Below are 57,671 nucleotides of genomic sequence, written 5' to 3'. Positions count from 1 at the left end.
ACGTTCGATCTAAATCAGAAGTAAATAGTATCATCCGATATCTCCTTATAATTCTTTAATAATGCCACAGCAAGAATATGACATGTCTGCAAATTCTTCTACTTGAACATTTTTATCTTTGGCTAACAATAAAATATGCGTTAAATCATTCGAATAATAAGGGTTGATAAGAATTTTCCAAGGCACTCTCCGAAGCAGCACCCTTGTCGTTTCTCCTACCCCCGGCTTTACGAAATTCGAATTCTTGATAGAGAATATTTCTTGAATACGTTCCACAGACTGAGCACCTTTCCAAGATGGTGTTTGGTCTTCATTCGCTAATTCTACTAACCTTTGTTGAATATCTTCTATTACATGAGCAAATTCCGCAGCAATACAATCTACATATAAGTTGGACACATCCACATCTTTCAGTTCTTGATAAAACTTCGCTCCATGAAAATCTCCTTTTTCCATAAACGATTCATTCCATACCGTTCGGCTGACAAGTCCTGATACAGTAGAATTTAAACAAGCCGAAGGGATTAAGAAGTCCTCTCTTGTTCCATATATATCGACGCAATGCCCAGGATCAGCCAACACAGCAAGACTAGCATTCAATTGGTTCGAATGTGCAGCATTATACTTCTGACATGCACCCTTCAATTCTTTTGTAATGGCCCCTTTTCCCGTCCAGCCATCTATAAATTGAATATCAGCTGCTGCATGATGAGCAAATATATAATCAATCGCTGTCTCATCAATCCCTCTCCCTCTAATAATCGAAATCGAGTAATGAGGAATCTCTACTTGATGGATAGCTTTGAAATAGCGTTTCACTAATACGCCAATAGGTGTCCCTGCTCGTGCTAAACTGACTAAAACTAGATTGTTCAATCCACGTTTTTCTTTAATTTGTTCCGCTACAACTCCAATGGCTATCGCAATCCGTTTCGAATAGTGATTCAATGTACGATGGAATAAGGAAATATACTGCTCATCCGGCTGGTACTCCATTGGCAGCATTTCAGAATAATGGGTGCCGGATTGAATAAGCGCCTCCCGTTCTTCTGTTTTTATCTCTAACTGATACTTACTAATATCTCGCAATAAAAAAACAACATCGTCTACACTATAGCTCCCTATTCGATCCGGTCGAGCTCCCGCTTGTACCATTCGCTTCCCTCCTTAAGCAATTACGAGCAGATGTGTGTCATCATCACCACTGTAATCGTAGTAATATTCGTTCGTTTAAGCTCTTCTACCAAGCTTCGTATATCGTCTTCGGAATGCATGCGTTCGACTAAAATGATGAGCTCATCATATTGATTTTGTTTAATATTGTATAGAAAATTCGTTGTTCCTGTATTTTCTGGACTATCAAATGTGAATTTCTGTTGAATAGTATATGATTCTATATCCCTCTGATAAATCGGACTGCGGGTTGTAGATTGAAAAAATACATCTTCCCCTAACTGAGCAGCTATTTTCATAGGAACATACATAAATTCTCCCGTGCCAATGACTAACGTGCGGCTCCCTTTCCGCTGTTTTTTCACGTATTCTGCAACGGCTTTTAACTCGTTTGAATAGAGAGATTCCTCCGTTCTCGTCAATCCGAATCTTCCTGTCGCCAATAAATAAGGGGAACGATTAACTGTTCCATCAGTGGAAATAGATGTTATTCCTTTTATCTCACTCGTTTTTACATCGTTATCAGAAGAGAGGAAGGAAGTGGTTGGTTCAAGATATGAAGAATGAATGGACTGATTCTCTTTACTTAAAACCGGTTCTCCAGAGACTGTAATCATTCCATCTAATAAAGCCACAGTATGAATCGTAATATTCAACTCTTCTTCTAATTGCTCATATCTTTCTCGATGCTCCTGTGATCTCCAATCTAAAATAGACACAACAGTAAATCGTGTTTTCTGAGGATACTGCTCCTTCATTGTTCGAATAATGTTAATGGCTGTTTTTCCTGTCGTAATTTCATCATCAACGAGCACGACTTCACTATCATCATCAAAAAAGGCGGAATCCGAGGCATACACTCTATGACTCGTTGCATGTGAATGTTCTTCCTCAAAATTAATAACAGACGTTAATTCTTGGATCTGTTCTCTTGTCGTATGAATATACTTTGCCTGTTCTCCAAATGCGCTAAATACCGCATGACCTAAAGCTGTTGCAGTTTCAGCAAATCCCATCACAGTAAGCGGTTGATCTAACAAAATAGGCTGACGTTCAATATCTGCTAGTACTTCTGAAAGACGGCTTTTGGTCTGCAGAGCATGAACAACTGATTGCATACGCGGATCCTTCACTCCCTGTACAAGTTCTACATAGCGCATTGCAAGCAGCTTCCCTACCACTAATGGAATATTAGGATCCACCGCTAAATGTTTACCTAATACTTTGCTAACAAATAGAAAGCTTCTCCGTTTATTAATCCGCGTTGCCATTTGAAACAATTGAGATAATTCAAATTGATATGGATTTTGCAACACATTCACTTCAACCGTTAAACCATCCATAATATGATATATTTCTTTAGAAGCGATCGTTTCTACCATTTCTTTGCTCCTTCATTAAATTGTTTTTCTTCTGCCATTAAATAAGTAAACGTTTGGCCTTTGTTATATACACCAAATACTTTTGCTTGTAGCAAAATTCGTTTCGCCCAAGAAAAGTGCGGTTTCATTTCATTCATTTTATTAGCGTACTCACTTTTCACGACTCCTACTTGACCATCGTTATAATCTAGTATGCTGGTTGCATCAAGATAATCCTCATGACTAACAACATATAATGAATGAACTGGCTTAATATGTGTCGGATGAATGACCGTTTTACCAACAAAACCATTTAATTGATCCAGCATCACTTCATTCATTAAGCCATCTAGATACGGATTACTGCTTTGATTATTAGAAAAGAACTCCCACACTGGGCCTGAAAGCATGAATCCACTGCCATTTCGATTAAATAGATTCATAATATCTGTTAAACAATCGCGAATGACTAGAACATCATAAATGCTTGTATTTACCTTTCTTCTAATACCGTATAATCCACAAAAATCTGTGGCTCCAATTCGAATATTTAATATATAAGCTTGATAAGCTTCTAATAGCTCTTTAATTTTGTTTAGCGTTGGGATTCTTGTTTCTTTATACACAATGTCTGCTGTCTCTAACACTGGCATACCATATAAAACCATATCTTCTGAATTATTATTCTTTAAAATCTCTAAATAGTCTTTCCCTGCTTCATACGAAAACTTTGGAAATACATATCCAGTCAATACACGCTGAAGCCGTCCTAATTGTTGCGTAACCCTGTTCATTTGCTGCGGGCTTCTTACTCGAATAAAAATAAGAGGCAACTCTTCTACTAATACTTTTTGTTCTTCTACAGCTCGATTAATGCTTGAAATATGCTGAATAAGCATTTGCTCCGCTTCCTCTAGTCGACTATCACCAACAGCATCTTCTAAATCAATGACGACAGAAGTAAGCTCTCTATACTTCTTTGTCACTAGCTCATCTGCAATGCTCTCTCTAAGAGCTGGCATATACAAAGTAGCACCTAGCGCATAGGCTAGCGTTTCCCGTTCTGTATATTTAGTAAAGGGCTCCGGTTCTTTATAGAAGATTTCTATTTTTCTTTTGGCCGATTCAACCTCAAAATGTTTCACAACGAAATCTACTTCCTTCCTATATAAAAGGATGGCTACTGCTGAAACAGTAGCCATCTAGAAATATTGATCCCATACTTAACAGGCAGTAATTACCCATTAATGGAAGTTTTCCTTTATTCTTCTTTTGAAACAGCCGTTTCTTCTTTTATTACTCCTGCATTTTTTTTATGAATGATAATCGTAATAGCAAATGCTAGAACAATAATGGCAAAAAACACTTCATGCGGCAAATGGAAGCCAAACACGCTTGCCATCATTTTAGCAGCAATAATTCCAATCAAAATGAATGCCGTGTTCTCCAGCTCAGGAATTTTATCAATTAATAGTAAGAAGAATCTAGCTACTGTACGCATTAATAAAATACCAATCATTCCACCGAGAAGAAGAACCCATACTTGATCCGAAATAGCAAATGCAGCTAGAATGGAGTCCGCTGAGAAAGCAATATCCATCATTTCCACCATAATAACTGTCGCCCAAAATACGCCGAACGTACGAACTAACCAGCTATTTTTATTAAACTCTTTTGCCTCTCCATCATCATTTCCTTTTTTGCGGAAGTGACTATAACAAATCCAACCTAAATATGCAGCACCTAGTACTTTAATGAACCAAAACTTGACAAGATATACGCCGATACCGATGAATAAGAATCTGAAGACATACGCACCAAGTAATCCATACATCAATGCTTTTTTTCTTTGTTTTTCAGGAAGATGTTTGACCATAACCGCTAGTACAAGGGCATTATCAGCAGAAAGTAACCCTTCCATAATAATCAATGTCCCAATTAATCCCCATGCAACAGGATCAGTTAAAACATCTGCCCACATTCCCCAATCAAAAAACAAAGCATACGTGCTTAAAATCTGATTAATAATGTCCAAAGGAAATAACCTCCGTAAAAAATGAAATGGGATTACTCCCTATATAAATAAGAATACTTATGCATCTAATCCGTATGCATTTACTAATGCTTGCAGTCCGCCTTGGTAGCCCGCGCCAACTGCACTGAACTTCCACTCACCTTTGTTTCTATAAATCTCACAAAATACAACAGCTGTTTCAATGCTAAAATCTTCGCCTAAATCGAAGCGAAGCACTTCCTCGTTTGTGTCTTCATTCACAAGTCTAACAAATGCATTAGACACTTGCCCAAAGTTTTGCGAACGAACCTCTGCCTCATGAATCGTAACCGCAATCGCTACTTTCTCTACATCATTCGGTACTTTCGCCAAATCAATCTTCAGCTGCTCGTCGTCTCCATCGCCTTCACCTGTTCTATTATCACCTGTATGAATGACAGAACCATCCGAACTTTGTAAATTGTTGTAGAAAATAAAGTCATATTCATTGCGGCACTTTCCTGCTGCATTTAATAAAAAAGCCGAAGCATCAAGGTCGTATGCTTGACCTCCATCAAACTGTTTAACATCCCAGCCTAAGCCAATCACGATATTTTGTAATGTTGGATCGTTTTTTGTTAAATCAATTCGCTGGCCTTTACTTAACTGAATAGCCATGATTTATACTCCCCTATCCTGATAATATAGTTTTGAAAAATCATAACTAAGGAACAATGAGTGCGATGCTCATTGTTCCTCCATTCATTACCCTACCTGTAATCCAAAATCATTACATAGAGAAGCTAAACCGCCTTGGTAGCCTGAGCCAATTGCATTGAATTTCCACTCGCCGTTATGACGGTATAATTCTCCGACAACGATAGCTGTTTCAATGCTGAAGTCTTCTCCAAGATCATAGCGAATAAGTTCTTCATTTGTATCTTCATTTACAATACGAATGAACGCATTTGATACCATACCGAAGTTTTGATTACGAGCTTCTGCATCATGAATCGTAACAGTAAAAGCAATTTTCTCGATATGAGCTGGAACATCTTTAATCGCTACCTTCACTTGCTCATCGTCACCTTCACCTGCTCCAGTTAAGTTATCTCCCGCATGAACAACGGATCCATTTCCGCCTGTTGTATTATTATAGAATACAAAGTCTTCTGGGCCTTTTACTTTACCAGTTGCATCCAATAAGAAGATAGAAGTATCTAAATCGAAATCTTGTCCACCATCATATTTATTTGTATCCCAACCTAAACCAACTAGAACTTTAGAAATACCAGGGTTTGATTTTGTTAAATCAACTTTTTGACCTTTTTGTAAAGAAACTACTGCCATATTAAATGACCTCCTAAATGTTAATAATATTGAAAGACAATTTTATTCTACCCTTAAGCTGTAATAGATTTATGTAATCAAGTATATCGCGCGACAACTTCTGACAGATTACGGTCCTTTGTCCCGTCACCAATCGCATTAAACTTCCATTCACCGTTATGGCGATAAATTTCACCCGTCACTAAAGTCGTTAACCCGCCGTAGCTATCCGTTAAGTTAAAGCGAGTTAATTCCTGTTTCGTTTGTGGATTAACAATGCGAATAAAAGCGTTTTGAATCATGCCAAAATCTTGTTTTCTTCCTTCGCAATCATAAATATTCACGACAAAAACAAGCTTATTATAGCGATCTGGAACAGATTTCAAGTCAATCATAATAACTTCATCATCTCCGCTGCCGTCGCCTGTAAGATTATCTCCAGAATGACGAACAGAGCCGCAGCTGCTTGTTTTATTCCCGAAATAAACCAAATCTCCTTTATTTACGATTCGATCATTTTGCAGCAAAATAACAGACGCGTCACAATCGATATTCACTGTTTTTGCACCGCCTCCAAAAAGCCCGCCAAACAGACCTCCACCTTTAGGAGAAGATTGATTCACAGGGTCCCAGCCTAAACCAACCATAATTTGATTTAAACCAGCATTTCCTTTAGTTAAATCAATACGTTGACCTTTTTGTAGATTAATACTCACTAGCCACTCAACTCCTTACATATTTAGGATGCGCAACCATTCACGCTAGCGTGAACTCGGAACAATCATAACATCCAATTCATAGGCCTGCAACGAAAAGTACTTATAAAAGTACATTTTCAAAAGTACTTTTCCGCTCTGTTATTTTCCAATTTATTAACCTATTTCATCGAAAAATTCATGCTGCCTTGCATCTTCATAACTATATACGGAGGTGAAAAAAAAAGGTTTCAAAAACTTTTCTTTTTTTATGAAAGGTTTGGCTCAACAACGTCCTATAACGGAGCCTTATAAAAAAAGCACCTCGCAATGAAAGAGTTTTGACACAATCAAAACTTTCCCATTGCGAGGTGCTTATATTCCTTGTGCTATACGATACTCTACCTTTAACTCGACTCACCATTTCTAGGAATCGGAATTCTAAGTGTAACCGTTGTTTCATTCATACTAGATTGAATAGAAATATCCCCACGATATTCCGTTACTAATTCTTTCACGATAAATAATCCTTGCCCTCTTACTTTTCCCTCTTGTACCTTTTTCGTCGAAAAACCGCTTTTAAAGATCTTCTCTCGATTTTTATCCGTAATCATCGGCCCTGTGTTACTTACTTCAAATACATATTTAGAGTCGCATACTCTACACGCAACATGCATAAATCGTTCATTCTCAGGAAGCTCATTTGTTGCTTCAATCGCATTATCAATCACATTGGATAATAGTTTAATTAAATCCGTTGTCTTAATCCTATCAAATGAGTCATCTGCTATCTCAAATTCCGTCTCAATATTATAATTTTGAGCAGCTAGTCTTTTCACTTCCAAAAGCACAGATAATCCAGGATTATTCACATTTAGGTTCATAGAAGTAATCGAGTGAATTTCTTTAGAAAGAGCACTTATATAGTCTAATGCCTTTTCAGATTCTCCTAACTTAAGAAGGCCATGGATAACTTGAACATGGTTGGAAAAATCATGCCGTAAAGAACGTACAGAAGCAAGTAATGATTGAAATTCCCAATGATACGTCTCCTCTGTATCTCCTACTTTTGTTTGTAATTCATTTTGATACCATCGATGCATAATTAAAAACGCGATGAGCAGTATAACGACAAACAATCCATTAAAAACGAAGACTGACATGCTGCTTTTTACAACCTTACCACTAATATTATTGATTTCTTCTGCACTAATATCGATGGCTAAGTAACCAATAATTTTATCTTTGTCATCCTTTATTGGAGCTCCAACCGTTAAATACTCCCCATATTCGGGATCTTCTAAAATGCTCGTATAAAACGTACGTCCTTCATAAGCCATTTTAACCTGCTTTTCCGGGACCGTGCACACTCCCCCAATCGGAAACTCTATGTTATTAGGCATCGCTGCAATCATAACTCTAGATATTTTAGGATTATCAATATCAAGTGTATATACATGCAAAGCTCCCGTTTTCTTTCTGGCATCCTCTAAATAATGTTTGATTTCCGAATACTCCTGTTTTTTTACCGGATTTTCAAGAAAACGCTTATATGTATCTACATCCAAATGATCGGCTATAGACTTCGCGACTTCCAGCATTTGGTTAGCACTGGATTTTTCAGCTGACTTTTTAATACTTAATATCGAAGTAAACATATTCAGCATGATGAATAATAACAATAAAAGGATAGAATATACAATTATCGATTTTAGTTTTGCACTTTTCATAGAAATAGTTCTACCTCATCTCTATCAACCATCTGATAGTTAACCTTACCTTTTTATTCAGTTTACTATATTTAAGAATACAGCAACATATTTTTCCGGAAAAATGCCGCTGCTACATCAATCACTTTTCTAATAAAACTTTCCTGTCTATTATAATAGTTTATTTCAGATAAGTATATATCCTACTTATCCTATATGTAAAATAAATTTTTGCCAAAAAACAGACCCCTAATGATTAACAGATGTCAAACTATCAATCATTAGAGGCTCATTCAAGCATCATTTATATCTCTCATTCAAATCTTGCATCTCTTTTACATCAACTCGATAAGAATAATCTTCTATTCGAATAAATTCATTAGCTGCATGTGTCGCGCGTATACCATGGTAACTAATATCCAATCCTACCTCTTCCTCTTCATCTGTAGAGCGAATTGGAATCCAAATATTAATGGTTTTAAAAGCAATCCATGTTAATAAAAATCCCCAGGTACACAACACTGTTAATCCTAGAATTTGAACCCCTAACAAGTGCCAACTACCATCTGTAAAAAGGCCACCTTCAGTAGCAAATAAACCTACCGCTATCGTACCCCAAATCCCTGATACTGCATGTACAGGAAATGCACCTACAGGGTCATCAATTCTTCTTGCTTCTAACCAATTCGTTGCAGCCATCATAAATAACCCCGAAACAGTACCGATGATAATAGCTGCATAATCATTTACAAAGGCACATCCAGCCGTTATCCCAACCAAACCGGCTAAAGAACCGTTAATAACAGATGGTGCATCTGAACGTCCATAACGAAATAATGTATAAAGAAGAGTGACAGCTCCTCCTGATGCAGCAGAAAGCATCGTCACAATAGCAATATGCCCAATACGTGCATCCGTAGCTTGTAATGTACTTCCAGCATTAAAACCAAACCACCCGAACCATAATAAAAATGCGCCGACCGATACTAACGGTAGATTACTAGGTAAAGCAATAGAACTAGAACCGAATTCAGAGAATTTTCCTTTTCGCGGACCGATTAGGATTGCTGCTGCCAATGCAGCAAAACCACCTAGCGCATGGATGACCGCAGATCCGGCAAAATCCTGCATCCCTAACTCACTTAACCAACCTCCCCCCCAAACCCAATGACCAGCAATCGGATAAATAAAGGCCGTCATGAGAACGACATATAAAAGGTAGGCCCGGAAGTTAATTCTTTCTGCAACAGCTCCTGATACAATAGAAATTACCGCAATAACAAAAGCTCCCTGAAATAGCCAAAATGCATCTATTGAAATATTTAAATCTAAATGTGATAAATCTCCTTTTAATAAAAAGCCGCTCGTTCCCACAATACCTAAAAAATTAGCCCCGTACATCAAACCAAAACCAATTAAAAAATAGCAAAGTGTACCAATCGTAATATCAGCGAACACTTTCATAATAATATTCACGCTATTCTTGGATCGAACAAAACCTGCCTCTAGTAGAGCAAAGCCCCCCTCCATCAACAGAATCATCGCTGCTGTTAACACTACCCAAATTGTGTCTAAACCTGAACTCAAAGTTTCCAGTGTCATCTCTAGTTGCCCTCCGTTTCTTGCCACTTTCTTATTTCTTCTATCAAACTAGGCGATAAGACTATTTCCTGTTTATTCGGTTCTGCTTCCAATAAAGAAAGAATGCTATTTAATGTAATAATGTTCTGCTTAATCATTTCAATCTCATTAAATCGTTCTTTTACATTCACTAAGTATTCAACTGCTTGATGATGGCCAGGCGGACGTCCAGTAAAAATCTTTCGAAACGTGGATAAAGATTGATAATAAGCTTCTTCAATTCTTTTTTTCTTCTCAAACATATGGATTTTATATTTAAGCAAATCAATGTCTATTTCTTTTTTATTCTTGACCTCTTTTAAAATTCGAATTAATTCATCTGATGAAACCTCAAAAACAACAGTATTATATAGCTCATCCAAAATTAACATGATTTTGTTACATCTCCTGACATTAGATGTTATATATAATATTATATGAATAACTTTAATTTGAGTCAATGCTTTAAATATTCTGATTTTAATCTAAGCAGTTATATTATTGGAATCATTGTTAATCATTAGAAAAGCCCATCCGTTTGGATGAGCTTTTCTAGCATTGCAGGTGAATCACATATACAACCCTGCTAAGAATATGCCGAGTGATTCTTGATAAATTTCTTGAAACTGTGATAATGGAAGCGGATTCGTTCCCTGTCCTAATTCCACTGTAAACCCCGGTCTTCTCCAATCCTGGATAAACCAATCTTTATATCCAGCATAACTTTCGATTGTTTGAACAGGTTCATACCCGCTCACTCGACTAAACTCATTTACCATAACTTCCGATTCAGGAGGCTCCAAATTGTCAAACCCCCAGTAAATCACTTGGCCTTGGGTATGGAACGCTAACACTCTGCTAAAATCTCTCCTCCTGGTCAAATCCGCCATCGCAACAGCTTCCGGCTCTGTAAGTGGTCTTTCACCAGAATAATCTCTCGGTCCTGGCTTATCAGGATTACGCGCCTTTTCCAATTCCCATTTAGCCGGAAATTGGTCATTTAAATCGACACCCCGAATATTCGCTTTCCATCCTGAAAAATCCATACTCCCTCTATTCCATTGTATAACATTGCTTCTATAAGGCTCAGTAGACGGTGGACCTTGTAAAACGAGGTTTACTCCATCAGGATTGACCATCGGAACAATCGATAATGTAGATTGCTGATATAAAGGCAGCATCTGTACACCACGAATCGTATTCATATTCGTTAACGCCAGCAAATAATCATTAATAAAAGTCATAATAACCGGTGTTGTAATCCATTCATTGGCATGAAACGCCCCATTATAATGCACTCGCTTATTGCCTTTTCCGATTAAAATTTCAGAGATATTTCTACCAAGTACCGAATTCCCAATGGGGGATGTTTGAATAAACGGATAAACGCTGGATAATCTCCTTATATCATCCCTCAATGTTTCATAAGAATAGCTTTGCTCTCCTCGCACAAGTCTCCAGGTAATACGCAGCGGAACCTTAATGATCTGACCGATGTTCAGCGCATTCGGATTAATAGACGGGTTCACAAGGTATAGGGCATCTAATGGAAGATTTCGGTTCGTTGCAATACTCCATAAAGAATCGCCTTGCTTTATCCGATAATTTATCGCAGTAAAGCCTGGAATCTTCACTCGTTGACCAATCGAAAGCATATTAGCTTGCGTTCCATTGGAGTCTTGAATAAGACGAATAGGTATTTTGAACAATTGACTGTAATACCATAAGGAGTCACCCCGCCTTACAAAAACGTCCATATTGTACCTCCCGGTGTTCGTATTTTCCTCGAAGGTTCGCATCTATTTCAATATATGCCTAATTTCACTACACATGTCGGAATTGCTATGAGTACATACTTAATCTACATTCCCTCGGCTCTGCTTAGACATCATAAAGCTCCGTACTATCGCTAGCTTCACCCCTTACTGACTGCTTCTCGTACTTCTCATCAAATTCTAATAATTATCTCATATTCACTTAATAATTCTTGTCTATGATAGAACCATCAAATAGAAAAAGGAGAGTTAAGCATGAAAAATAAATGGAAGAAAATCCTCATTGGAACAGCTCTAATGGCTGGAGTGGGCGTAGCAGGAGGAGTAGCAGGAGTAGAATCAGCTAAGGAACAAACAGTATCTTCACAAGACTTCTTCGCCAATGTTCAATCTGTGGATGAAACAGGCAATTTAGTTAAAGTAAATGAAAATCAAGTCAATGTTCACAAAACAATCGAAGCCATTGCGAATGAAAGCACAACAATCGATGAGGTACAAATTCAACAAGTGTCCTCTAACACTCGTGAAGTCCAAGGGAAGGTTGTTTCTTATAACAAAAATAGCATTAAAGTATCCTTTCCTTTCGGGGGAACTGCCACATACAAAATTAATAAAAACACAGAAATTGATGATGATTCAATTCGATTAAAAAAAGGCGTTCTCGTTGAGATGGAAGTATCGAACAAAACCGCTCGCGAAATCGAAACAGAACGAACGATTGAATATTCCGCTACCATTGTTTCCGATAGCAAACAGAAAATGACCGTCCATTTTAAAGGAAAAAAGAAAACATTCCAAAAGACAAGTGGATACGTGTTAGATCGTGATGGCTATCGCGGCAGTTTAAAAGGGGTTCCAGTGGAGCTTAAATTGAATAGTAGCTTCAAGCTAGTTAAGGCCGAAATCGAGGATGATTTCGATGATTATGATGACGATGATCGTTTTGATTAATATCATTAACAGCATTATTATTGACAGATTAAAAGTACGGGATATTCTAGGTTCGTGATTTCCATTAGGTTTTTATTTTTTTAACCTATAAAGTGAGGCTGAACGAATGATAGTCCAGCCTCACTCCTATATTATTTATCTTCTTCAGTTTCTGTGCCTTCCTCTGTACCTTCATCAACATTTTGATTCTCTTCCGTATTTGTTTCGTCCGTTTCTTTATCAGAATTACTGCAACCCGCGGCAATACCTACCAACATGAAAGATGCCATGAAAACCAATAACCATTGTTTCAAGTTTTTCATATTTCTCTTGCCTCCTCGATTGTCCTATTTGTTAATACAAGACTATCATACAAGATTTTTAGAATATTAGAATCAGCTTCTACGTTTCTTAACATATTTAACCATATTTTCATATTCACTTAATAGTTCTGTTTTTCATTTCATCATTTTGAAATCGAAACCTCTCACCACTTCCCACATTCCACACATGCATAAGATTGTCCCAAACACAGTAAGAAATATACTAGGAGAAACTACTTTCATAAATGAAAGTCCAATCATAATGACTCCAACTATTAAATAGTGATTGATAGCATGTACATGATACGACCGTTGTTTAGTATGCCATGCTCGAAAGTACCCTTGTAAAAAGCCTAATATAATTTGTGTCATAAGAGCCACATAAGGGAGATATTCAATTGGAAGCTTCCAATATCCAACGACTATATACACTACTCCCATCGCTACATAAACAGATGCAATAAGAGAACGCGGTTTCTCTCCTCTAGATTGAAAAAAACGATATCCCCATGCAGCAGCAAAAGAGAATGTGGCAAATAACCAAGCAAATAAGGTATAACTAAAAGACACTTCTTTCAACCAAACAATATAATAGGGAAAAATTACAACTTGTCCAACTGTGACAATAAGAGGAATATACCGTTCACTTTTATTCTGCATGTCTTCGCCTTCTTACTTCATGTAATGATCATAGAACAAATTTACAAACACTTCATTTGGATCTCGTTCTGCTTTCTGTTTCTTGAAGCTTTTCCAATTTGGATAAGATTCTTTAAACTGTTCCTTTGTTTGGTAAGGATAATAAGGCAAATAATAGGTACCGCCATATTGTAATGTTACATCCGTCCACTTCTGAATCATCGTTTTAGCGTGAGCAATCTCTTTCTCTTTTAATCCATGCTGAACCAATATGACAAGACCTAACATATCTTCCTTTGCATAAGGGAGACTTGTCATGTTGTCTTTTGCTGCATACCGTACTGTAATATTATGCACTTTAAAATCCTCATCTTGATCATTATGAGGAAGCAAGTCTTTCAGGCTCTGCATATACTCTTCATATGAATCAACTGGAATAAAAAACTCTTGTAAAACCTCCACTCTACCAGGCGTAGTAAATTCCATAAATGTAGATTCTGAACGCATAGCATTATTACGTGTAATCGTTTTACCATCAATTGAATTGATATACAGCCTTTGCGCTTCCCAAAATAAATCCTCCAGCTTTCCCCCTTTTCTTCCTAAATCAAGAGCAAACTTACTGACTCGAACTCCTTCTTCTTCTTTGAGCGACGTTGTTTTATCCTGTTTTTTTGTTTTGTTATAATCAATCACATACATTTCATCTAAAAATGTACCCGGTGCTACACTTATTCTTGCATAGTGCATTGCAATATTTTGATTTTCTAGCACTCTATGAAGATACGACTCATACTTTTCCGTCTCTATTTTTTTCGTATGAATGGTGTATACTTCATTTTCCGTAAGATTTAGGGTTACATCTAAAATGACACCGAATAATCCATAGCCCCCTAATATATATGTCGTCCATTCTTCTGTATCATCACGTGTTAGTTGCTTTATTTCTCCTGTTGGAGTTAATACCGTCATTTCCCGAACCGTTTCAGCCATTGGACCAAAACGAATATCTCTCCCATGAGCATTAACAGATAATGAACCTCCAATTGTAAAAATCGATTGTGATTGTGTGACTTGTAACGCTAAACCATACGGAGTGACAGCTTCCTGAACATCTTCCCAACTAGCTCCACTCTCTACTCGAACTATTTTAGCTTGCTTATTGATTTCTACTATACGATTGAACCCTCGCATATCAAGTACAATTCCGTCCTTGTAATATGTATGTCCACCTTGGGAATGCTGTAATCCAGCGATAGAAATATGCTTGCCCTTTTTATTAGCTTCTTGAACGATTCTCTGTAATTCATTTCGATTATGGACATTCACAACTTTTTCAATTCGTTCAGGCAGCAGACCTGTATAGTCCGTAGCTAAACCACTTTGTGAAAACCCATATTTTCTTTTCTCAATTGGTATATTCCAAATGACCAGTATAGCCATCGCAAACACTAGAATACCGAGAAACCATGGTTTTTTCATAAACTTCGTTATTCCCTTCATACGTCCTCCCTTTTTTGTAAATTCCCATAAAAAAATGTATCACAATTCGGTAAAGAAGGAGAGAGAATATAAAAAAAGGCATCAGGTAATGATTATGCCTGATAACCTCGTCGCACTTTTATCGAATGCGTTCAAACTTATTTGGAAAAAACAAATCATACATCTTACAATCAATTCGTTAATTTCTCAATTTGCTCCACCAAACTTGAAACTTCATTTACGGTTGTTAAAATTTCCGAGTTCTCTAGTATAGTGGGATCCAGCTGACCATTTTCAATATTTATTAAATATAGGTCAATCCCTTCTTCTAGCTTTTCATTGGTGCTGACAATCTGAGCATGAAGATCTTCTGCAACAGCAGGGGCTTCGATATTATTAAACTCATTTATTTCTTCTTTCATAAGAGTAAGTTCTTCTTCTAGCTGTTGTCTCGCTTCTTCGCTTGCGACTGCATTGTTAGCTAGTTCTGGTACTTCATTCGCAAAATCTTGTGCCGTATTCATATATTCTGTCGTCGCATTCGCATACTCTAAAGAATCATTTACCTCTCCAAGCAAGGAACAACCACTTAGAAACACCATTCCCATCATTCCAAAAGCTAGTATCTTTTTTTTCATTCTCTTCTCTCCTTGTACACTAGAATAAGCCTTTCTCATCGCTGATAAAATTCGGAGCTTCTTGCACGATTGACTTTAAGAAGATTTTTCTTATACAGCGCTGCAATACTATTCAACATAAATTCAGGAATTTTCTTTGGGAAATACGGCTTTTTATAATAACAATAAAATGCACTTTTTAAATCTTCCCATTGAGTACAAACTTTCACTTGTCTAAATCGAGCCACATCAATAATTTTCACTTCTTTATCCGATGTGATAAAAATGTTGCGCAAATGAACATCAGACGGATTCAATCCCTCTTTTCTAGCTAACTGTAAAGCCTTATCGGTTTCTTTTATAACATCATCTGAGATTGGAGTCCCTTTTGTTAAACATTGAAAGAGCGTATTCCCTTCTAAATAATCAATGACTAAATAATTAGAACCTGCTTCATAAAGAGTTGGAAAATAGGAGAGATGTTGAAGCTCCCTATAGATATTCGCCTCTTCCTCGGCAAGGTGAGCGTAAGTTGGAAAAAATATCTTCATTGCTTTATTCGTTTGTTCGATTCTAAATACATAAGCACTTCTACCTTGTCCAATTAACGTTAATGATTTATCGTAATCCAGCAGCGTATGTTTGTGGTCATTTGCCATTTTAACACCAACAGCTAACTCATGAAATAAAAGAATAATCGTCACCTCTCTCTATTCTTAGTTATATAAGAAAAGAAAAGGCGTTATAACCAATTTTCCCGGTTATAACGCCTTTACATAAAAAGACCCTACCAAGAAATCGGTAAGGTCTCGCAAACAACTATCATTAGTTGCCAATAAAACCGAGGATTCGCATCCCGTAATGACGATTTTATTGTATAGCTACTCCCCTTATACAGAAGAATATATTCAATTTTCTTATTAATTTCATTATAAATATTTTCTTTTTAAACGTCAAACGGAAGGAATTCTACTCCCCCTGCTTTCCCATTTACTATTACACAATTTGAAGAATGACAAGCCCTAATAATCTTCCAAATTTTATCCTGAGCAGTGATATTTTGGCTTGAGCCTTCATTTACCTTATTGAATAACCAGGATAAACGCTTATACTCACTAATTGGAGCATATACACATGACTTTCCTGATATCCCTTGATAATGATTTGATACATGTTAATATAAGGTCGTTGTTAAAAAATAAGAACAAAAACACGAACATTTTGGGAGGAATGGCATGTTTATTAACAAAAAAATTGCATTTTTAGGAGCCGGTTCGATGGCAGAAGCAATGATTTCAGGTATCATAAATGCTGAAAAAGTTCCGCCAAACCACATTTTTGTATCTAATCGAAGCAACGATAAACGGTTACAACAGCTCACAAAAACATATGAAATTAACGCCGTAACTCAAGATAAATTACCCTTTAAAGACATTGACTTAATCGTCCTCGCAATGAAACCAAAAGATGCAGCACCCGCTTTACAATCCGTCAAACATGTCGTTCAGCCAAACCATCTTATTCTGTCTGTGTTAGCCGGTATTACCACCTCATTTATAGAGCAGTATTTACCAGCAGGACAACAAGTCATCCGAGTTATGCCCAATACTTCCAGCATGATCGGAGAATCCGCTACCGCCATTTCTGCTGGAACACACACTACACAACAAAACGTAACACTCACGCAAAAATTGCTTGAATGTATCGGAACCGTATATGTCATACCTGAAGCACAAATGGACATTTTTACAGGTATTGCGGGCAGCGGTCCTGCTTACTTTTATTACTTAATAGAACATATGGAAAAGGAAGGAATAAAAAGCGGATTAGCTGAAGATACGACTCGGCAAATCATTGCCCAGACTATAATCGGAGCAGCCAAAATGATTCAAGCACAAAGCGAAACACCGGCTGTTTTAAGAGAAAAGGTTACTTCGCCGAACGGTACGACAGCCGCAGGATTAGCTGCGCTTGAACAATACGGCGGCGGTACAGCTATTTCTCAAGCCATTAAGCAAGCTGCTAATCGCTCTAGAGAAATTAGTACACAATTCAAAGTAAATGCTAGTAACTTTTCAACGATACAATAGATTGAATATTCAAAAAATAGGAGGGGTTAGATGACCGTAAACACGAATAAGCAACGTGTTGTGATTAAAATAGGGAGCAGTTCACTAACTAGTCGACACGGAGAAATTAGTCGTAAAAAACTCGAAAAACTTGTAGATGAAATTGTTTTATTAAAGGATACAGGATATGAAGTTGTACTCGTTTCATCTGGTGCTATTGCTGCTGGCTATCGAAAACTAGGCTGTCTTGAACGCCCTACTACATTGCCTGAAAAGCAAGCTGCTGCTTCAATTGGTCAAGGATTACTAATGGAGACATACTCTGAGCTATTTTTGTCTCATGGCTATGTTGCTGCGCAAATTTTAATTACGAGAGGTGATTTTTCAGATGAAAATCGCTACCAAAATATGCGTAATGCATTAAACGTCTTATTAGAAAGAGGCATTATCCCTATCGTCAATGAGAACGATACCGTAACCATTGACCGCTTAAAATTTGGAGATAATGATACCCTCTCAGCAAAGGTCGCTGTATTAGTTAATGCCCATCATTTAGCCATTTTATCAGACATAGATGGACTTTATGATTCAGATCCTAGCGAAAACAGCTGCGCTAAATTGTTAACACAAGTTCATAACATTACCCCTGAAATTGAAAAAGCAGCAGGCGGCTCAGGAAGTAAGATCGGTACCGGCGGCATGAAATCAAAAATTCAAGCGGTTAAAATTGCGATGGCTTCTGGCATTTCAACCTTCTTAGGAAGAGCCGGCACTCCAAACATTATCATGGATGCCGTATTAGGTACGGCTAAAGGAACGTACTTTAACACTGCCGCACCATTAATGGAGCTGAACGAAAAAACAAAATGGATTGCCTTTAATTCAGGCCCTAAAGGAGAAATTATCATCGACTCATCTTCAAAAAATCGCATTGTCGAAAAACGTGAAAGTGTACACTCCTCTGGCATTCTCGAAATAAAAGGACAATTTGAAAAGGAGTGTGTTATTCGGATAATCGATACTGAAGGAACAGAAATCGGCCTTGGGATTGTTCAGTTTTCATCTGAAGAATTACATCAACTACGTAAACAAAACATGGTAAGCGACCCGCCGTTCATTATAGATATGAACCATTTTGTTTGTCGTGTAAATGCGCCGATTACAATTGGCGTGTAATGGTAATAAAAAAGAAGCTGCTCGAAACAATCCTTTTATTTTTAAAAATTGAACTATACTGAAGGTGTGTGAGACCGCGTCACACACACCTGATTCAAAATTTGGAGTCTTTCTATTTACTTCTTTTTTAATTTTTATAAGTACCATACAAAAGGAGTACTTTATCATAAATCCGAAATAGCTATTAAAAAATTAAGTCTAGCCTTGTTCGGTTACTATCCCAATAAATAATCCTCACTTTCGATACCAATTGGCCCCCTCATCCATATGTACAAATGGGATATCTGTATCAACCTCTCCTGTAATTCGCTCTAGTTCTACATCATCCCCATCAAGCCATTTGGCAAAGTCGAATACAGTAGGTTCTTGATTTCCTCCTAATGCTATCCACGCCTTCATTTCCCTTGGTAAATAAGCGGATGTGTGGATTGTTCCCGCCCAGCTTCCGTATAAATCCGAAAAAACCCCTTGGTTCGTATCATTTAATAATCGAAAAGCATCATAGGCTTCTGAAAGATTCTCATATTGTTTCTGCATAACATCTAATCGTCTTTTAGAATCGACAAGATGATTACGATTCTCATGCCTCATAATTTCAAAGTGATTCGTGCAGACATTCGACTGGCGAACCTCAACACCGCGTGGAGATGTTTCAACTACATAAGTCTCTCCGCTTTGATCATACACAACATAAGTAAAAGAATGGCGATGCGGTATCTCCTTCAGCATCGATACCGCTTCCAAAACATTGGCACAAGACTCTATAACAAGCCTTCCAATCATACAACAAATAAATCCATCACCTGGATTTTTCCTATTCATAAAGTTATAACCAATCGCTAATCCTTTTTCATTCATTCCATCCATTCTTCCTGTCGCCCTTTGGCTCGGACCAATGCTCGCATATCCTTGGTCAGTTGGTTGAAAAAGAACATAACGCCCCTCATACGTCTTCGGGTGATAGTCATAATTACGAATTAAATAATCACTTCCTGTTAAAATGGAGCAGCCCGACTTTACATAATCTAATCGATAGCCCCCAAATTCTTGCAGTATGCGTTTCATCGGCCATTCTAGTGCTTCTTGCATTCCAAGCAATTCCTCCCAAACACCAGGAGCAAATTGTGTAATGGCCTTTCTCACCTCTTCTACTTCTATCGTAAATCGAGGCTTTCTCACCTTCCACTGCTCTTCACGATTGATAACGGTTAAAGAATTTCGTAGCTTCTCCCCTTGCATATATCCAAAATCATAATGTGTCCCGCGAAACTGAATGATTTCACTATAAATTTGCTTCATATCATATCCCTCTTTTATATCGTGACTATTTCTTTTTAGAATACTGGATGGATAAGCGAAAGGAAAGAAGACAATTGATTACGAAGAAATTTATGGAACAATTCACCTAAATAGGCTTTCCCCCATAATCTATCATCAAGCCTATTCATGAGGGGGAAAAATTATGGGGATAGAATTAACAGCTCTCCATTGGATCTATGTAGGATTTATTGTGCTCATCATCGGGTTTATGCTGAAACGTCGAGACACTTCCCTCATTTGCATAATTGGAATTTTCACGCTAGCTATTGTCGCAACAGGTAATGTGGCTTCGTCCATTAGCGGGATTTTTAACAGCTTTATTTTCGCCATTACGGAGCTAATGTCGACTATTTTAATCATTTCCATCATTGTTGCAATGAGCCATGTGTTAGCAAAAGCAGGCATTAATGATGCCATGGTTGCCCCTTTTACTAGGTTTATGAAAAATCCAACGCTTTCCTTTTGGACTATCGGGATTCTCATGATGGTCATTTCTTGGTTTTTCTGGCCTTCTCCCGCTGTTGCCTTACTAGGAGCGGTCCTGCTTCCAGCAGCCCTACGCGCAGGATTACCTGCACTTGGAGTAGCAATAGCGATGAACCTCTTTGGGCATGGGATTGCTTTATCAAGTGATTTTATCATTCAAGCGGCCCCTAAGCTTACAGCCGATGCGGCTTCAATCCCAGTTGGAGATGTCATTTCAGCAAGCATTCCCCTCGTCATTACAATGGGAGTGGTCACAACCGTTTCTGCCTTTATCTTTTTAAAGCGCGATATGAAGCGCGGGGTCCTCACATTAGGAGAAAATAAAGAAATTATTCAAGACCAAGCAATCAATGAACATTTACTTACCACAAAGCAGAAACATTTTTTTGCTATCCTCATTCCAATTGCCTTTTTGCTTGATGTCATCGCCATGTTTCTTTTAAAGTTACAAGGCGGAGATGCGACGGCATTAATTGGCGGTACAGCGGTCTTTATTCTGCTTATTCTATCCGTTGTAGCGCATAAACAACAAGGACTTGAAAAAACAACAAGCTATTTAATTCAAGGATTTCAATTCGGTTTTAAAGTATTTGGACCCGTGATTCCTATTGCTGCCTTCTTTTATTTAGGGGATTCTGGATTCGCTCAAATTATCGGTGACCATTTACCGAAAACATCCCACGGTATTGTGAATGACCTCGGCGTCGCTTTAGCTGCTGCCGTTCCTTTAACAAAAGAAATAGCAGCCATTACATTGACAGGTATTGGAGCCATTACTGGTTTAGATGGTTCAGGCTTTTCCGGCATTTCCTTAGCTGGTTCGGTAGCGAATCTATTCGGCACAGCCATTGGAGACGGTACTGCCACCTTAACCGCGCTTGGGCAAATTGCAGCTATTTGGGTCGGCGGTGGAACTATTATTCCTTGGGCACTCATCCCAGCTGCCGCCATCTGTAATGTCAGTCCATTCGAATTAGCGCGAAGAAACATCCTTCCGGTAACAATCGGGTTAGTCGTGACGACGATTGTTGCGATGTTTTTGATATAATACATTAGTTCTAGATTTATTCCTCGAACAATACAAAAGCTCAATCACTACAAAAGTGATTGAGCTTTTGTTTACTCGTACATTTCACGCCCACTCTCAGTTGTTATTCTCCTAAAATAAACCATCCTCTATTATCAAAAAACTAAAAATACGATTCTTACAAAACTGTAAGCTCGTGTAAGGAAAATCGATGTTTTGAGTCCTATTAATTGACTTATAATGACTCTATTAAAAAGGTAAAGGGGAAATGAATCAATGGATCTTTCAGATTTAAATATCCATGTTTTTAGAATAATCAATGATTTAGGTAAAGATTATACGTCTTTCAACGCCGCTGTTGTGTTTGTTGCTGAATATATGGTATATGTCTTAGCATTGGCTGTTCTTATCTACTGGTTTACACGAACTAATGCGAATAGAATCATGGTAATTTGTTCAATGATTTCTTTTATAGTCGCCGAGATTATCGGAAAACTAGCAGGAACCATTCATTCCAACCATCAACCGTTTGCTGAGTTGTCCAATGTCAATCAACTCATAGAGAAGGCTGTAGATAATTCATTTCCAAGCGACCATACGATTTTGTTTTTTTCCTTTTGTATGACATTCTGGCTTTTTCACAAAAAGACAGGCGTTTTCTGGATAATACTCGCTTTTTGTGTCGGTCTTTCACGTATTTGGGTTGGCGTTCATTATCCAGCAGATGTCGCAGCCGGAGCCATAATCAGTATGACCTCGGCCATCATTGTGTATGTAACCGTACCTAAATTAAGTGTAATAAACAAATTACTTCGCATCTATGAAAAAGGAGAACAAATCATCCTGCCCGCAAACAATAAATCGAAGGATTTTTAACTTGATAGAAAATAAAAAAACGCTGGGGTTCCAGCGTTTTTTAATGACTATTTTCATTCGGTCTGTTACTTTTGATACAATTATTATAGTAGAAACTAAGAGGAGAATGATAATGTTTAAAATATTGATTATTGAAGATGATAAACAGCTTATTCATTTACTAGAAAAGCATTTGAATAAGTTTGGATTTCAGACACAATCCGTTGATGATTTCGCCAAAGTACGAACCCAATTTGAACAGTATGAACCACACCTTGTTTTATTAGATGTCAATTTACCTAAATTTGACGGGTATTATTGGTGCCGTCAAATCCGAAGTATCTCTATTTGTCCGATTCTTTTTATCTCTGCACGCGATAGCAAAATGGATCAAGTAATGGCCCTTGAAAATGGAGCAGATGATTACATAACGAAGCCGTTTGATTATGAAATTGTCATTGCCAAAATTAATAGTCAACTTAGACGCGCATACGGTTCATATGCTAATGCTCATAATGGACGCACGACTACGGTTGAAGGATTAACACTCGATGTTGAACGGCTAAGTCTTTCTCTAGATGGCCAGGAAATTGAACTGAGTCATACGGAAGCAAAAATAGTAGATGAATTAATGAAAAAAGCTGAGCGGGTTGTCAGCCGAGATCGTCTTTTAGAAAAAATTTGGGATGATCAAGCATTTGTGGATGATAATACGTTGAACGTCTACATTACACGTGTTCGAAAAAAACTGGCTTCCTTACATATAATAGACGCTCTTCAAACCATTCGCGGACAAGGATATCGACTTATGCCCAATTGGAGGAAGAATGAATGAAGTTTTTCTTACGTGATCAATTCCCGCTGATTTTTATATATCTAATCCAAATCATCGTTATAACATCTATTTATTGGCTTGACGGTTATCATAATTGGACTATTAGTTTATACGCTGCCCTTCTCAGCAGCTGTTTGCTAATCATCTATCTCCTAATCCGATATATCACCAATCGCTCCTTTTATCAGCGACTAGAAAAACCGCTCACCTCATTGGATGATTTTACAAACAATACACATCAAACACCGCTTACTGAGGGTTTACAGCAGCTCCTCACTAGCCAATTTCGCCATTATAAAACAGACCTGCATCATTATAAATACAGACTTGAAGGTCATATACAGTTTATCAATCAGTGGGTTCATCAAATGAAGACCCCCTTATCGGTTATTCATTTAATCATACAGGATGAAGATGACTCTCGCTTCACTGCCATTGGAGATGAGCTTGATCGTTTAAAAAAGGGGCTCGAGACGGTGCTTTATACCGCGCGTTTAGATTCATTTGAACATGATTTATATGTAGAGTCCCTTGATTTAGAAACTGTTGTACGGTCTGTTACATCTAATCAAAAGCGTTTATTTATTCGAAAACGGATTTTTCCTTCCTTTCAATTCAAAGAGGATGTCATCGTTGCTTCTGATGAGAAATGGCTCTCGTTTGTCTTAACCCAGCTAGTCACAAATGCTATTCGCTATACAGTCGAGGAAAATCGAAAACTTCATTTCCATAGTTACAAGCGTGGTATACATACCGTTTTAGAAATCCGAGATGAAGGCATCGGAATTCCGCAAAGTGATATCCCTCGCGTCTTTGATGCTTATTTCACGGGTGAAAATGGCCGTAACTTTCAAGAATCGACCGGGATGGGGCTTTACCTTGTGAAACAAATCTGCGAAAAGCTTGGTCACCGTATCGAAATCGAATCGATCGTAAACGAAGGAACAATGATTCGTCTTATATTCTAGCTACCCTTACAAATCTGTAAGTAAACTGTAAGCCTGCGACATAGTAGGAGACAGCGAATTCTAGCTACAATGAAGATACAACTGAAGCAAGGAGTGGAAAGAATGCCTATTTTAGATGTGAAACATATCGAAAAAATCTACGAAGGAAAAGTGGCTCATAAAGCGTTGACCAATATTAATTTTGCAATTGAAAAAGGCGAATTTGTCGGAATTATGGGCCCATCCGGCAGTGGGAAAACAACGCTTTTAAACTTAATTGCAACAATTGATCGACCAACAGCTGGTGACATTTTCATTAGCGGTAAAAATCCACATACTTTAAACCGAAAAGAAACCGCCTTATTTAGACGCCATGAGCTTGGTTTTGTATTTCAAAACTTTAATTTGCTTGATACGCTAACAGTGGAAGAAAACATTGTGCTTCCCCTTACTCTCGATGGCGAAAATGTTCGCGAGATGGAAAGACGTCTTTACGAAGTGACAGAAAAACTAGGGATTGCTCAAATTTTAAAAAAGCGAACGTATGAAATCTCTGGCGGACAAATGCAGCGTACAGCAATCGCACGAGCTATCATTCATCGTCCATCCCTTATTTTAGCCGACGAACCGACTGGAAACTTAGATTCCAAAGCTTCGAAAGATGTAATGGAAACACTGACGACCATCAATAAGGAAGATGGAGCAACTGCCTTAATGGTCACACATGATGCTGTCGCTGCAAGCTATTGTCATAGAGTTATTTTTATTAAAGATGGAAAACTTTACAACGAAATTTATCGCGGTGATAACCGTCAAACCTTTTTCCAAAAGATTATTGATATGCTTGCTTTGTTAGGAGGAGACAGCCGTGACCTTTCGACAGTTCGTCTATAGAAACATTGTTCGTAACAAGCGAACCTATGCCGCCTATTTTTTAAGCAGCGTCTTTTCTGTTTTAATTTTCTTTGTTTATGCCCTATTTATTTTTCATCCCGATATTAAAGAAGGTGTGAACGCAGCACTCGCCGTTCAATTAATGGCAGCTGCCGAAATCATTATGTATGTGTTTGCCTTCTTATTTGTGCTTTATTCTGTCAGCACGTTTTTAAAGGCACGAAAGCGTGAATTTGGCATTCTTATGATGCATGGAATGACTAGAAGCCAATTAAATCGCATGGTGTTTTTAGAAAATATGATGATTGGTATTGGAGCAATTGCCGTCGGGATTTGTATAGGGATTGTTACAGGGAAGCTTTTTTTATTAATTGGTTCGAAGATGATTAGCATTGCTCCTCTGCCCTTTTATTTATCCGAAAAGGCAATTATCCTTACAGTAGGAGCGTTCTTACTTCTATTCTTTAGTATTTCGTTATTTACGACGATTCTTGTACGAGTTAATAAATTAATTGATTTATTCCAAGCAGGAGAAAAACCGAAAACGGAACCAAAAGTATCCACTTTTCTATCTCTTCTCTCTGCGTTCTTACTCATCATCAGTTATTATTTAGCCGCTACTGCGACGATGCAAACCTTACTTTTTCGGATGTTGCCGGTCATCGGAATGACAATTGTCGGAACGTACTTTTTTTACACACAGCTATCGGTATTTATAACGAAAATGCTGCAAAAAAACCGGATGCTTGTTTGGAAAAGAACGAATTTAATTACGATTTCTAGTTTAGCGTACCGCTTAAAAGATAATGCAAGAATGTTTTTTATGGTTACCATTTTTTCAACGGTTGCCTTTTGCGCAGTTGGATCTCTTGTTTCTGTCAATGTAATGAATAAGCAATTCGATATGGATTATCCAGCCGAAATTAGTTATATCGCGCTAAATGATGAGACCTTTCATAAACAACAGCTACAGCAAATTGAAGGGGAATTACAAGAGAAGCGAGTAAGCTATACGACACATCAAGTCCCCATTAAATATATAGAAGTTGCTTCCTCAACTTCTCCATATCCTTCTGATAAGCTGACGATTGTTTCCTTTTCGGATTATCAAAAAATCTCTGAACAGGCAGGATATGAGTTTACAGAAAAGCCGCTGAAAGGAATAGAAACTTTGAATATGCGAACATCCACCTTCGAAGGCGGCTTCTCTAAACCTGTGATATACACGTTAAAGCAAGATCATCTACAACTTCATCCAAAGACCTATACAAAAAATGTTGTCCTGCCTTATCAGCTTGTATGGGATGAAGGCTTAGTAGTAAGTGATGAATTATTTACAAAGCTTTCCCCTGTAACGACAGGAACATATACCGGTTTTTATACGAAAGAACTTGAGAAAACAACAGGTATGATGGAAAACCTGGTCGAAAACGGAAAAAAATCACCTTCTAGTGATACCTCCTACTTCATGACGGTAAGCGGAACTTTGTATGAAAATCAAATGAGTATGTTCAAAATGATGTTATTTGTCGCCCTGCTTATTGGAGCTGTATTCTTTATTGCTGCAGGAAGCTTCTTATACTTCAGACTGTATGCTGATTTGGAATATGACAGCCGTCAATATTTAACGATTAAGAAAGTAGGGTTAACCGATCAAGAATTGAATAAAATTGTCACTCGTCAGCTTGCTTTACTGTTTTTCGTTCCTATTTTGGTTGCATTTGTCCATAGTGCTTTTGCCTTTACAGCCTTACAAAGCTTTTACGTATTATCTATCGCTACAGAAATGATGATTGTACTAGCTGGTTTTCTCATTGCTCAACTTGTTTATTTCTTCTTAATCCGTTATCGATATTTGAAAAACTTGAAAAAAGCGTTAATCTAAGCGTACATCCGAAGAGGCTGACTGAAAGGCATCTACTTTTCAACAGCCTCTTCTTTTTTTATAGAGATTACCTATATTTTTATTCACAAATTATCAATAAATAATTTTGTCAGTGTGACACATAATTCACTTTATACAGGGAAATATAAGTACAGTTCCATAAAAAATATGAAAGGGGAATCATTTATAATGACAAAAAAATGGTTTCTTACATTAATGAGTGCTTGTTTATCTATTATGATGCTAGCGGGGTGCAATAACGACAATAATAATGAAAATCCGCCTCCACAAGAAGACCAAAACAATATGGACCAAACTCCAACGGATGATAACGTAAATGATACAAATGATTTAAATGACAATGATGTAACTAACGATAATAATGGTGTAAATAACGGTAATGACGGCGGTAATAATGGTGATAACAATCTACCTGGTGTTGATGAAAATGATACAATGACTAAAGATGATGAAAATGATAACGTTACGGATTCAGAAGACATTGTTGAAGATCCAGAAGATATGACTGATCCAGATAATAAAGACGAATAATGTACAACTTTAGTGCCTGTCCTCTATACTAGATGCAGACACAAGAAAACCCTAAATAAAGGACTTATTTGTCCATTATTTAGGGTTTTCAAAAAGAATAAAGGAATATTCCTATTCAACACGTGTTGTATGTGTACGCTTCGCCATTTTTGAATCGTACGCGAATAAAGAACTAGAGTCATTATTAATTTGTTTTAATTTTTGAACAATACCATTAAATAGGGATTCTTCCTCTACTTGCTCATCGAGGAACCAATTTAAAAAGGAAATGGTTGCATATTCTTTTTCATCATGAGCAATATCAGAAAGATTATAGATTCGGCTCGTCACTTCTTTTTCATGTTCTAGTGCTTTTTCAAAAGCATCTAAAATAGATTCGTACTTATTATTTGGATGTTCAAAACCAGAAATAATCGCTTGTTCTCCACGATCATGGATGTAATTATAAATCTTCATTCCATGAGTTCTTTCTTCCTCGGCTTGAGCAAGGAAAAAACTCGAGAAACCATCATAATTTTCACTTTTACAGTAAGAAGCCATCGCAGTATAGACATGGGCAGAATAAAATTCATAGTTCATTTGATCAGTTAATGCTTCGTGTAAGTTACTCGATAACATTGTACTTGCGCTCTTATTTAACTTCGATAGCATAAGCAATCCCACCTTTTACTTGATAGACTGATTTTACTATAACAAGGTTCATATTACAATTATCGTTATATGTACTAAATAAAAACTATAAGCCAACTGGTAGTTTTCCGGATATTCTATTATAAAGAAAAGATAACTTTGTTTTCTTCTCTGAAAGACTTAAAAATAATTGCTTATTACGAGATTCTAAAGCTCGATCTAATTGAAAAGATACATTAAAATAATCAAGCATACAATCAATAATGGGCATAGTTTTATTAGAATGAATAGCTTCCTCTAGTTCCTTAGTCCACATATAGTCTTTTATTTTTTTATTAACACTTATTAAAACAAACCATCCAACTCCTACAACATATTTTCCCTTATTAGAAACTGTTAAAACATCTCCACATTGCAAAGTTTTTGAATGACTCACAAGATTCTCTTTTTTATAACCATACTCTAGACACTCTACCTTAATCCCATTTTCACTACTGACAATTAAATCCATCCTTTTACGCTCCTTCCAAGACACCTTAGAATAAAATCTCTATACATTCAACAAAATCTATTTTAAATACAGTTCTAATTTATTAATTGATAATCATTATTAATGATAATAATTATCGATTAATAATGCAACAAATAATGGAGAATTACTTGTTAATTTATGTTTTCAGACTATCGCCTGTTTTAGTGACAATCCATTATAGGCAAACTCATTCAATGATACCTAGCCTCCTATAAAGTTCGTGTTCCTCAGACCTGAGTTTGCTGCTCGCTCCCTTCATATTCTTCGTCATCACGAGCACCTACCTTGGCATTAAGCTAACCGCTCCCTCTGTCTTCACAGTTGGGAACTGTTACATCCATGCCTTGCGCACACCTAAAAATAGGCCAACCACAATGTGTGGTTGGCCTATTTGAATACTTATCTATTTACTCATAACAAAAACTAATGAACTTTATTAATTAGCACGTAATACTTTAGCAGGTACTTTCTTTTTACTGTATTTTTTTCCAACACCTAATTGCCCATAATCATTAGAACCCCACGACCATACTGTTCCATCTGAGGTTATCGCGACTGTATGCTCAGATCCTGCTTCTGCTTGAATCACTTTAGTCAGCGCTACTTTTACCGGTACGGCTGAATTGGCGCCATCTGACCATACATCATAAATTGAAGTTTCGGTACCGATGCCCAGCTTTCCGTATGTGTTTTCTCCCCATGTATATAAGCTTCCATCGTTAGCAACTGCAAGTGTATGTCTATATCCGCCGTCAGCTTGTTTGATTTGACTCAAATAACCTTCACCATCTTCTCCTAGAACTTTAGCTGGCTTATTTTGATAAGCACTTGTTTTAACAATCCCTAATTGGCTAGCATCATTAAAGCCCCACGACCATACCGTTCCATCTGATTTCACAGCAAGACTATAATAAGTACCTCCAGATACGGATTTCACTTTCGTTAATGATTTAACTTGATATGGTACTAAAACATTTTTCATTAAGCTAGATCCTGTTTTTCCATCTCCAATTTGATTCCGTTCATTATTCCCCCACGTCCAAATCGTCCCATCGCTCTTTACTGCAAGTGTATGATAACGCCCACCTGCAATCGCTGTTACCTTACTAAGCTTTGTTACTTTAACAGGATTTGTAATCGTTGCTGGAGAAGTCTTGCCAATTCCACCTTGACCATATGAGTTATTTCCCCATACCCATACAGTGCCATCTTTTTTTAAGGCAATCATATGCTCTTCACCGGCTGCGATGTCTACCACATTTTTGAGCGATTTAATTTGATACGGTGTAGATCTTGGATTAGACACACTGGCAAACGGATTCCCCCACATCCAAACCGTTCCGTCCTTTTTTAAAGCTAAAGAAAAATTATATCCGGCTGCAATATCTTTTACATTTTTAAGACCCTTCACCTGAACAGGAGTATATTGATTCTTTGTGTTCCCATTCCCTAATTGTCCTGTTTGGTTTTTACCAAAACTCCATACAGTTCCATTCTTTTTAAGCACAAGTGTATGACTGTCACCTGCTGCAACAGCTGTCCCAGCTATTCCTTTAATTGGTTTTACTGATTTACTCTTTACACTTACTTTGACTTTTACCGTTATTCCCTCATATTCTGCTGAAATCGTTGTTTGCCCAGCAGAAACTCCTTTTATTTTCCCTTTTGTTACACTCGCAATGGAGGTTTTTTCTGACTTCCATTTAGCAGCATTTGTAACTGTTTTCTTGCTATTATTAGAGTATTTTGCTGTAAGTGAAACAGATTTTGATTGACCGACATCCATGGATACAGATGATTGTGAAGAGATTAAGTCAACCACGCTTACCTCTTCATCAGGCAGTGTCGGATCTTCATCCGGTAATGTATCTGTTTGAACGACAAAGGTAAAATTAACTTTTGAAGATGAAGCTTCATTAATATGCACTTTCGCAAAATCCCCACTATCCAATTGAATCAAATATGTACTGCCTGATTTTACTTTTAGGCTTGTTAACGGGTAGCCCAATCCATCTGTTGGAAATGACACATCCGCTATATTTAGCGGTTCATCTAAGGGTTGTTTAGGCAGTTCAGCAATCTTTCTCGCCCCTATATCTCCATACTGATTAATGACAAAGTCGGCGATCGTTTTATCAGTTGTTATACGAGCTGAATCTAAATCAAACCCTCCATTTTTTAATACATCCCCACTCCATTCTAATGTATAGGGAAGTAGAGGTTCATACACTTCCTGTGTTTCTTCAGACCAATAAGTAAGATCTTCGGCAGCTTGAACCTTTAATGACGGAAGTAACATGAGAAAAGCAAACATACAAATAATAAAAACTAGCAAACTCTTTTTCTTCAAATACAATCCCTCCTTATAAGTAGAGCCAAAAGACTATATATGATACTTTTGGCACCTTCCAATTAAACACCTATAAATTTTATGAAGATTTTACCATGATATTCGTCGTTAGTCATTGCGAAAAAAAAGATTTAAATTGGCTACACAAACAAACCAATATTTAACAAAAATTAACTCCCCCTTTACACTCTCTTAAATCTCCCCCCTTATACTGAACATAACAACCTAGAGGAGGGCATACAGCTTGTCAATACTTCATAGAGTATCATTTGGGTTCTTGCTGTTATTCTTCATTTTAGGAACGACCGATGGTTCAATAGCTTCACTCCATCCGTCTATAGCCGCTGACTATACACACATTCAATTATTAGGATTGAATGATTTTCATGGCCAACTGGATAAATACCAAGATCTATCAGGAAATAAAGTAGGAGGCGCTGAATATTTAGCTGCCTATTTAAAAAAGTACAAACAAGAAAACGAACATACCCTCCTTGTTCATTCCGGTGATATGGTCGGCGGAAGCCCTCCTATATCCTCTTTACACCAAAATGAACCAACGATTGAATATCTAAACCTTCTAAACATTGATGTCGGAACACCTGGAAATCATGAATTTGATGAAGGGGTTCATGAAATGCAGCGGTTGATTAATGGAGAGGCAGGCGCTTTCTCAGGTTCAACTACCTCTTATTGTTCCGCTAATATAATCAATAAAAAAACGGGGAATCTATTGTTTCCTCCATATATAATCAAACAAATCAATGGGATAAATATTGGTTTTATCGGTGTAGTGACAACCGAAACGACGAAGTTTCTACTCCCGGAATACAAAGAAGAAATCGAAGTGATTGATGAGGTTCAAGCTATCAATCAAACAGCAGAAGTATTAAAGAAAAAAGGAATAACCTCCATTGTAGTGCTCGCCCATATCTCAGCTAAATCGGATAAGACAGGAGGAAATCCTCATGAAGATTTAGCCAAGATGGCTCCACAAATGGATGATGAAGTCGATGTAATATTCGGCGGTCATAATCATGCATACGCAAATACGATCGTAGACAATAAACTAATCGTTCAAGCTTACTCTTATGGAAAAGCTTTTTCAGAAGTAAAACTCACCATTAACCGTCACACAAAAGAGATTATTCACAAAGAAGCAACGATTATCCCCACTGTTCATCATAAAATCAAACCTGATCAAGAAACACTCACACTTTTAAAAAAATATAAAAAACGTATAGCCCCTTATATGAATAAAATAATAGGTAAAGCACCAAAAGAAATAACGAGGAAACAAAACGGCAACGGTGAATCTCCTTTGGCCAAAATAATCGCAGAATCTGGGCGTAACATATTGGGGACCGATATTGCTTTTTATCACCACGGCGGAATTCGAGCAAGCTTAAACGAAGGAATCATTACGAAAGAAGACCTTTATACTACCTTACCTTTTCATCATCGCTTCGTGAAGATTACCTTAACTGGAGAACAAATAAAAACAGCTTTAGAACAACAGTGGACTAAAGATGAGGAGAATAGATTGCAAGCTGTAGGATTAACTTATACTTGGAATAATACTGCCCCTGTCGGCAGCCGTATTATCACATTAAAAGACATTCATGGTAAGGAAATTCAATCCAAAAGGGCATATACGATTGCCATTAGCAATTATCTCGCTTCAGGTGGAGATGGCTTCACCGCCTTTACAAAAGGAAAACTAGTCGAAGATGGCCCATTAGCTGTAGATGCACTTGCGAGTTATTTACAACAGAGGTACCCTGCTGAAGTAGCCAAACACTAAAAATGATTTATAAATCAGCACTGATTCCCAAAGAACCTATAAGTTGGAGCAAGCACCTCTCAAGGTACCCGCTCTAACTTCTTTTCATTTCAACAATAACTTATCCACAAAATTATACACAAATTATACACAGTTCATTTTGTCACTGTGACTCATCATCTTTTTTCCATGGCGGGTCAGCGTATTGATGAAAGGCCTGGTTCAATTTATATATCCCCCATGGAATGAGCGAAGATAATATAGCGAGTATAAAAGTGGGAACTCGCTCCTCTATCCAGTGCAACATAATTGTTCAACTCCTCTCTATTTCACCATTTTAATGGACGCTCCAATTTGCCTTACGTCAACCCTTACTTGAACGTCAACCACACTTTTTGAAAAATAATTCTCTCCCTTATCCCATTCTTTATTTACTTGTTTCCATGTCTTATAATGTTCTTGCTTTAAATAAGCTCCTAATTCAAAGACATCAGCCTTGTACTTTTTTTGTACTTTATCAATAGCACCATTAATGATACGTTCTATTTCCTTAGCGGTTTTTTCTTCGATTTCAGATAATACCGATCGATTTTTTAAAGCTACGTCTCCGTACACTTCCCCCACATTGCCGTCCACATTAATTTTCACTGTAAATTTAATTTGATCTTTGTCAGAAACATCAGCCTCGATTTTACTTTTAGCACCTTTAATTTCAAAAGCAACAAGTTGGCCATTCATCAAAAATTCAAGTACGGCACTCTCAACCTTTTCTGTAATAAAATTAAGCCCTAGTGTTTCACTTTCATTAAGAGTGCCAATCATTTCTTGATTTTGAGAGTTAAACATAGCGGCTCCCAAAATGATTCCTTTATTGTCCTTAATAACAATTCTCGGTATAACAAAACTATTTCCCTTTAATAAGTAACTATGAACATCACCAATATTTATAGGTGGTAGAGAAGTACCATGTTTTACTATATTTTCACTTAGTGAATCAATAAACAAAACCGGCATTTTTTCATGTTGCGGATTAATTTCCAAAACCTTTCTCGCTTCCCCCTCGGCCACCATCACTTTTGCTACTCTCCTCATTTCATGGTCACGCACAAAAAAATCCATAGCATCCTTAAGATACCCTTTTCTTGCAAGTTCCTCTGACAGAACAATTAAATTAATATGTTCCAGATATGGTTTACGACTGGTCTCAGCAGCCATCTTTCTAGTAATTTGATGAATGGATGTTCCTTCTGCTGTAAGATTTAAGAATGGTTTTCCTTCTGATGCCCCTCCGCCCGATTGACCGCCTCCGCTACCACCTCCAATAAAATTTCCCGGCACAACAAATTGATAGGTTAACTTATACTTTTCCTTCCGCTCTTCCTCAGACATCTCCCCGACAGAATCATCCGTTTTCCCTTTAACCATATCAATGGCTGTACCAATCACAAACCCTCTTTCTTCGATTTCATTTTGATCCCAACACCCCGTCACCAAAAAGAGTAGACAAAAAATCGAGATACTTCTATATACCTTATCCATTCCCCTTTACCCCACGCATCATGGCGATCACAAGTAGAAGCAACGGCATGAACATGCTAAACCCAATCCCCAGGTAGCTAATCCATTCTCCAAATATAGAAGTCTCAACAAAATTCTGTGGTGACATAGCAATAATATAAATAAGTGGAGAAAGGAAAAAAATAAACGTCATTCGTTTTATCTTTTTAAAAATAGAAGCAAAGGCTAATAAAGTTACATCAAAGGACATCGAGGCCGTACTAAAGAGCGTAACAACCCAAATTGTGAAAAAGACTGATTCAAATCTCTCAAAGAATCCTCCTGGTATTTCCACACGTTTAGCTAGCTCTGCTGTTGGATAAAGTGTGTTTTCCGCAACCTCGACACCAAAAACTCCAACTACAAACACAAATACGAGTAAATATAAAAGTAATGGAATGGCCATGCCCATTATAGTGAATTTAATCGTATTCTTAGTTTCATTTATAAAAGCGTTGTAAAATAATAAAATTTCAAAACCTAAAAAGGAAAATATCGTTTCTTTTGAACCTCGTAGAATTTCACTCCAACCAGTGTGAAAGAAGGGCTTTGTGGTTTTAAATTCAAAAAAGCCTATATTCATTACAATTAAAAGCAAAATAATAAATAATATGATAGGTATAAACAAGAGGTTAAGACGAAGTATGACTGTACTTGGTCCAGAAACGGCATAAATAGTAACCAAGAAAAATACAAAACAGATAACTTCTGTAGGTGTCCGATCAAACAAATATAATTTTGATATTTCTGCAACAATCCTCATCTCATAACAAACAAAAAGCATCATGTATGAAGCAAATAAAAACGTTAAAATGGTTGCTATCGGCTTATTAATGATTAAACTTGTGAATTCATGAAGATTCTTTTTAGGAAATCGGCTTATCAACTTAGCTAATACCCCTGCAAAAAAAATAACAATCAATCCGCCAAGGCTAATTGAAATCCACCCATCTATTGAATGCGTAGCATTTGCGACTGTACGTGGGAGAGTAAGAACCCCAAATCCAATGACCATATTGGCAACACCTACTAGAACTTCTTTTCTACCTACCTCGCTGTCACCATATTCAAAGGAATTCATGAACTCTCATCTCCTTTACCTATTCTTGTGTCATCAAGCGTCTGCATATATTGCGGCCTTTTGGATATCGCAGTTATTGGGGCACGAATAGCCACGTCCTTCCAATCTCTATAAAATGCTGGTGCAAATGGCGTGGAATAAGGAATCCCAAAGCTTTTTAGCCTGGCAATATGAATGTTAATCATAATGTAAGTGAGAATAATTCCGTATAACCCAAAAATTCCAGCTGCAAGCATCGTACCAAACCGTAAAATTCGAAAGGCAATCCCTGCACCATATGAAGGAATGGCAAAGGAGGAAATAGCTGTAACTGCTACAGCCACAATCATAACCGGACTCACTAATCCAGCTTGTACAGCTGCCTCTCCGATGACTAACCCACCGACAATGCCAATCGTTTGCCCAATCGGTTTGGGTAATCGAATCCCCGCCTCACGGAGTAGCTCTAATGTAGCCTCCATCATCAGCGCTTCAATGATTGCTGGAAAGGGCACTCCCTCTCTCGCCCCGGCAATCGAAAAAGCTAACTTCGAAGGAATCATTCCTTGATGAAATGATACAAGCGCAATATAAAGAGCCGGTAAAAACACAGCAAAAAAAGCCGCTACATATCTCAGCATTCGAAGCAACGATCCAATAAGCCAACGCTCATAATAGTCTTCCTGCGATTGAAAGAGGGAAACAAATGTAGTCGGTGCAATTAATGCAAAAGGTGTACCATCTAAAAGAATAGCAACTTTTCCTTGTAAGATTGCGCTTGTTACCTTATCCGGCCTTTCAGTATGCAGCACCTGTGGAAAGGGTGACAAGGAACTATCCTCAATCCATTGTTCGATGGTCCCGCTTTCTGCAACCTCATCAATATCTATTGTCTTCAATCTTCTGTTAACCTCTGCTACTATATCTGGATGAACAATTCCTTCAACATAACAAACAACAAGGTCTCTTTTGGATCGCCGTCCCACCTTACTTGATTCAAGCCGTAGATTAGGATCCCTTACCTGTCTACGAACAAGCATTGTATTCGTACGAATATTCTCAGTAAACCCTTCCCTCGGACCCCTTACCAATGATTCCGTTTGAGGTTCGTCAATTCCGCGACTATCCCATCCCTTGCTTCCAACTAGTAATACTTTATCTGTTCCATTGATAAATAAAGCTGTATCACCAGACAAAATAGCAAGTAACACGTCATCCAATATATCTGCTATTTTAAGTTCATAAGTGGATAAAACCTCATTCTTCAATTTCTTCATTATTTCATCGCTAGAAGCCGGCACTTCCTTTTTGGCAGTCTGCATACCCAATTGAATATTTTTAATCAATTGGTCATTTATCAGATCCTTATCTACTAGTCCATCTATACAAACGATCGCGCACTTTTTTTCACTATCGCCTATTGTAAAAATTCTTTGGATAAAATCAGATGGTGCATTCAATATCCTTTTTATATTGTCAAGATTAGCATGGATATCTGTATAAATAGTACTAGGTATATCACTTTGCTTATCTTCAACATTTTGTTTTTGATATTTCAATCGCTTATTGAATACATGCCTTAACATTTTACATACCTCCAGAAAACGCAACAGAAAAACCAATTAAGAAACAAATTCTTCTAATAACTACTATTTTTACCGAAATAAATAATGTTATGTACGACCTCTCCCTGGCATTGATTAGATTAAAAATAGAGAGTTTCAAATTCATCTTGTTTTTGTATCCAAAGCAGCAAATGGCTCATCTATTAGTAATACAGTGGGATTATTTACAAGTGCTCCAGCCTTAGATACACGTTGATTAAACACTGTAGGCCTTACTGGACTTGATTAAACTATTGCTAGGAATATAGAGCGTATAATTGTTTTTTACGTTATAAATACCGTTACCAAAAATCGATTCCAACCATAATCTAATGATGAATCTATTTTTAACAGGAGTGATAGAATGTTTGATTATTCAGTGATTCAATTTATACAAACCTATGCTCATCAGCTGGACAAGCCACTTCAAATAGAGATTCTGAATCTTTATAAACGTTTTAAACAAGCCCCCAAATTTCTACAAAATCGGCTGGGACCTTTATTTATGCATACTGTGAAATTATCTGTCATTGTGGAATTTGAAGATATGGAATGTCAAAAGCAAAGTGTACAGCAGTTACAGCACTCCTTAACAACAAATACTCACTGCCAATTCAAAAATCAATTTTCTTCTGTACCTTGTTGTAGTGTAGACGTCACACTTGCCGCTTTAGCAGATTTGTTTAAAAGCCATTCGACGATTCGAAAAGTTCATTTAAATAGACAAGTACAAGCACTCCTTGATCATGCCATTCCTTCCGTTCAAGCAGATCATGTTGTCCGCAATAATAAACAATTAACCGGACAAGGAATCACAATCGCTGTTATCGACACAGGAGTTTATCCACATTCGGACCTTGAGGGAAGAATCGTTCATTTTGTAGACTTTATCAATCGACGATCCGCTCCTTATGATGATAATGGGCATGGAACGCATTGCGCTGGTGCCGCTGCTGGAAACGGAGCTGCTTCAGGCGGAAAGTATAAAGGATCAGCTCCCAAAGCTAATATTATCGGTATTAAAGTACTAGATCGTTTAGGAGCAGGTTCACTTGAAACGGTCATGCAAGGGGTTGAATGGTGTATAGAATACAACCGTAATCATCCAAACAACCCAATCCACGTTATCAGCTTATCTTTAGGAAGTCCTCCTCAGCGATTTAAAGAAGAAAATGCTGACCCAATGGTACAGGTAGTGGAAAGGGCTTGGCAAAGCGGCATCGTCGTATGTGTAGCAGCAGGTAACTCCGGTCCTAGGGACAGAACCATTGCAAGCCCAGGAATTAGCAATGAAGTCATTACGGTAGGTGCCCTTGATGATCGAAATACGCAGTATACACAGCAAGATGATGTTGCTGCTGATTTTTCTAGTAGAGGACCAACCCCTTACGGTGAAACAAAGCCAGATTTATTAGCTCCAGGAGTCAACATCATCTCCCTTCGTGCCCCAAATTCCTATTTAGATAGATCACAAAGTTCACGCCGCGTCCAATCCAACTATTTCTCCCTTTCCGGTACGTCCATGGCCACGCCTATTTGTGCAGGGATTGTTGCCTTAATGCTTGAATATTATCCACATCTAACTCCTAATGAGGTCAAAGAGAGATTAAAAAAAGGGACCGTTCAATGGAAAGACACCAACTCCAATCTTTATGGCGCAGGTTATATAAATGCCGAAAACTCCATTTAAAGAAAATTTGATAACTATATCAAATCGATACGCTCTAGAATAAAGCCTAAATAAAAAATCAGTACCTCTCCATAATGAGGTACTGATTTTTTTGATTAGGTTCCCCTTAATTCTGTAAGCTATCCAATGCTTGATTTAAGTCTTCCCAAAGATCTTCCCAGTTCTCCAAGCCGACCGAAAGGCGAATAAGCTGATTAGTAATTCCCATTGCCTCTCGCTTTTCGGAAGGCACACTGGAATGTGTCATCGTAGCTGGGTGCTGAATCAGTGTTTCAGCATCCCCAAGGCTGACGGCAATCTTAATGAGCTTTAGAGCATTTAATAGCTTTTGGGCATCCTTCTTTGTTCCTTTGATTTCAAATGAAATAATCCCTCCACCTTGCCTCATCTGCTTCTTCATAATCTCGTAATCCGGATGCTCTCGATCACCCGGATAGAAAACCTGTGCTACACTTGGGTGTTGCTTCAATTTATTAAATAGCTTCGCCGCATTTTCCGAATGACGGTCCATTCTAACGGGAAGTGTCTTTAGGCCTCGCAGCAGCAGCCAAGCATCGAAAGGCGAGATAATTCCACCAATATCTTTTTGAGTTGTCCTCGTTACTTTGTTAATGAATTCCTTTGAGCCAACAACAAGCCCAGCAACTACATCACCGTGCCCGCAAATATACTTTGTCGCACTGTGTAAAACAACATCACAGTCTAAGACAAGCGGCTGCTGAAGGTAAGGAGATGAGAACGTATTGTCCACGACAACGGCAATCCCATATTTCTTCGCCACTTTAACAACCATCGCAAGATCTATCATTTTCATTGTCGGATTAATCGGTGTTTCCACATAGATGCAGACAGTTTCCGGCCGAATGACTGCCTCTATCTGTTCCTCCGTTCGCATTTCAGAGAAATTATGCGTAATATTATATTTTTCCTCCATCAAATGTAAAAGGCCAAATGTACAGCCATACAAGCCTTGCGAGCAGATAATATGATCATTTGCTTTCGTGAGTGCAAGCAACACAGCAGACACAGCAGCCATTCCCGAGCCAAATGCAAGGCCTGCTTCGCCTCGCTCAAGCATAGCAATTCGATCTTCGAGTATTTTCACAGTTGGGTTGCCGAGCCTGGAATAGATATATCCCTCTTCCCCACCAGAAAACCGTCGCTCTCCTTGTTCAGCATGATCAAAAACAAATGTCGATGTTTGAAAAATCGGCGCAGCCAGACTCCCCATATATTGCTTCGGATCGTACCCCTCATGAATCACTGCAGTTTCAATATGCTTATAGAACTTATCCATTGCTCCCCCTCCTCTGCCTACTTCTATATATATGTTGAAATAACCAAAAGAAGAAATTCCCATAAGAGGTAGTTATACACAAAATAATCCACATTTTATCCACATATAATTATGTCACTGTGACTCAAAAAAGAAAGGATTAGATTCTTACTTTTATCCAAACTAAATATAGGAGTGTGCCAGCATGCCTAACTGATTTAGTACAACTACATTTATATTGTGAGGTACCTATTTATGAAATTTGCATGGCTTACAGCAATCTTACTATTCATTCAACCAGCGCATCCTTCAAACGATTTATTAATCACCCATCAAGGACAAACAATCGCTCATATCTCCCGCTCAGATTTTACGATTGCTTTACCGGATACGCCAATGGTGGACAGAGATAAATACAACCAACTGATTGAGGAAATAGACAAACAAGTATATAAAGCGCCTGTAGAAGCTGGAATTGACAATACAGGCAACATTATCCCTGGGCAAACAGGTTATAAATTATACAAAAAAATATTTGAGGAGCAATTTTATACCTCTTTTTTCAGCAGTGGAACAGCCAACATAGAAGTGCCCTTGCTCCCTATTCATCCAAGAGTAGACAGCGAGCTTCTTGCTCACATTCGCGTACAAAAAATTGGGCAATATGTGACTTACTTTAATAGTGCGAATAAAAACCGTACACAAAATATCTCACTGGCTGTAGAAGCTATTAATAATCATGTCGTTTTTCCTGGAGAGATCTTTTCATTTAACAAAGTCGTTGGTAACCGAACCGCAGAAAGAGGCTATTTACCAGCTCGCGTTATCGTCAAAGGAGAGTTTTCAGAAGGGATTGGAGGGGGGATTTGTCAAGTATCCTCCACTCTGTTCAATGCTATTGATCGCACAGGGATGGAGATTATGGAGCGTTATTCTCACAGTAGACGTGTTCCTTATGTTCCACCTGGTCGCGATGCTACAGTCAGTTGGTACGGTCCTGATTTTAGCTTTAAAAATAATTATAACCAACCGATTTTAATCCGAGCTATAAGATATGGAGGCCAAGTGATTATTACGATTTATTCCTCAGATGCCATTGATTATAAGGCAAGGAACATTCCTCAAGCTTCCTATCAATTATCTAAAGAAGTAAGCTGTTCGAGTGTTAATGCTTGTGAATAGCTGTCATAAGAAGCAGCTTTGGCTGATAGGCCATTCAAAGATGACTAGATTGGGCAAGAGAAATGATCCATAAGCTCTCCCTTGCCCAAAGGTACTAATTCTTTTATCCACAGAGTTATACACACATTATCCACAACTCTTTATGTCACTGTGACTTTTCAGTAAAAAAATCATTCAACGCTAGCTGTAAAGTGCCTTTGAATTCCGCTTGATGATTTATGCTGATGCCTAAACCTGTGAAGCTCCTCACAATTTCAGTCCGCATTCCTGTTATGATGAGTTTACACCCCATCATGGATATACCATCAATGATTTTTATAAAATTATTCGTTATTTCTTGTTCCATAGGGGTAATACCTGAGAGGTCGATAATTAATGTTTCTATATGATGAGTTTCGATTTCAGTGAGGACTTTATCTTGAATAGTGGAAATTCTTAAATAATCAATCATACCAATTAACGGTAAAATGCATATCTTATCATTAATAGGAATAATAGGAACAGAAAGATTCTCTACTAGATTTCGTTGCTTATCTAGTAATTCATCTTTGTACGTAGAATAACTGATAAAAAAGTAAGTAAGAAATAAATCAATCGATTTATTTATACTTTTTTCCAACATAAAAAATGTGACCCGATCCACTTCCGTTTTATTTAGTAAATCAAAATGATATAAGAAATCCCATAAAGTTCGTCGAATTGCCTGAATCCATTCTAACTTGAAGGCAAGTGTTAATGAATATTTGGCCCATGCTACCCCTTCTTGCTTAGCAAAAGAAATTAATTCATGTTCTCGTTCTTCTACAACAAATAATACAAGCTTGTGTGCATTATCTAAAAGGTTTATATTTCCAATTTGGCGTATTTCTTCAATTTTTCCTTTTACATTAATGGCTTCTTCTAACAATCTCTCTTCAAAGACTTTTCGATTTTCAAAGAAGAAGTTTTTAATACAATAATTTTCTTCAAATTTTAAATTCAAATTTTTAACTCCTTGGTTACATTTTTTATTAAGTTGAGGAATCTTAATTGTAAATGTTGTCCCTTGATTTTCCTCACTATCAACGACGATTCTCCCGCCATGTTGATAAATAACAGAAAACACTTGAGTCAGCCCCAAACCAGTACCTAAATCCTTGGTTGTAAAAAAAGGAGTTCCAAGTAAGTCTAATTTATCTTTTGGAATTCCAACTCCTGTATCTTGAATGGTAACGATTACCTCATTATTCACTGATTCATGCATAATCATTAATGTTCCTTCTCCATCCATTGATTCAAAGGCATTTTTAATAAGATTAAAAAATGCCTTTTTAAATTGACTTTTCTTTCCAACAATCGTTACATCATTATTTTTAAAATCTGTGATGATTGTAATATCGTACATTTTATCTTGAAATAAATTTAGAATAGATTCTAGTTCTACTGATAAATGAATGGTTTGATACTCTTCAAATTCCAAATCAGGCTTAGAAACTTGAAGCAGATTATTTAATGTTGTTAAGGCGTTATCTAATTCCGAGTGAGCAATATCTATATACTGGTTACTGCTTTCTTGCTGCAGCAATTGTAAAAAACCTTTTACTGCTGTTAATGGATTCTTAACCTCATGGGCAATTCCTGCTGCAATCTTACCTACTGATGCCAACTGCCTTAAATGAGCATTGCTCTCTGATTCCATTGGTGTAATCTGGTCCGGTTTCATTTTCATTATTACTCCCTTCTATTCACAATCAAGTTAGCAGAACAAAAATTCAAAATATTGTAAAAACTTAACCATAAACATATACTACCAAAAACTATAGTAAAAACAAATTATTAGCCATGTTTTTGGAAATAATTATGAAAAATATCCCCTCAGATTAAAAAGTGAGTATCATTAACCATTAGCTTCTGTTCTTCACTCATGTCAAAAGTACAACCTTTATGGATACTGTAAAGACTCAAAAGGTTTACTATATCAAAAAAAGAGACAGGAATCATTCCCTGTCTCTCATACATCTACATCTTCATTACTCGTGGAAATTCGTACCATCTGTCGTTGCTTTAATGATGCCTGCGCGAATAACAAAGTCACCGAAGTGCTCTCCTTCTTGGCGCTCTTTCGCATAGCGAGGAAGCAGCACACGTAGTTCATTTAAAATTTCTTCTTCACCGATGTTTTCGCGATGCATTTTACTTAAACGGCTGCCATCAAAAGCTGCACCGAGATACATATTGTATTTGCCTGGTGCCTTACCGATAAAGCCGATTTCACCTAGCGCATGACGTGCACATCCGTTCGGGCATCCTGTCATACGAATCGTGATTTCTTCATCGCGAAGACCATTTTCATCCACGATTTCTTCAATCTTATCAATCAATCTTGGTAAATAGCGTTCCGCTTCCGCCATCGCTAAACCACATGTTGGTAAAGACACGCAAGCTATGGAGCTGCGGCGTAATGCTGAATATTGTTTTCCTTCTGTTAATCCGTATTTTTCAACTAATTCGTTGATTTGTTTCTTTTTCTGACTTGATACATTTCCAATGATTAAGTTTTGATTACTTGTTAAACGGAAATCCCCTTTATGAATCTTAGCAATTTCACGTAAACCAGTTTTTAGCTTGTAATCATCAAAATCAGCAACACGGCCACCTTCAATGAACAATGTTAAATGCCATTTTCCTTGGATACCTTTCACCCAGCCATAACGATCGCCATTACGGTCAAAATGATAAGGCTTCGCTTCATCCAAGCTCCAGCCAAGACGTTGTTCTAGCTCATCTTTGACTGTTTGTAAACCAAGGCGGTCCACCGTATACTTGAAGCGAGCATTTTTACGAACAGAACGGTTTCCGTAATCACGCTGAATCGTAATCACTTTCTCTGCTACATCGTAAATTTGATTTGGCTTACAGAAACCAATTACTTTAGAAAGCTGTGGATATGTTGCTTTATCACCATGAGTCATACCCATACCGCCGCCGATTGCTACGTTAAAGCCGACAAGCTTGCCGTCTTCAACAATAGCAATGAAGCCAAGATCCTGTGAAAAGACATCTACGTCATTGGATGGAGGAACGGCAATCCCGATTTTAAACTTTCTCGGTAAGTAAAGCGGTCCGTACATTGGCTCGACTTCTTCTACTTCCGGTGTGCCAGCTACTTTTTCTTCATCAAGCCAAATTTCATGATAAGCTCTTGTGCGTGGCAATAAATCATCACTCAATTTTTTAGACCATTCATATACTTCTGCATGGACTTCAGATTGATATGGATTTGAAGCACACATCACGTTTCGGTTCACATCGCCGCATGCTGCAATCGTGTCTAAAAGAGCCGCATTGATTTCCTGAATCGTTTTTTTCATATTCCATTTTAAAATTCCATGCATTTGAAATGTTTCTCGTGTAGTCAATTTCAACGTGCCGTTACCGTATTTATCGGCAAGCTCATCCATAACAAGCCATTGTTCCGGTGTAGACACACCACCTGCCATACGAACACGCAGCATGAATTGATACGCTGGTTCAAGTTTTTGCTTTTGACGCTCATTACGAAGATCACGATCATCCTGTAAGTAACTGCCATGATGTTTCATCAAGCGGTTATCATCTTCAGGAATTCCCGAGCTAAGTCGATCTAACATTTGTTCTTTCAGCGTACCGCGCAAATAGTCACTTCTCTCTTTAATGCCTTCTACATCACTTGGCGGTCCCTCGGGTGCTTTTAAAATTTGATTCACCATCTAGAAAAAACTCCTTTCAATAAACAATCAGTATACATCACGTTGGTAACGTTTTTGTTGCTGCATATCCGTTAAATATTGTACAGCTTCTTCACGGCTCATGCCGCCTTCTTTTTCAATAATCTCAAGTAAAGTGTTATGGACATCATGTGCCATGTTTTTCTCATCTCCGCAAATGTAGACAGCTGCTCCTTCTTGAAGCCATTCGAACAATTCTTTACTATGTTCAAGCAGGCGGTGCTGTACATACACTTTTTCATCCGTATCACGCGAAAATGCGACATCCATTTTTGTCAGTACACCATCTTGCAACCATCTTTGCCATTCCGTTTGGTAAAGGAAATCTGTTACGAAGTGCTGATCTCCGAAGAACATCCATGATTTCCCTTCAGCACCAATTTCCTCACGCTCCTGCATAAAAGATCTAAACGGTGCAACACCTGTTCCTGGTCCAATCATAATAACTGGCGTATCTGGATTAGCTGGTAGCTTAAAGTTTTGATTATGCTGAACATAGATTGGCAGAGTATCTCCTGGCTGCAAACGTTCTGCACATAAAATCGAGCAAACACCATTTCGTTCACGTCCATGTGCCTCGTAACGAACCGCACCAATCGTTAAGTGCACTTCATCTGGATTCGCAGCTAAGCTGCTCGAAATGGAATACAGACGAGCTGGAATTTTCCGAAGAATCGAGATAAATTTCTGTGCAGGTATACCTGATAGATTAAAATCACGAACAACATCAAGTAAATCGCGTCCTTCAAGATACGCTTTTACTTTTTCTTCATTTCCTGGTGATACAAGCCCATGTAAATCTTCATCTGTTGAAATCTCGGCTACCTGCCCAAGAAGCGGTTTTGTTAAAACAGTAATTTCAAAGTAAGAAGTAAGTGCTTCTTTAAGCGGACGGACCTCTCCCTGTTTATTAACCGTTACCTTTTCTTCCGAATCCCACTTCATTTCCCCAAGAAGTGCTTCTACAAGAGCTGGATCATTTTCCGGATACACACCAAGGGTATCTCCCGGTTCAAATGTCAGTCCAGATCCTTCAAGTGATAATTCAAGGTGGCGTGTTTCTTTATTCGAGCCACGGCCATTTAAATTGATATTTTCGAGTACTTCCGCTTTGAACGGATTTGTTCGAGAGTAGACCGATTCACCTGTTGGAGATGCTGCTGCCTGAACAGGAGCAGCACTTCCGCCCTGCGCTTCACTTAGGCTGACCAAAACTCCTTCAAGCCATTCCGCTGCCGGCTCATCATAGTCAAGATCGCAATCAAAGCGTGGGTAAAGTCGTGTACCACCAAGCTCTGCTAAGCGTTGATCAAAATCTTTTCCTGTTTGACAAAATAATTCATAAGAACTATCTCCAAGAGCCAAAACAGAAAAGTTAAGATTGTCGAGCTTTGGCGCACGTTTACTATATAAAAATTCATGGAACGATATCGCGTTATCCGGCGGTTCTCCTTCTCCATGTGTACTTGCTACAATAAGAAGATTTTGAATTTTCTTCAAATTATTCGGCTTAAAATCACTCATCGCTGAGACAGTTACTTGGAAGCCGCTCTCCGTAAGTTTCTTGCCCGCATTTTTCGCAAGTCCTTGCGCGTTTCCACTTTGTGAGCCATAAAGAATGGTCACTTCTTTAGAAATTGCCGGAGCGGCACTTTGAGCTTTGGCCTCTTCTACCGGTGCTCCAGCTGTTCCTGGAACAGCAGCAGCCATATAACCGCTCAACCAATTTTTTTGTGTTTCTGTCAAAGTTGGCAGAAGACGGTTAAGGAGCTCCGCCTGCTCCTGATTAAACGGACTGTTCATTACCTGAATTTGCAACGATATCCACCTCACAAAAGAATATATGCTTTTTAGTACGTTGTTTACTGACTAGTTTTAACAAAATTCAACATTAACCTTCTAGTAAAAAATACTTACTATCATTTCCTTAATATACCAACATAATCTTTATAGGTTAAGTCGGTTTTTATGTTATATAACCCATTATACCATTCTTATATAACGTTTCCTATTTAATTTTTTCTTTCAATTGCCCTCCCAGCTAAAACGCTTCCTAAAAAAATCCTAATTGAAGTTTACAGCAAGATAAGGGATTAGTAAAATATATATAAATTATTGCAACTATTAAGATTATTAATAATAAGGTGGGTTTCTTGTGTATTATGATGCATTAAAAACATTTGTAACTCTTGTAGAAGTTAAAAATTTCACCAAAACAGCTGAAACCCTTCGTATGTCGCAACCAAGTGTCAGCTTACACATTAAAAATCTTGAAAAAGAATTTCAAACTAAATTATTTCTACGTTCTCCGAAATTGTTGAAAATTACTCCAACTGGTGAAATTTTGTACGACCGTGCCAAGCAAATCATCACAATTTACGAGCAAACTAAACAAGACATTCTTGAACAGCATAACTCCATCAAAGGAGAATTAAAAATAGGAGCCAGTTTTACAATCGGTGAATATATATTGCCTTCCTTACTTTTTGACCTTCAAAAAAATTATCCTGAGCTTGAACTTCATGTTGTTATTGGAAATACAAGAGAAATCATTCAATCTGTTCGCTTGTATCAAGTAGATATTGGTTTGATTGAAGGCCAAACAAATGAAAAGGAGCTTTCCGTACACGCTTTTATGCAAGATGAGCTCTTTATTGTTTCCTCCAACAATCATAAGCTCGCTTGTAAAGACGAAGTTACAGTAGCTGATCTTCAAGATCAAGCATGGATAACAAGAGAAGTTGGATCAGGGACACGTGAATATCTGAACCACGTCATTCGTTCAAATGGTTTGAAAGTTAAATCACTCCTTACTATAAGCAGTAATCAGGGAATTAAAGAAACGCTTATGAATGGCATGGGCCTCTCTCTCTTATCCCATAGTGTCATTGAAAAAGACGTACAGCATAGGAATCTGTCCATTATTCAATTGAAAAATCAATCCTTTACTAGAACGCTTTCCTATGTGTATTCTCCTATCATACAAGATAAAAAAAATGTTAGATTATTTATCAATGCTTTAAATAACAAATGGCCTTATAAAGCCCAATCAACCAATTGAACTCATTTAATAACACCTTATGAAAAGAAGCTAATGAACAGCCTGTATGCAGCGATTCATTAGCTTCTTTTCATTCTAAGTGAAATACCCTTCATGGACTTTTTCGTTCAAAAAATCTGTAACCCTAACCCTTGTCATTACATTCCACCTAGTCCAGCAAACATGCCGCTGATAACCGCCATTCCAATTTGGAAAAGAAAAAACACAATCGCAACAGTCCAAGAAAGACCTTTAGACAAACGCGCTACCTTGTTCAAGCCAATTCCGGTCAAAATAAGACTCCAAATCGTAAATACTTCGATAGCTCCTAATACGTAAGACTCTGAATTAAGCAGCCCTGCCAAACTCGTTACATAAATTTCCGGATTGCCGCCTATAAGAAAACGAACAAGTCCATTTAGTAATGCACCAAGTGCCACTATAAGACAAATATATGTATTCATCGAGAAAAGCTGTTTAAACGTAACATCTGATTGAGCAATCTTCGCAATAATTAAGATAATTACACTACTAATCAAGACAGAGATAATAGGCGTAAATAGTCCCATCACAATACCCAATACAATCGTAAAAATCTCCATTAATACTTGTCCTTCTGCCGGTATACCCTCACCAATAAGACTAGCCGTGTCCATCGCCATCATCGTCAAAACGGTTCCAACTGTAAAAATCGTTGTTATAATCAGCATAGCCAACCAAATTTTTGGATGTTGCCGGATTCTCTCCAATTGCTCTCCGGGGCTTCCAATCATTCCGAATAAGGATGGCTTCAACTGTGCCCCCTTATTCACATTTTCCAATTGCTCCTCCATATCAAACACTCCTTTATTAACCAGCTTCCTAAGTTTATACGAATTTAGCATAAAAAGGTTTCAATCCCTTTAATTTCAGTGTGTCAATCTTTAAAAGAAGAGGTTCACTCAAAAAAGTCCATTCATCATGTCCTTTTAGAGTGAACCTCTTCTTTGAATTCCCTATATGAGGTGAAACTTCCATCAGTGGGAGTTTTCCTTTATCCCCACTGATGGTTAATCATGTTCCACGGGCAGTTGTCTCCTAACTATCTTCTTTGTTTCCTCATAAGTTTGAGGTGGTAGGCTTACTGTCCGTTAAGTGTGGGATAAAATTACATGCAAAATACTTCAACTTCACAACGAGGGCTATATTGAGTTCCCTCTTCCTTCTCTACCTTGTTTAGAGTTACGATTTGCCCCTTTCATTGGATCTTCTCCAGCAGCAAATTCAACCGTATAGTCCGCTTCCTCAATGTTTTTCTTCGGTGTTTTACTATATTTCTCTACAGCGTTTCTTTCAGCTTTTCGCTTAACCATCTAATCAATCCCCTTTCTGATGTAATCCATACACCAATAGTTTCTCCACTCCGTCCTAGAATATGAATCATTTCTCAATTAATACAAGACGTGATAGTTATTGATACATGCATAAGCTTGCCATAAAAAAAACCCTTCCTTTCAAAACTCAAAAGAAGAGTAAAATGACAAAACCATCAAATATCTAAAAAGTTAAGTTCTCTAACTAACCTTTATCAATGTAAAAAAATAATTGCTCCCTATTATTAGGTTTATATAAATCATTCAATAAATTATCTAATCTATGACTGAGCTCTATTGTATCAGGGTGTGTTAAGCCAAAGCCTATGCCAGTTAGTACCATATTTTTTCTTGTTACTTCAATCTCTTCTATTAGTTCTCTATTTGATAATTCCCCAATCATAGTACACCCCGCCCTTATAAATTATATAAACCATTAATTTATGTAAAGTTAATCATTTTTACCATTTTTAAACATTATATACGAAAAACAAAGTGATTTGAAAGAGTTTCTATATAAATGATAACGATAATTCGAAATATTTTGAAAATCCAGATAATTTCCAGTGATAGAAAGGCTATATTCCATTTTGATTGAACGACAGCTATTCATTAAAGCACCCAATTGCACAACAAAAAAACCCTGCATATTTAACACAGGGTTTTTGATTAAACTCTATTCACGCTACAACAGTTATTTATAGTGCTTTCACAGCCAAATTCTGACCAAGTGACTAATTATCAGTAAAGAATGAGAAAAACCTTTACTAATAGTAAGTTTAGTTTATTTCTAGCAAACTACTAATTCTTTTTTCTTTTTCTCTAACAATGGGAATGACCTTTTCACCAAATGCTCTTAGGTCTTCTTCATAGTGAAGAAACCCTGTAAGTACGATATCAACGCCAATTTTTTTCAATTCAAGGATGCGGTCAGCCACTTGTTCAGCCGTTCCAATGAGTCCTGTTTTAAAACCGTCATTATATTGTACAAGATCTTCAAAAGTGGATTCCGCCCACATCCCTTTTCCTTCAGGCGAGGCTGCCCCCGCGGTTTGAACTGAGCTTCTGAATCCTTCAACCGCTTCTTTATGCGCATTTTCCACAATATCGCGTAACACTTGTCTTGCCTCTTCTTCTGTATCACGGACAATGACGAAACCATTAACCCCAAACTGGATGTCACCTTTACCGCTAGCCTTTCTCAATGCTTTTACTTCATCAATTTGTTCCTTAATTTTTTCAAGGGAGCCCCCATTCATAAAATATACATCGGAAACGCGTCCAGCCATTTCTTTGGCTGCTTTAGAATTCCCTCCTTGAAAGATTTTTGGCGGATTAATAGGTTTGGGCTTTAATGGTGCATCATTCAATCGGTAAAAATCCCCTCGATAATTCGCCTTTTCTTTTGTCCACATTTCTTGAAGAACTTCGATAAATTCTTCAGAGCGGCGATAGCGTTCATCATGATCCAACCACGGTTCTCCGTAGCCCTGAAATTCACCTTTAAACCAGCCGCTGACAATATTAATAGCAGCACGACCATTGCTAATATGATCAATCGTTGAGATAATTTTCGCTATAACTCCTGGATGCCATAGACCCGGTAGAACAGCTGTAATAATGTTCAATTTTTCTGTTGAAGCGGCAAGTGCAGAAGCAAGCGCAGAAGCCTCTAATTGATTTTCAGCGCCATAGCTTGCGAAAAACCTTGTTTGCAATAGGACATAATCGAAGCCAATTTCTTCAGCAATTTGAGCGTAGCGCTTATTATCTTCAAATGACCAGCCTGTTTTTTGTGGTAATTGAGAGACGACTAGACCTCCACTAACGTTTGGCGCCCAATAAGCAAATTGTAAACTCATAATAGTTCCTCCTTCATTTTTAGAATAAAAAAGAGACTCACATCAGAATCCTTAGCGAAAGGAATCAACATGAGCCTCTGGTGGTCCAGTAAGCAATATTTATTCAACTTGTTAAATAGACATAGGATTGTTGATTTTTGGCTCCTAGATAGGAGAATGTGAGAAAATCAAATTGGATTTATATACAACCTCTAGCTTCTAGCAGACTAATTCTATTTCATAGGCCTGTTATTTAACAACGGCTGGTTTAATATCCCCACCGAATGGACTAAGGAATGTTCGTTGGTTCGACGTATCCTTTCTTTCTATTGGAAGTTTAGGGAATAATAATTCGGCTGTTGTATAGGCTTCTTCTAAATGTGGATAACCTGATAGAATAAACGTTTCGATGCCTAAATCGGCGTATTCTTTTATACGTGCAGCAACCGTATCGGGATCGCCTACAAGTGCTGTACCTGCACCTGTTCGCACCAATCCTACTCCGGCCCATAAATTTGGACTCACTTCTAGTTGAGCACGGTCTCCTTCATGCAGACTCGTCATTAAGCGTTGACCTTCTGAATCCATACGCTTAAATACTTTTTGCGCTTGTGCAATGGTTTCGTCATCCACGTGTTCAATGAGCTTATTAGCCGCTTCCCATGCTTCCTCTTCCGTTGGACGTACAATGACGTGTAGTCGTATGCCAAATTTTAATGTTCTTCCTTGCGTTGCTGCGAGCTCACGCATTTTATTAATTTTTTCCTCCACCTTAGCTGGCGGCTCACCCCATGTTAAATATACATCGACATGCTCTGCAGCCACATCCATTGCAACGGGTGAAGAGCCTCCGAAGTATAATGGCGGATATGGTTTTTGAATCGTAGGGTATGGTAATTGACCCCCTTCGATTTGTAAATACTCTCCTTTTAAATTGACTTCTTCTTCTGTAAATAATTGACGCCAAATTTTTAAAAACTCATCTGTTAACTCATAGCGTTCGTCGTGATCTAAAAATACACCTTCTCCTGCCAGTTCTATTGGGTCACCCCCAGCAACAACATTAATTAATAATCGACCATCAGAAAATCGATCTAATGTTGCAGACATACGTGCCGCAAAGCTTGGTGACATTAAACCCGGGCGTACCGCTACTAGATACTTTAGATTTTTTGTTACAGGTACGAGTGTCGAGGCGACAATAAATCCTTCTTCACACGTTTTTCCCGTTGGAATTAAAACACCTGTATAGCCTAAATCATCTACTGCTTCTGCAATTTGCTTACAATAGTTATATGTTGCGGGACGTGAACCTTCATTATTATTTAATTGGCGAAAGTCACCATTCGTCGGGATAAACCAAAAGATTTCCATTAACACTTCCTCCTTATGAATACGCTGAAATTTCTGGGTATTGGTTATTTAAAGTATACTGACCAAGATCACGAATTTTATAGTCAATCGGGTCATGTAATGTATGGGTACGTACATTACGCCAGTAGCGATCAAAGTTATATTGCGCTGAAGTTGCCCGAGCCCCCATCATTTGGAACACCCGACTTGTCACATCAAGCGCCGTTTGTACGACTTGCACTTTCGCAGTGGCAACAGCGATACTACATTCCCCACGCTGTTCTTCCGTAATGCTAGTTTTTAGCGCCCATGTATTTTCCAATATCTCATTAGAAATATGTACAAGAGCATCCGCAGCCTTCAATTGGACAAATAAGTCACCGTAGTGATAAATGTTGTACGGATCATTTATTGCTGCATCAACATGAGATGTCACCCACGGACGCGTCTTCGTTTTTGTATAGTCTTTGGCAGCTGCAAACGCACCTTCAGCTGTCCCAAGTAAAACGTGAATCAAAATAGACTGAGCAATATGCGTACGTACTGTAGCGAATAAGTTGCTATCAGTCGCTTCGTAAGCATCAAGTACCTCTGTATCATGTACAATTACATGTTCAAAGGTCACAGAACCACTATCCGTCTGACGCTGTCCAAAGCTATCCCAATCATGCCCCAACAAAATACCTCCGCGATTTGTCGGAATGACAGCAATTAAGACACCAGAACCGTCATCCTTTTGAGCAGAAATGAGTAACCTATCTGAATCTGCTGCACCAGAGCAAAAGCTTTTTTGACCATTAATGATCCATCCGTTATCTCCCTTTGTAGCAGTTACATGAGTATCAAGAGGATTAAACGCATTCCCCCAGAAATAATTGTTTTCTGCTGTTTCCTTTGTAAACTGCTCAACTTGTTCTGGTGTACCATATAGCTCAACGGAAGCAAGACATAAAAAATGATAACCAAATAAATGAGCTACCGAACTATCTACTTTAGCCATTTCACGTGTAATACGTAAAACTCTTTTCCAATTCTCTCCGTAACCACCGTATTTTTTAGGGGCTGTTAAACGGAGTAACCCACTGTGACGAATGAGGTCACGCTCCTCTTTCGCAGTACCGCCACGCTTATCTCGTTCGCTTGCTGTTTTTGCAAATTCTTCTGTTAATGATTTCACTATATCTTGTAGTTTTTGTGCTTTTTCAATTAGCATGGAAACCCCTTCCCTCTTATGCAAAAGTCCTTGTCATTTCATATCAATAGGACCTTCAATTGTCTAACTAGCTACATAATACACACTATATATATGGACTAACTAGGAATTGTAGCTATAGTAGTTCCTAATTTTCTTGTAACACCTCATTTGCTTGATACCAAAAATCTTCTAGCTTTCTTGTCAAACCACCTGGTCCAAATTTTACCTTTGCTTCATCCGTACAACTAAAAATCATAAATCGCAACATAACTTTTCTTCTATTCAAAATATTAGTTAATCCTCTATTATAAAACCAAAGGTCAATCGTATTATAAATTCCTTTATTCAGAGAAAAATGTTGTTCGCAAAATTGAGTGAATTTCAAATCAGGTACATGACAAACTTTTTCAAACTTATCCATAATTTCCTCTTCCCATATGTTATTTAAGTAAATGAAATTGCTTACGAGCATAAAATTTATCAGCCTTTAATTGAGAAATTAGATCTTGTAATTGGTTAAACTTTTTCTCCTTTCGAATATAAAACATTATTTCCACTGTTAAAATTTCATCATAAATATATTCATTAAAATCGATGATATGAACTTCGATTGTTTGATGGTTACCATCGTTAAAAGAAGGGCGATTCCCAACGTTCATCATACCTAAATATTTTTTTGACTGATAATACACGTATACACCATAAACTCCACTTTCTAAGAAGACATTGTTTGCAATATTCAAATTGGCTGTCGGAAACCCTATCGTTCTTCCGAGCTGCTTCCCTTTCTCAACCTGGCCAACAATAAAATGATCAACATACTGACGTAATGCGTTCATATGAACCTCCTTGTGAAAATGTTTTATAAAAAAGACAGAGGCCTCCTAAGCAAATACTTAGAAAGCCTCTAGTTGTCTAGTCGGTCTAATATTATATTTGTTAATACTATAATACCTATTATTCCTAGTAGTCAAGTGTATTTTACAGAAAAATTTGAATTTATTTAAATTTAAAACATGAAAAAAGGATAAGCTATATAAAGTCACTAATCATATAATTGCATAAGCGGAAAACAAAAAAACTGCACTTCAATGGTTAGTCGATTCTAACCATTGAAGTGCAATTCCATCGCAGATTAAGAAGATTTCTTCTTTATGCTGCTTTGTTAATATCTATTGTTTTTCCTTCTTTACGCCACTCTTTAAATTCAGCCGCTGCTGTGAACAGTACGTCTGTAGATGAGTTAAGTGCCGTTTCAAAAGAGTCTTGTAAAACACCGATGATAAAGCCTACTCCAACTACCTGCATAGCAATCTCAGCTGGGATTCCAAATAAGCTGCATGCTAGAGGAATCAGTAATAAAGATCCACCAGCAACTCCTGAAGCACCGCAAGCACATACAGCTGACAATACGCTAAGAATGATTGCTGTAGGGATGTCCACTTGAATACCAAGTGTATGAACCGCTGCAAGTGTCAAAACAGAAATAGTAACAGCAGCACCAGCCATATTGATGGTTGCGCCTAATGGAATGGATACTGAATAACTATCCTTATTCAAACCTAGATTTTCACATAATCTCATATTGACAGGAATATTAGAAGCTGAGCTACGTGTAAAGAATGCTGTAATGGCGCTTTCCTTTAAGCACTTAAAAACAAGCGGGTAAGGATTTTGTTTTATATAGACAAACACAATGATTGGGTTGATAACCAACGCCACAAAGAGCATACAGCCAATTAAAATAGCAAGCAATTTCCCATAGCCTAGTAACGCCTCAAGTCCATTTGCAGTAATAGACTCAAATACTAGACCCATGATTCCTAATGGCGCCAACTTAATAACCCATGTAACCAATTTCGAAACAGCATCTGAAAAATTAGCAATCATCGTTTTTGTCGTATCAGCGGCACTTCTTAAAGCCAAACCAAGAAGTATCGCCCAAGCTAAAATACCGATGTAGTTCGCATTAGAGATTGCACTAACTGGATTATCAACAACGCTCAGCAGTAATGATTTGAGAACCTCTACAACACCGCTAGGAGGCGTCACACCCTCAGCACCCTTTGTAAGTGTTAACCCTACAGGAAAAATAAAACTTACAATAACAGCGATTAATCCAGCTAAAAAAGTTCCTAACAGGTATAAGAAAATAACGGATTTCATATTCGTTTTGTGACCACTCTTATGTTGAGCGATGGCCGACATAACCAAGAAGAGTACCAACACAGGTGCAATCGCTTTCAGAGCACCTACAAATAAAGAGCCTAAAAGTGCAACAGGTTTTGCTGCTTCTGGAATCGTTATAGCCAAGATAATACCAATAACCAAACCTACAATTATTTGTTTTACCAGACCCAATTGACCCCACTTTTTCAATATGCTTTTCATAAATGTTCCCCCACTAGTCTAAGATAAAATTGTAGCGTTTTTAATATTGAGCTATTCCTTTCTCATAACCTTGCGATAGAATTAAACCTATTACAAAAAAGATACAACCGAATACAATAAATGGCTTTTATTAGATATGTACCAACCCTAGTCCTAGAGTTTGGCTTTTGATTTTCGCCTTTGGTGCTCTTTCAGAGTCCCTCCAAAGGGTCTATCTCTAATAGAGGTCAATTATTCATTAGGCCCTGTTATAGGACACTGTTTAATAAAGTCATTCATTAAATAAGCTTTTAGCTGATTCATTTCTTCAATGGATGACAATCCCTACCTTATTCCACGATATAAAGACAACTGTATTTCTAACAAATATTATTATACTGACTTTCTTGTTATATTACAATATTATTTTCTTTATTGGGAAATATTATAATTTTCAAAACTTTTATCTAAATGAAAAGGCATGAACCCAATATAACTTCCGAGTTCATGCCTAACAAACTGTTTAACGAAATAACTTGTCTAAAGGATCTTATAAAAAACCATTCTCAAAGATTTCACAAAACACCCTTTTCTATGGTCCATTTAACCGAATCGGCCAGTAACATAATCTTTCGTTCTCTGATCCTTTGGCATAGAAAAGATATGATCTGTTTCATCATATTCAATAATTTCACCGTTTAAGAAAAAAGCAGTTTTATCAGATACACGTGCTGCTTGCTGCATATTATGTGTAACAATGACGATGGTATAATCCTTTTTCATGTGTGTAATCAATTCTTCTACCTTTAACGTTGAGATTGGATCTAATGCTGAAGTAGGCTCATCCATTAAAATGATTTCTGGTTTCATGGCAATTGCACGTGCGATACAAACACGTTGCTGCTGACCGCCTGATAGCCCGAGTGCTGATGTTTTAAGGCGATCTTTCACTTCGTCCCAGATTGCCGCACCACGTAAGCTCTCTTCAACAATCTTATTCAATTCTTTTTTATTTTTAATTCCCTGCATCCGGGGACCATACGCTACATTATCATAAATACTCATAGGGAATAGATTTGGCTTTTGAAATACCATACCTACCTTCGTTCGTAACTTAATCACATCATTGGATCGGTATATGTTTTCATTATCGACGACAATATCACCGGTAATCTTCACACCATCAATCAAATCATTCATACGGTTTAGTGTTCGTAAAAAAGTTGATTTACCACAGCCAGAAGGACCAATTAAAGCTGTAACTTCCTTCTCTTGTATATCTAATGATACGTTATAGAGTGCCTGTTTTTCTCCATAGAACAAATTCAAGTCTGTTACACTAATTTTCGCTGCCTCTCCTGAATGCTGCTTCATTTGTGAAAGATTCCCCTTCTCTGCATTATTACGTTCAATCACTG

At 37.6% G+C, this 57,671-nt stretch carries 52 protein-coding genes (1 of these 52 only partly in view); 14 read left to right on the top strand and 38 right to left on the bottom strand.

The annotated features are described in order from the left end of the window. The 12 genes from BAOM_RS03430 to BAOM_RS03375 all read right to left on the bottom strand — a co-directional run. Positions 1-34, bottom strand: partial view of an HAD family hydrolase gene (locus BAOM_RS03430; protein ID WP_127759066.1) — the 5' end (the start) only. Its footprint begins 779 nt before the window's first position; only the first 34 of its 813 coding nucleotides appear in the window; the start codon lies at positions 32-34; its stop codon lies beyond the left edge, outside the window. An 11-nt stretch (positions 35-45) separates the two neighbouring features. Then, positions 46-1,155, bottom strand: a complete 1,110-nt coding sequence (locus BAOM_RS03425) for a cysteine protease StiP family protein (RefSeq protein WP_127759065.1) — start codon at positions 1,153-1,155, stop codon at positions 46-48. Positions 1,156-1,175: 20 nt separating this feature from the next. Further along, a complete protein-coding gene (locus BAOM_RS03420; protein WP_127759064.1) occupies positions 1,176-2,555 on the bottom strand; it encodes a phosphoribosyltransferase family protein in 1,380 nt (459 codons plus the stop codon). Next, entirely contained in the window at positions 2,549-3,736 is a 1,188-nt protein-coding gene (locus BAOM_RS03415; protein ID WP_127759063.1) for an HpcH/HpaI aldolase/citrate lyase family protein, read from the bottom strand. Before BAOM_RS03415 ends, BAOM_RS03420 begins: the two co-directional genes overlap by 7 nt. Positions 3,737-3,795: 59 nt before the next feature. Further along, entirely contained in the window at positions 3,796-4,569 is a 774-nt protein-coding gene (locus BAOM_RS03410; protein WP_127759062.1) for a TerC family protein, read from the bottom strand. Between the two features lie 57 nt (positions 4,570-4,626). After that, complete coding sequence (locus BAOM_RS03405; RefSeq protein ID WP_127759061.1) at positions 4,627-5,205, bottom strand: TerD family protein; 579 nt, start codon at positions 5,203-5,205, stop codon at positions 4,627-4,629. 87 nt (positions 5,206-5,292) lie between these two features. After that, positions 5,293-5,877 carry a TerD family protein gene (locus BAOM_RS03400; protein WP_127759060.1) on the bottom strand — a complete coding sequence of 195 codons (585 nt, stop codon included), beginning with the start codon at positions 5,875-5,877 and terminating at the stop codon, positions 5,293-5,295. Between the two features lie 77 nt (positions 5,878-5,954). Then, entirely contained in the window at positions 5,955-6,572 is a 618-nt protein-coding gene (locus BAOM_RS03395; protein ID WP_127759059.1) for a TerD family protein, read from the bottom strand. A 386-nt stretch (positions 6,573-6,958) separates the two neighbouring features. Further along, positions 6,959-8,281: an ATP-binding protein gene (locus tag BAOM_RS03390; protein ID WP_127759058.1), complete on the bottom strand. Its 1,323-nt coding sequence runs from the start codon at positions 8,279-8,281 to the stop codon at positions 6,959-6,961. A gap of 279 nt (positions 8,282-8,560) precedes the next feature. Next, complete coding sequence (locus BAOM_RS03385) at positions 8,561-9,862, bottom strand: ammonium transporter (protein ID WP_127759057.1); 1,302 nt, start codon at positions 9,860-9,862, stop codon at positions 8,561-8,563. Between the two features lie 2 nt (positions 9,863-9,864). Next, positions 9,865-10,272, bottom strand: coding sequence for a hypothetical protein (locus BAOM_RS03380; protein WP_127759056.1), 408 nt, complete (start codon positions 10,270-10,272; stop codon positions 9,865-9,867). Positions 10,273-10,449: 177 nt separating this feature from the next. Next, positions 10,450-11,637, bottom strand: a complete 1,188-nt coding sequence (locus tag BAOM_RS03375) for a M14 family metallopeptidase (RefSeq protein WP_127759055.1) — start codon at positions 11,635-11,637, stop codon at positions 10,450-10,452. Between the two features lie 273 nt (positions 11,638-11,910). Here BAOM_RS03375 and BAOM_RS03370 point away from each other — a divergent pair, with 273 nt between their 5' ends. Then, entirely contained in the window at positions 11,911-12,606 is a 696-nt protein-coding gene (locus BAOM_RS03370; protein WP_127759054.1) for a hypothetical protein, read from the top strand. A gap of 131 nt (positions 12,607-12,737) precedes the next feature. On the opposite strand, the gene BAOM_RS24155 is transcribed toward BAOM_RS03370, so the two are convergent. The 5 genes from BAOM_RS24155 to BAOM_RS03350 form a co-directional block, all read right to left on the bottom strand. Continuing rightward, entirely contained in the window at positions 12,738-12,908 is a 171-nt protein-coding gene (locus tag BAOM_RS24155) for a hypothetical protein (protein ID WP_164853120.1), read from the bottom strand. A gap of 135 nt (positions 12,909-13,043) precedes the next feature. Further along, the gene (locus BAOM_RS03365) at positions 13,044-13,568 is read right to left on the bottom strand and encodes a hypothetical protein (protein WP_127759053.1); all 525 of its coding nucleotides are present in this window, start codon (positions 13,566-13,568) and stop codon (positions 13,044-13,046) included. Between the two features lie 12 nt (positions 13,569-13,580). Continuing rightward, positions 13,581-15,050, bottom strand: a complete 1,470-nt coding sequence (locus BAOM_RS03360; RefSeq protein WP_127759052.1) for an FAD-binding oxidoreductase — start codon at positions 15,048-15,050, stop codon at positions 13,581-13,583. A 170-nt stretch (positions 15,051-15,220) separates the two neighbouring features. Further along, positions 15,221-15,667 carry a DUF6376 family protein gene (locus tag BAOM_RS03355; RefSeq protein ID WP_127759051.1) on the bottom strand — a complete coding sequence of 149 codons (447 nt, stop codon included), beginning with the start codon at positions 15,665-15,667 and terminating at the stop codon, positions 15,221-15,223. A gap of 35 nt (positions 15,668-15,702) precedes the next feature. Then, positions 15,703-16,350 carry a serine/threonine-protein kinase gene (locus tag BAOM_RS03350; RefSeq protein WP_306821290.1) on the bottom strand — a complete coding sequence of 216 codons (648 nt, stop codon included), beginning with the start codon at positions 16,348-16,350 and terminating at the stop codon, positions 15,703-15,705. 531 nt (positions 16,351-16,881) lie between these two features. Between BAOM_RS03350 and proC the strand changes: the two genes are divergently transcribed. Continuing rightward, positions 16,882-17,736, top strand: a complete 855-nt coding sequence (gene proC, locus BAOM_RS03345; RefSeq protein ID WP_127759050.1) for a pyrroline-5-carboxylate reductase — start codon at positions 16,882-16,884, stop codon at positions 17,734-17,736. Positions 17,737-17,766: 30 nt separating this feature from the next. Beyond that, entirely contained in the window at positions 17,767-18,891 is a 1,125-nt protein-coding gene (gene proB / locus BAOM_RS03340; protein WP_127759049.1) for a glutamate 5-kinase, read from the top strand. A gap of 234 nt (positions 18,892-19,125) precedes the next feature. On the opposite strand, the gene BAOM_RS03335 is transcribed toward proB, so the two are convergent. Next, complete coding sequence (locus BAOM_RS03335) at positions 19,126-20,190, bottom strand: C45 family autoproteolytic acyltransferase/hydrolase (protein ID WP_127759048.1); 1,065 nt, start codon at positions 20,188-20,190, stop codon at positions 19,126-19,128. A 163-nt stretch (positions 20,191-20,353) separates the two neighbouring features. Between BAOM_RS03335 and BAOM_RS03330 the strand changes: the two genes are divergently transcribed. From BAOM_RS03330 to BAOM_RS03300, 7 genes are all read left to right on the top strand, one after another. Next, positions 20,354-21,745 (top strand): hypothetical protein, encoded by a 1,392-nt coding sequence (locus BAOM_RS03330; protein WP_127759047.1) that lies wholly within the window; start codon positions 20,354-20,356, stop codon positions 21,743-21,745. Positions 21,746-22,000: 255 nt separating this feature from the next. Beyond that, entirely contained in the window at positions 22,001-22,600 is a 600-nt protein-coding gene (locus BAOM_RS03325) for an undecaprenyl-diphosphatase (RefSeq protein WP_127759046.1), read from the top strand. 112 nt (positions 22,601-22,712) lie between these two features. After that, a complete protein-coding gene (locus BAOM_RS03320; RefSeq protein ID WP_127759045.1) occupies positions 22,713-23,414 on the top strand; it encodes a response regulator transcription factor in 702 nt (233 codons plus the stop codon). Beyond that, positions 23,411-24,382, top strand: coding sequence for a sensor histidine kinase (locus BAOM_RS03315; RefSeq protein WP_127759044.1), 972 nt, complete (start codon positions 23,411-23,413; stop codon positions 24,380-24,382). Before BAOM_RS03320 ends, BAOM_RS03315 begins: the two co-directional genes overlap by 4 nt. Before the next feature lie 102 nt (positions 24,383-24,484). After that, complete coding sequence (locus BAOM_RS03310; protein WP_127759043.1) at positions 24,485-25,255, top strand: ABC transporter ATP-binding protein; 771 nt, start codon at positions 24,485-24,487, stop codon at positions 25,253-25,255. Then, the gene (locus BAOM_RS03305) at positions 25,230-27,140 is read left to right on the top strand and encodes an FtsX-like permease family protein (protein WP_127759042.1); all 1,911 of its coding nucleotides are present in this window, start codon (positions 25,230-25,232) and stop codon (positions 27,138-27,140) included. Before BAOM_RS03310 ends, BAOM_RS03305 begins: the two co-directional genes overlap by 26 nt. A gap of 189 nt (positions 27,141-27,329) precedes the next feature. After that, a complete protein-coding gene (locus BAOM_RS03300; protein WP_127759041.1) occupies positions 27,330-27,692 on the top strand; it encodes a hypothetical protein in 363 nt (120 codons plus the stop codon). A 111-nt stretch (positions 27,693-27,803) separates the two neighbouring features. Here the strand turns inward: BAOM_RS03300 and BAOM_RS03295 are convergent, their stop codons facing one another. The 3 genes from BAOM_RS03295 to BAOM_RS03285 form a co-directional block, all read right to left on the bottom strand. Next, the gene (locus BAOM_RS03295) at positions 27,804-28,310 is read right to left on the bottom strand and encodes a ferritin (protein WP_127762426.1); all 507 of its coding nucleotides are present in this window, start codon (positions 28,308-28,310) and stop codon (positions 27,804-27,806) included. Positions 28,311-28,428: 118 nt separating this feature from the next. Next, positions 28,429-28,833: a hypothetical protein gene (locus BAOM_RS03290; protein WP_127759040.1), complete on the bottom strand. Its 405-nt coding sequence runs from the start codon at positions 28,831-28,833 to the stop codon at positions 28,429-28,431. 457 nt (positions 28,834-29,290) lie between these two features. Next, entirely contained in the window at positions 29,291-31,204 is a 1,914-nt protein-coding gene (locus BAOM_RS03285) for an RCC1 domain-containing protein (RefSeq protein ID WP_127759039.1), read from the bottom strand. A 244-nt stretch (positions 31,205-31,448) separates the two neighbouring features. Here BAOM_RS03285 and BAOM_RS03280 point away from each other — a divergent pair, with 244 nt between their 5' ends. Next, positions 31,449-33,008, top strand: coding sequence for a bifunctional metallophosphatase/5'-nucleotidase (locus BAOM_RS03280; protein ID WP_127759038.1), 1,560 nt, complete (start codon positions 31,449-31,451; stop codon positions 33,006-33,008). 303 nt (positions 33,009-33,311) lie between these two features. On the opposite strand, the gene BAOM_RS03275 is transcribed toward BAOM_RS03280, so the two are convergent. Genes BAOM_RS03275 through BAOM_RS03265 form a run of 3 tightly spaced genes read right to left on the bottom strand, consistent with a single transcriptional unit; the run spans position 33,312 to position 37,190 of the window. Continuing rightward, positions 33,312-34,526, bottom strand: a complete 1,215-nt coding sequence (locus BAOM_RS03275; protein WP_127759037.1) for a Ger(x)C family spore germination protein — start codon at positions 34,524-34,526, stop codon at positions 33,312-33,314. Continuing rightward, positions 34,519-35,625 (bottom strand): GerAB/ArcD/ProY family transporter, encoded by a 1,107-nt coding sequence (locus BAOM_RS03270; protein ID WP_127759036.1) that lies wholly within the window; start codon positions 35,623-35,625, stop codon positions 34,519-34,521. The genes BAOM_RS03275 and BAOM_RS03270 overlap by 8 nt, the downstream gene beginning before the upstream one ends. After that, the gene (locus BAOM_RS03265) at positions 35,622-37,190 is read right to left on the bottom strand and encodes a spore germination protein (RefSeq protein WP_127759035.1); all 1,569 of its coding nucleotides are present in this window, start codon (positions 37,188-37,190) and stop codon (positions 35,622-35,624) included. Before BAOM_RS03265 ends, BAOM_RS03270 begins: the two co-directional genes overlap by 4 nt. Positions 37,191-37,572: 382 nt before the next feature. Here BAOM_RS03265 and BAOM_RS03255 point away from each other — a divergent pair, with 382 nt between their 5' ends. Next, positions 37,573-38,898, top strand: a complete 1,326-nt coding sequence (locus tag BAOM_RS03255; RefSeq protein ID WP_127759034.1) for a S8 family peptidase — start codon at positions 37,573-37,575, stop codon at positions 38,896-38,898. Positions 38,899-39,004: 106 nt separating this feature from the next. Here the strand turns inward: BAOM_RS03255 and megL are convergent, their stop codons facing one another. Next, the gene (gene megL, locus BAOM_RS03250) at positions 39,005-40,195 is read right to left on the bottom strand and encodes a methionine gamma-lyase (protein ID WP_127759033.1); all 1,191 of its coding nucleotides are present in this window, start codon (positions 40,193-40,195) and stop codon (positions 39,005-39,007) included. 234 nt (positions 40,196-40,429) lie between these two features. On the opposite strand from megL, the gene BAOM_RS03245 reads away from it, so the two are divergent. Next, a complete protein-coding gene (locus tag BAOM_RS03245) occupies positions 40,430-41,356 on the top strand; it encodes a VanW family protein (RefSeq protein WP_127759032.1) in 927 nt (308 codons plus the stop codon). Between the two features lie 145 nt (positions 41,357-41,501). On the opposite strand, the gene BAOM_RS03240 is transcribed toward BAOM_RS03245, so the two are convergent. The 3 genes from BAOM_RS03240 to BAOM_RS03230 form a co-directional block, all read right to left on the bottom strand. Next, positions 41,502-43,064, bottom strand: coding sequence for an ATP-binding protein (locus BAOM_RS03240; protein ID WP_257467591.1), 1,563 nt, complete (start codon positions 43,062-43,064; stop codon positions 41,502-41,504). 301 nt (positions 43,065-43,365) lie between these two features. Further along, positions 43,366-45,084, bottom strand: a complete 1,719-nt coding sequence (gene cysI, locus BAOM_RS03235) for an assimilatory sulfite reductase (NADPH) hemoprotein subunit (protein ID WP_127759031.1) — start codon at positions 45,082-45,084, stop codon at positions 43,366-43,368. A gap of 27 nt (positions 45,085-45,111) precedes the next feature. Beyond that, a complete protein-coding gene (locus BAOM_RS03230) occupies positions 45,112-46,920 on the bottom strand; it encodes an assimilatory sulfite reductase (NADPH) flavoprotein subunit (protein WP_127759030.1) in 1,809 nt (602 codons plus the stop codon). Positions 46,921-47,257: 337 nt separating this feature from the next. On the opposite strand from BAOM_RS03230, the gene BAOM_RS03225 reads away from it, so the two are divergent. Beyond that, the gene (locus tag BAOM_RS03225; RefSeq protein WP_127759029.1) at positions 47,258-48,163 is read left to right on the top strand and encodes a LysR family transcriptional regulator; all 906 of its coding nucleotides are present in this window, start codon (positions 47,258-47,260) and stop codon (positions 48,161-48,163) included. 137 nt (positions 48,164-48,300) lie between these two features. Here BAOM_RS03225 and BAOM_RS03220 read toward each other — a convergent pair whose 3' ends face one another. From BAOM_RS03220 to pstB, 10 genes are all read right to left on the bottom strand, one after another. Beyond that, a complete protein-coding gene (locus BAOM_RS03220) occupies positions 48,301-48,975 on the bottom strand; it encodes a YknW family membrane protein (RefSeq protein WP_252282961.1) in 675 nt (224 codons plus the stop codon). 348 nt (positions 48,976-49,323) lie between these two features. Further along, positions 49,324-49,494 carry a hypothetical protein gene (locus tag BAOM_RS24150; protein WP_164853119.1) on the bottom strand — a complete coding sequence of 57 codons (171 nt, stop codon included), beginning with the start codon at positions 49,492-49,494 and terminating at the stop codon, positions 49,324-49,326. Positions 49,495-49,699: 205 nt separating this feature from the next. Continuing rightward, positions 49,700-49,897 carry an aspartyl-phosphate phosphatase Spo0E family protein gene (locus tag BAOM_RS03215; RefSeq protein ID WP_127759027.1) on the bottom strand — a complete coding sequence of 66 codons (198 nt, stop codon included), beginning with the start codon at positions 49,895-49,897 and terminating at the stop codon, positions 49,700-49,702. 376 nt (positions 49,898-50,273) lie between these two features. After that, complete coding sequence (gene sfnG, locus BAOM_RS03210) at positions 50,274-51,356, bottom strand: dimethylsulfone monooxygenase SfnG (protein ID WP_127759026.1); 1,083 nt, start codon at positions 51,354-51,356, stop codon at positions 50,274-50,276. A gap of 228 nt (positions 51,357-51,584) precedes the next feature. Further along, entirely contained in the window at positions 51,585-52,709 is a 1,125-nt protein-coding gene (gene ssuD / locus BAOM_RS03205; protein WP_127759025.1) for an FMNH2-dependent alkanesulfonate monooxygenase, read from the bottom strand. A 13-nt stretch (positions 52,710-52,722) separates the two neighbouring features. After that, positions 52,723-53,901: an acyl-CoA dehydrogenase family protein gene (locus BAOM_RS03200; RefSeq protein ID WP_127759024.1), complete on the bottom strand. Its 1,179-nt coding sequence runs from the start codon at positions 53,899-53,901 to the stop codon at positions 52,723-52,725. Positions 53,902-54,028: 127 nt separating this feature from the next. Continuing rightward, positions 54,029-54,304 carry a hypothetical protein gene (locus BAOM_RS03195; RefSeq protein ID WP_127759023.1) on the bottom strand — a complete coding sequence of 92 codons (276 nt, stop codon included), beginning with the start codon at positions 54,302-54,304 and terminating at the stop codon, positions 54,029-54,031. Between the two features lie 19 nt (positions 54,305-54,323). Further along, positions 54,324-54,722: a riboflavin kinase gene (locus BAOM_RS03190; RefSeq protein ID WP_127759022.1), complete on the bottom strand. Its 399-nt coding sequence runs from the start codon at positions 54,720-54,722 to the stop codon at positions 54,324-54,326. A gap of 313 nt (positions 54,723-55,035) precedes the next feature. Next, positions 55,036-56,274 carry a serine/threonine transporter SstT gene (gene sstT, locus BAOM_RS03185; protein ID WP_127759021.1) on the bottom strand — a complete coding sequence of 413 codons (1,239 nt, stop codon included), beginning with the start codon at positions 56,272-56,274 and terminating at the stop codon, positions 55,036-55,038. A 582-nt stretch (positions 56,275-56,856) separates the two neighbouring features. Beyond that, entirely contained in the window at positions 56,857-57,627 is a 771-nt protein-coding gene (gene pstB, locus BAOM_RS03180; protein WP_306821305.1) for a phosphate ABC transporter ATP-binding protein PstB, read from the bottom strand. Positions 57,628-57,671 lie beyond the last annotated feature (44 nt).

The organism is Peribacillus asahii (assembly GCF_004006295.1).
Lineage (GTDB): Bacteria > Bacillota > Bacilli > Bacillales > DSM-1321 > Peribacillus > Peribacillus asahii_A.
Note: the sequence above shows the minus strand (reverse complement) of the source record. Positions and strands in the feature narration are given on the sequence as shown.

Coding starts and splice junctions, on each gene's coding strand:
- BAOM_RS03275 (WP_127759037.1), bottom strand. CDS start 34,526: ATGGATAAGGTATATAGAAGTATCTCGATTTTTTGTCTACTCTTTTTG.
- BAOM_RS03255 (WP_127759034.1), top strand. CDS start 37,573: ATGTTTGATTATTCAGTGATTCAATTTATACAAACCTATGCTCATCAG.
- BAOM_RS03245 (WP_127759032.1), top strand. CDS start 40,430: ATGAAATTTGCATGGCTTACAGCAATCTTACTATTCATTCAACCAGCG.
- BAOM_RS03365 (WP_127759053.1), bottom strand. CDS start 13,568: ATGCAGAATAAAAGTGAACGGTATATTCCTCTTATTGTCACAGTTGGA.
- BAOM_RS03240 (WP_257467591.1), bottom strand. CDS start 43,064: ATGAAAATGAAACCGGACCAGATTACACCAATGGAATCAGAGAGCAAT.
- BAOM_RS03295 (WP_127762426.1), bottom strand. CDS start 28,310: ATGTTATCGAGTAACTTACACGAAGCATTAACTGATCAAATGAACTAT.
- sfnG (WP_127759026.1), bottom strand. CDS start 51,356: ATGAGTTTACAATTTGCTTATTGGGCGCCAAACGTTAGTGGAGGTCTA.
- ssuD (WP_127759025.1), bottom strand. CDS start 52,709: ATGGAAATCTTTTGGTTTATCCCGACGAATGGTGACTTTCGCCAATTA.
- BAOM_RS03190 (WP_127759022.1), bottom strand. CDS start 54,722: ATGAACGCATTACGTCAGTATGTTGATCATTTTATTGTTGGCCAGGTT.
- BAOM_RS03220 (WP_252282961.1), bottom strand. CDS start 48,975: ATGGAGGAGCAATTGGAAAATGTGAATAAGGGGGCACAGTTGAAGCCA.
- BAOM_RS03320 (WP_127759045.1), top strand. CDS start 22,713: ATGTTTAAAATATTGATTATTGAAGATGATAAACAGCTTATTCATTTA.
- proB (WP_127759049.1), top strand. CDS start 17,767: ATGACCGTAAACACGAATAAGCAACGTGTTGTGATTAAAATAGGGAGC.
- megL (WP_127759033.1), bottom strand. CDS start 40,195: ATGGATAAGTTCTATAAGCATATTGAAACTGCAGTGATTCATGAGGGG.
- BAOM_RS03380 (WP_127759056.1), bottom strand. CDS start 10,272: ATGTTAATTTTGGATGAGCTATATAATACTGTTGTTTTTGAGGTTTCA.
- BAOM_RS03300 (WP_127759041.1), top strand. CDS start 27,330: ATGACAAAAAAATGGTTTCTTACATTAATGAGTGCTTGTTTATCTATT.
- BAOM_RS03415 (WP_127759063.1), bottom strand. CDS start 3,736: ATGGCTACTGTTTCAGCAGTAGCCATCCTTTTATATAGGAAGGAAGTA.
- BAOM_RS03335 (WP_127759048.1), bottom strand. CDS start 20,190: ATGAAGCAAATTTATAGTGAAATCATTCAGTTTCGCGGGACACATTAT.
- BAOM_RS24155 (WP_164853120.1), bottom strand. CDS start 12,908: ATGAAAAACTTGAAACAATGGTTATTGGTTTTCATGGCATCTTTCATG.
- BAOM_RS03370 (WP_127759054.1), top strand. CDS start 11,911: ATGAAAAATAAATGGAAGAAAATCCTCATTGGAACAGCTCTAATGGCT.
- BAOM_RS03420 (WP_127759064.1), bottom strand. CDS start 2,555: ATGGTAGAAACGATCGCTTCTAAAGAAATATATCATATTATGGATGGT.
- BAOM_RS03330 (WP_127759047.1), top strand. CDS start 20,354: ATGGGGATAGAATTAACAGCTCTCCATTGGATCTATGTAGGATTTATT.
- BAOM_RS03215 (WP_127759027.1), bottom strand. CDS start 49,897: ATGATTGGGGAATTATCAAATAGAGAACTAATAGAAGAGATTGAAGTA.
- BAOM_RS03360 (WP_127759052.1), bottom strand. CDS start 15,050: ATGAAGGGAATAACGAAGTTTATGAAAAAACCATGGTTTCTCGGTATT.
- BAOM_RS03290 (WP_127759040.1), bottom strand. CDS start 28,833: ATGGATTTAATTGTCAGTAGTGAAAATGGGATTAAGGTAGAGTGTCTA.
- BAOM_RS03390 (WP_127759058.1), bottom strand. CDS start 8,281: ATGAAAAGTGCAAAACTAAAATCGATAATTGTATATTCTATCCTTTTA.
- BAOM_RS03375 (WP_127759055.1), bottom strand. CDS start 11,637: ATGGACGTTTTTGTAAGGCGGGGTGACTCCTTATGGTATTACAGTCAA.
- BAOM_RS03400 (WP_127759060.1), bottom strand. CDS start 5,877: ATGGCAGTAGTTTCTTTACAAAAAGGTCAAAAAGTTGATTTAACAAAA.
- BAOM_RS03355 (WP_127759051.1), bottom strand. CDS start 15,667: ATGAAAAAAAAGATACTAGCTTTTGGAATGATGGGAATGGTGTTTCTA.
- BAOM_RS03385 (WP_127759057.1), bottom strand. CDS start 9,862: ATGACACTGGAAACTTTGAGTTCAGGTTTAGACACAATTTGGGTAGTG.
- BAOM_RS03270 (WP_127759036.1), bottom strand. CDS start 35,625: ATGAATTCCTTTGAATATGGTGACAGCGAGGTAGGTAGAAAAGAAGTT.
- BAOM_RS03405 (WP_127759061.1), bottom strand. CDS start 5,205: ATGGCTATTCAGTTAAGTAAAGGCCAGCGAATTGATTTAACAAAAAAC.
- BAOM_RS03200 (WP_127759024.1), bottom strand. CDS start 53,901: ATGCTAATTGAAAAAGCACAAAAACTACAAGATATAGTGAAATCATTA.
- BAOM_RS03315 (WP_127759044.1), top strand. CDS start 23,411: ATGAAGTTTTTCTTACGTGATCAATTCCCGCTGATTTTTATATATCTA.
- proC (WP_127759050.1), top strand. CDS start 16,882: ATGTTTATTAACAAAAAAATTGCATTTTTAGGAGCCGGTTCGATGGCA.
- BAOM_RS03310 (WP_127759043.1), top strand. CDS start 24,485: ATGCCTATTTTAGATGTGAAACATATCGAAAAAATCTACGAAGGAAAA.
- BAOM_RS03195 (WP_127759023.1), bottom strand. CDS start 54,304: ATGGATAAGTTTGAAAAAGTTTGTCATGTACCTGATTTGAAATTCACT.
- BAOM_RS03425 (WP_127759065.1), bottom strand. CDS start 1,155: ATGGTACAAGCGGGAGCTCGACCGGATCGAATAGGGAGCTATAGTGTA.
- BAOM_RS24150 (WP_164853119.1), bottom strand. CDS start 49,494: ATGGTTAAGCGAAAAGCTGAAAGAAACGCTGTAGAGAAATATAGTAAA.
- sstT (WP_127759021.1), bottom strand. CDS start 56,274: ATGAAAAGCATATTGAAAAAGTGGGGTCAATTGGGTCTGGTAAAACAA.
- BAOM_RS03265 (WP_127759035.1), bottom strand. CDS start 37,190: ATGTTAAGGCATGTATTCAATAAGCGATTGAAATATCAAAAACAAAAT.
- cysI (WP_127759031.1), bottom strand. CDS start 45,084: ATGGTGAATCAAATTTTAAAAGCACCCGAGGGACCGCCAAGTGATGTA.
- BAOM_RS03325 (WP_127759046.1), top strand. CDS start 22,001: ATGGATCTTTCAGATTTAAATATCCATGTTTTTAGAATAATCAATGAT.
- pstB (WP_306821305.1), bottom strand. CDS start 57,627: ATGAAGCAGCATTCAGGAGAGGCAGCGAAAATTAGTGTAACAGACTTG.